Genomic DNA, 57,671 nt, shown 5'->3' on the forward strand with positions numbered 1-57,671 from the left:
CCGTAAGCATAAAGCCTGAAGCCGACAATGAACGTACCGCTTCAATATCTACAGGAATAACACGCTCGATGAACGTGGCTTTCCAACGCAGACCCGGCTCAGCAATACGGTCAAATTTACCAAATTGCAGCACGATACCGCGCTCAGCTTCTTTTACAGTGTAAATACCACTTAGTGCCCATACGATGGCTGCGATAATAAGTATAAAGACGAAACCAGCACCGCCTAATCCGCCATTACCACCTTTCCCCGGCTTACCGCCGAAAATACCGCCGAATTTATTACCAAATTTACGGAATACTTCATCTAGATCAGGTGGGCCTTGATCCCGCCCCCCGCGGTTTTTCCACGGATCGTTATCATTGCCATTATTACCCGGTTCGTTCCAGGCCATAGCTATACTCCATTGTTATTTAAATGAATTAGGTTAAATCTAACAAAATTCGAGCGACTCTCATATAAAAATACGCTCGAAATTGACGATTTTTAACTACCAACAACCAAATCATTGAGATTTCGCCCGAATTCCTTATTGAGCTTTTCCCATTCGATTTTTGGCATTCTTACCGAAACAAGCCAGTTGCCTTGCTCGTCGTAGCCTTTTTCATCCACGGCATTAAGCTCAAATAGCGCACCTCGTAAACGCCCAAGCGCAGGAGGGACAGCAAGCTCAGCTGTGAAAACAGTTTTTGCCAACAACTCTTTAACGGCGTCGAATAACAACGAAATCCCTTCTCCAGAGTGTGCGCTTAACCACACTCTGATCGGTTTTCCTTCATCGTCTCTATCTATTCTAGGCGCAACTTCGTCCATTAGATCAATTTTGTTGTAGACTAAAAGTTGAGGAATGTCATTGGCTTCAATTTCCTCTAGAACCAATTGTACCTGTTCTATGTTTTCTTTTCTTCTCGGATCTGCAACATCGATGACATGAAGCTGTAAATCTGCCTCACGAGTCTCTGTTAAAGTCGCCTTAAATGCTGCTACCAAGTCATGAGGTAAATGACGAATAAAACCTACTGTATCTGCTAAGATAACGGGGCCAACATCATCGATTTCTATCTTTCTTAGCGTAGGATCAAGCGTTGCGAACAATTGGTCCGCAGCATATACATCCGCATCCGTAATTTTGTTAAACAGCGTCGATTTACCCGCATTGGTGTAACCTACTAGAGAAACGGTTGGGATCTCGTTACGACTGCGCGCTCGACGCCCTTGCTCACGCACAACGGCTACCTTGTCTAATCGTTTACGAATACTCTTAATTCGCTCTCTTAGTAACCGTCTATCGGTTTCTAATTGGGTTTCACCAGGACCACGTAAGCCGATCCCCCCTTTTTGCCTTTCTAAGTGCGTCCATCCTCGAATTAAGCGCGTAGAGATATGCCTTAGCTGAGCAAGCTCAACCTGCAATTTACCTTCGTGGGTACGGGCTCTTTGCGCGAAAATATCTAAGATCAGCGTTGTCCTATCTAACACTCGGCACTTACAAACGCGTTCTAAATTGCGCTCTTGTGAGGGACTGAGTTGGTGGTTAAATATGATGACATCTGCGTTGTGGATGTTGACAATCTCGGCAATTTCTTCAGCTTTACCCGTTCCGACAAACAACTTTGCATGTGGTGCTTGACGGCTGCCTTGCACAACCGCCACACTACTAACACCAGCAGAAGAAACTAGCATTTCCAATTCACGTAGATCTTCGCGATCTCCTTCGTGAGGAAATTCTATATGAACCAAGACTGCCTGTTCGCCGGCTTCATAACGGTCAAACAAGCATTAAGCTCCTACTAATAAGAATTAATAATTACCTTCTTCACCTTGGTCGCCCGCTTCACTTCCAGTTGCATTTTGGAAGTTAACCGCACGAGCTGGAACCACAGTGGAGATGGCGTGTTTGTAAACCATTTGGTTTACTGTGTTTTCAAGCAAAATCACAAATTGGTCAAATGACTGGATCTTGCCCTGTAATTTAATGCCATTCACTAAAAAAATTGAGACAGGAATGCGCTCACGACGCAAGACATTCAAAAATGGGTCTTGTAAAGATTGGCCTTTTGCCATTTTCTTATCCTTCGTTTTAGGTGTTATTATGTCAGGTCGTTGATTTAATCAGAACACGCTGATTTAACAACTACTATTAGCTTAGCGAAGTTAGAACACGTTGCAAGTTTTCTTGACTATCGGTGTCAAGCCAAGTCACATCTTGCCACCCCCTCAGCCAAGTTAATTGCCGCTTCGCCAGTTGTCTGGTCGCTGCGACGCCTTTGAAAACCATTTCGTTATAATCGCACTCGCCAGCTAAATACTCCCACATTTGCCGATATCCGACACAGCGAATAGAAGGCAAATCAGGGTGTAAATCTTTACGTTGATATAAGGCCAAAACTTCATTTTTAAAGCCTTCATCCAACATTATTTTAAATCTTTTCTCTATACGTTCATGTAAGACTTTTCGGTCATTTGGCGCAATCGCAAATTGATGAAACTGATACGGCAATGCATCCTGTTTGCTTTGCTGCAATTGAGTCATCGTTTTACCACTAATGCGATAAACTTCCAAAGCGCGGTTGATGCGTTGCGAATCGTTTTCACTGATTTTAGCCGCGGCTTCTGGGTCAATCTCTTTTAACTGTTGATGCAGCGCAGGCCAACCCTTTTGTTCGGCTTCGCGCTCCAATACCGCTCTGATTTCAGCATCAGCCTCTGGTAATGGCGACAGGCCTTCAATCAAGCCTTTAAAGTACATCATCGTGCCACCAACTAAAATTGGCACCTTGCCACGCTGATGAAAATCATCAATTAGTTTAATAGCATCGGCACGAAACTCAGCAACCGAATAGCTTTGTGCAGGATCAATAATATCAATTAGGTGATGTGGTGCCTGTGCTTGCTCTTGTGCGCTCGGCTTTGCCGTACCGATATCCATCCCTTTGTACACTAACGCCGAGTCTACACTGATGATTTCGGTATTTAACGCTTGGCATAACTCTATGGCCAATGCGGTTTTGCCCGCTGCTGTCGGTCCCATTAGGGTAATGACAGGTAACTTGTTCACATCTAACCTACTAATAAACTGCACTAATCTCGTATTATAGCTGATAGTACATGGTAATTAATACCTACTTAGGCACGAATTACTGCGAACTTAAAAAACTGACCAACTTCTGGGCATCAATTGTAACCGCACTTTTATGAATACGAGCCAAACATGAGGCTTTTGAAAGTAATTTTTCTTTAACTAAATCAAAATGCTGGCTATCGAAATAGCTACTGGGTGTTGAGACTTCTAGCCACTGTAACCAATCTTGGAGCTCAGCATCTGAGCTTGGTTCCATCATTTGCTTAGAAATTTCACCAACATCTATGCTATAGAGCGACACAGGCAACTTTTTAACTAAAATATGGCCATCAAAAATTTCAATCGCAAACCCTAAAATTGCCAACCAAGTTTCACGCTGCTGCAATGCTTCCAGCGCGGCTTTATCTAACTTGATGCGCACAGGTAACAACAGCGCTTTGCCTTGCAATGTGCCATCTTGCTCAATTTGCATTTGCCAATATGGCAACAGCCCTTGCCTACAATCACCAAACAACAACTGATTATCTTGCTCAAGCATGACTTTGCCTTGCGGCAACAGCATCCAGCTAGATTTACTGGCGGATATCGGGATGCTACTTACTTCATTTGACGGTAATGCAGCTTCTTCAATTTGATCGAAGTGCTGCATCTGTTGATGTGATAGTCCTTGATAGAGCTGGTTTACATTCACCTGCTTTTTGCCACCACCTGTTGCACCGCCATAGTTACTTCGACCGCCACCTGAGGCAGCTCTTGAAGCCTCAGTGCGTTCGCCGAAGGTACTTGGAGCCGAATAGGCCTGTGCTTGCGTTTCGGGCTGTAAGGTTGAACGGTAACTTTGATGATAGGTTTCATCTACCTGTTCTTGGGGCGTAAATAATGGCGATGCGATATCAGGTGCTTGAGTCTCGGTCTCGCTTGCACAAGGTAAATCAATTTGCTCCGTCGCGACCTGCTTTATTGCTTGTACGATAAAGTCGTGAACCAAGCGCGCTTGATGGAAGCGAACTTCGTGTTTCGCGGGATGGACATTAACGTCAACTTGTCTCGGATCTAATTCAAGATATATGACAAAACCGGGAAGCTCTTCATGCCCGATTGATTCATCAAATGCTTGGCGAATCGCATGCAAGATGAGCTTATCTCGCATCATACGACCATTTACGTAGGTATATTGTGTGCCGTTGTTCACCCCCGCAGGTAACACCCAACCGAATAATCTTAGTCCCTCATGACCTGAGTCGATAAAGCTTGCTTGCTGTAAGAATGCTTTACCACCAACTTGCGCAACTCGCTCAACACCTTTTTCAATAGTGCGAGGGCGATATTGGCGAACCACCTTTTGGTTATGAGTGAGCGTGATGGCAACATCAAAACGACTCAATGCAATGCGCTTAACCAGTTCATCGATATGGCTAAACTCGGTTTTTTCGGTACGTAAAAATTTCCTGCGCGCTGGCGTGTTGAAAAACAGATCTTTGACTTCAATGGTGGTACCGTCTGGGTGCGCGGTAGGTTGAACCTGCACAGCCATATCTCGCCCTTCGGCGAAAGCCTGCCAAGCAGTTTCTTGCGCTTGAGGTTTAGAGCTCAGAGTCAGTCGCGATACTGAACTGATGGATGCCAGCGCCTCACCTCGAAAGCCAAGCGAAGCAATACACTCCAGATCATCCAAGCTTTTCAGTTTACTCGTCGCGTGGCGAGACAGTGCCAACATCAGCTCGTCTTTAACAATACCGATACCGTTATCACGGATCCGAATAAGCTTGTGTCCTCCACGCTCAATATCTATTTGAATGCGCGTCGCACCAGCATCAATACTGTTTTCCACCAGCTCTTTCACAACGGACGCTGGTCGCTCCACCACCTCACCGGCAGCGATTTGGTTGGCCAACCGAGCTGGAAGTATTTCTATCGTCATCATTTACGCTTTTGGAATAGTTAAGACTTGCCCAATAAACAAGGTATTGTTTTTCAGGTTATTTGCTTTTTTCAATTCACTGACCGTAATGCCATAACGGCTAGCCAGCACACTCAATGACTCTCCACTTTTTACTTTATGCGTCACCGGCTTGTTGGATTGCATACGCGCAAATAGCGAGTTATCCGGTGGATTTTTTTCATAATAGCCCTTTATCGAACTAAAAATAGCCCGAGCTAAACGCTCTTGGTAATGCGGAGACATTAATAGTTTTTCTTCTTGAGGGTTTGAAATAAAGCCTGTTTCCACTAGGATCGAAGGTATATCTGGTGATTTTAGTACCCCAAAGTTTGCAGCTTGCGGTCTGCTTTTGTGCATTTTTGCTACTTTTTTCAGCTCTTTGACGACTTCTTCTGCGACCTGAAACCCGGTTTTCATCGAATGTTCCATTGACATATCAAGTAGCGCCTTGGCTAAATATTTTTCGTTGGCCGTATCTTTAATTAAATCGGCTGCACCACCTAATAACTGTGAGTGTTTTTCTTTGTCTTCTAGCCACTTACCTATTTCAGAATTTGCTCTGCGCAGTGATAACACCCAGACCGACGCACCGCGTGGTTGAGGGCTGGTGAAGGCATCTGCGTGAATAGACACAAAGAAATCCGCTTTTCTTTCACGCGCTCTTGCGGTTCTCGTATTCAACTTGAGGTAATAATCGCCAGTACGAATAAGCTTTGCGCTCATCCCCGGTTGGCTATCGACTAAGCGTGCTAAACGCTTCGCAATTTGAATGGTTACAAGCTTTTCATAAGTACCTGAAGGTCCAATAGAGCCTGGATCTTCACCGCCATGACCGGCATCAATAGCGATGACAATATCTCTGTCTTGCGCCAGTGTTTTTCGTGGTGTGGCCGTTTTTGTATCGTCATAAGCACTCATCTGCTTACCATACAAATCAACAACTAGTCGGTTTTTATATGGACCGGTTGGTGCTAACGCAAAGATTTTTGGCGTAGCGCTACGACTTAGCTCCACAACAATCCGTGCAGAATTGCTGTTTTTTGGTTTGCTGTGGCGCACCTTGTTTACAACTCGATGTTCGTCAGGAACACTCGGAAAGTCTTTTTGTTGCTTGGTGTTTTCAAGGTCGATCACCAAGCGCAGTGGATTTTTCAGCACAAAATAGCTGTAATCCGGCTTATCGCTCATATCAAAAACAATACGAGTGCTTTCTGGGGAGGGCCAAACACGCACACTTTCGATGGCGTTTTGGGCAAAGCTCTGCATGCTCGCTAAGAGCATGCAGATAAAAATGAAAATATAACTAATAGTCGGCTGATTACGCATAATCTTGTAATTGTTTTAATAGTGCCTCGCCGCGGCTAGACTTGGCCTCAAGTGTAATTTGACGGCCATCACCAGCATACTGCATTGTGACGTCTATATCTGGGTTTGGAATAAAGCCTTCACCTTTTTCAGGCCACTCAACAACACAGATAGCATTACTTGCAAAGTAATCCCGGATCCCCATGTATTCGAGCTCTTCAGGCGAACCTAATCGATATAAATCAAAATGATATATTGAGACATCATCCAGTTCATAAGGTTCAACTAAGGTATAAGTTGGACTTTTTACCTTACCTGAATGGCCAAGGCTTTGCACGATCCCGCGAGTGAGCGTGGTTTTACCTGCGCCTAAATCACCGTGTAAAAATAGTACCGCACCTTGACGAATAACATTGGCAATTTTATTACCCATGGCAACTGTTGCTGGCTCATCAGCCAAATCGAATTTCATATGACCTGTCGTCACCCTAAAATACCTCGAATATGTTCGAATAAATCCCCGGCCAACATACCTTTTTCGCCATCATGGGCGGCCTGCTCGGCAGCTAAACCATGAATATACACGGCTAGGTTTGTTGCAGCAAATGCTTCCATCCCTTGGGCAATTAAACCGCCTATGATACCAGATAAAACATCGCCCATCCCAGCACTCGCCATTCCTGCGCAGCCTGAACGATTAATATTTATCCGCTCACCTTCAGATATCAAACTGCCCGGCCCTTTTAGTACCGTAACAGCGCCATATTCATGGCTAATTTTTTTAGCCACCGCGAAACGGTCATGTTCATTTAGCGGTGTCTCTAAGTGACTCAATAACCGCCTTGCTTCACCTAGGTGAGGCGTTAACACCCAGTTTGATTTTTGCCTCGGTGCATGCGCTAAACAATTGAGTCCATCAGCATCCATAACCAACGGCAATTCAGTTGCCATCGCACAATTAAAAAGTGATTTTGCCCAAGCGTCTTGACCAAGCCCGGGGCCAAACACTATCACACTGGCTTTTTTCATCAGTGACAATAACTCATTCGCACTCTCGACACCGTGCACCATTAATTCAAAGCGCCCCTGCAAGACGCTCGCAATATTATCAGGATGAGTAGCGACCGATACAAGGCCAGCCCCAGCTCGCAGAGCGGCTTCTGCTGCCAATCGAATTGCCCCAGCCATGCCACGATTACCGCCAATAAGTAACACATGACCATGGGCATTTTTATAGCTATCTAGTGCTCGCTGCGGCCTTGCTGCCATGAAGGTTTCATGATTTAAATAATTAGATGTTGGCGTTACTAGGGTTTTGAATGCTTCACCAACATCCAAATCGGCTAACAATAACTTTCCCACAAAACGCTTTGCTGAGCCGCTAAGTAAGCCCTGTTTTAACGCGATAAAGGTGATGGTTTTGGTAGCTAAAAATGCACTGGCCGCAACTTCTCCTGTTGTGGCATTTATACCGCTCGGTACATCAAGTGCCAACCTAGTAACCGGCAGTTTATTTATTTTGTCAAAACAAAGGCAAACATGGTCAGGCAGCTCACCTCTAAAACCGGTGCCGAACACACCATCAACCACCACCGTAAACTGACTTAACTCTACCTCGTTCAACGAAAAAACCAATGCGCCTTGATATTGAGAAAATGCCTGCTGCGCATCGCCTGTTAAGCTTTCGGGTGCAAATAACGCAAATACGGTGACGGAAAATCCGGCCTGCTGACATAATTGAGCAACGACAAAACCGTCTCCCGCGTTATTACCTTTACCTGTGATAACTAAGATATGGCTGGATTTTGGCTGGCTGTTTTCAATAAAGCGAAATGCAGCAGTCCCTGCTCGCTTCATTAAAGTACTTAGATCTGTGCCTGATAACTTTGCAGCTTTTGCTTCATATTGCTGCACTTGTTGGGCTGAATAAGCAAATTGTGGTAAATTGTCCGTGTATTCATTAGCCATTATTTCTTCCCGTGACGACCGATAATATCAATTATAGTGAACTTGCAGCACAAATTAAGCAATGGGGCCAAGAACTTGGCTTTGCAGAAGTCGGTATAACCGACATTGATTTACGCGAGCATGAAGCGCAACTTCAGCGCTGGTTAGACGCAGGCTATCATGGTGAAATGGCTTACATGGCGGCGCATGGAATGAAGCGTGCCCGCCCCGCAGAACTGGTTCCTGGCACTCAGCGTATTATTTCGGTGAAAATGAACTATCTGCCACCCGATGCCAGCTTTGCCAGAGCGCTTGGTAACAAAACCACAGCTTACATCTCTCGTTATGCATTAGGTCGAGACTATCATAAGGTAATGCGCAATAAGCTAAAGCAGCTCGGACAAAAGATTGAGCAAGAAGTCGGCACATTAGGGTTTCGTCCTTTTGTCGACTCAGCCCCGGTACTAGAGCGACAAATTGCAGAAAAAGCAGGACTTGGCTGGCGTGGAAAAAACAGTCTAGTGATTAATAAGCAGGCGGGATCTTGGTTTTTCTTGGGTGAGCTGTTTGTTGATATTCCTCTTCCCATTGATAAACCAAACCAAGAAGAAGGTTGCGGTCGTTGTACCGCCTGCCTAACTTTATGCCCCACTGGCGCTATCGTTGAACCTTATGTCGTTGATGCGAGACGCTGTATTTCTTATCTCACCATAGAGCTTCAAGGCGCAATTCCAGAGGAATTTAGAGCAAAAATGGGCAATCGGATATACGGTTGTGATGATTGCCAGTTAGTCTGCCCATGGAATCGCTATGGTCAAATAACGGAAGAAGCCGACTTTTTGCCGCGAACTCAACTTAAAGATCAGCAATTGTTGAGCTTATTTGCTTGGGATGAAGCAACATTTTTGAAAAACACCGAAGGTAGCCCCATTCGTCGGATTGGACATGAACGTTGGCTACGAAACTTAGCCGTAGGCCTTGGCAATGCACAATACAATAAAGCTATCGTTATAGCACTGGAAGATAAGCGTCAAAGTGCCACTCCCCTTGTTATTGAGCATATCGACTGGGCGCTGGAGCAACAAAGACAAAAGTCAGACCAACATGAACGCAAAAAAGCAAGGTTGATCCGCATTATTGAAAAGGGCTTGCCACGAGACGCTTAGCTGATTTGTCGCGATAAAGAAGTCGCGCTAAAGCACGACCTACGGTCAAATGAGTTGAGAGAATCACGATAAAAAAGCTGCGCTATAAAAGCTAAAGAAGTCGCGCTAAAGCGCGACCTACGGCGGTATTGGAAGTAGGGTTTATTCTGAGCGTCGCGAGAGTAGTTTTAAGTCTTCTTCAATATCATGGAAAGCGGTTTTCACCTCTCGCACACTTTCTTCCCTTGCGACTGAGCTTTGAATCGCTTTATCGACGTTTTGATAGATAAACATCTCCTGATCTTCGTCTAGGCCCATTGTCGGAATGCGCTCTTCAAATAACTCTTGTAATGAGCGGAACACTTTTTCATTTTCTTGACGATTTTTATCCAGCAGCGACACCATGCTGTTAAACTTACCTTGCACCATTTTTATCGCTTCTTCCAGGTCCTCGTGTTGCTGTACCAGCTTGCGTTTAGTGGAAATGGCAATTAACTGTTGCTCCGTTACACTGGCAATAAAGCAAATATGATCCCGCAATCTACCGTGTTTATCTGGATCGTCTCCCGGCATATTGAGGATCAAAATACTCAAAAATGGATAGTTAACCAATATACGGTTAGTAAATTCATGTAATCGCCCTTTGGTGTGTAAGATCTCAAATAACTCAATGACGATAGGTGAGCAAATCCCCGTAGTGGCAAAGTGATGCTTTTGTCCCTCAAGCCGAACCTCAACGTTACAATTAAGTCCCAGCCCCTTTAAACACTGACATAAAGCTTCCGCCAGTCGCGGGATTGTTTCTATCTCACCGATTTGCTCGATGTAGGTAACGATTTGCCCCATTTCACTGCTATTAGCCATGGCGCTAAATGCTGTGGAGGTTGCATCTTCAATTTGCTGAGCCAGAATATCTTTTTCTAGTAGCATTTGATTCAAGTGCGTGAGCTTGGCTTTTAACTCACCTTGGCCAAACGGCTTAACAATATAATCTTCAGCACCCACTGAGTAGCCTTCCATGCGCTCTTCAACAGAGCCCCTTGCCGACACAAACATAACGATAATATGCTGTGTGTTTGGATTGGCTTTAATTGCCTTACATACCTCATAGCCGCTCATTTTTGGCATGCTCACATCAAGTAAAATAACTTGAGGGTCAAAGTCTTCAACTACAGCTAGACATTCATGACCGCTTTCAACGGTTTTTAACTCAAAGTCTAAGTCTTCTAAAATCTCTTCAATGATTTCTAGATTAAATGGTTCGTCGTCAACTGCTAAGATTCTGCGTAAAGCCATAAATGAATATCCTTCGTCGGTTCACAATGGGAAAGGCACTGTGGGGAAAATACGGTAACTTAAGACCAGTGCTTCAACAGCTCCCAATCAGATTGTATTAGTACAAGCTCTATTATTATTTATAGACGCTTACTCAACGCCTTTCCAATTACAACCATTACACCGCATTACTCTCAAGATGCTCTGTTAAGGGCAGACTCACATTGATACATGCACCACCCTCGGGATTATTCTCGGCGTAAATCTGCCCTTTATGCAGTAAAATAAATTCCTTACAAATAGCAAGACCTAAACCCGTGCCGCCAGCACCACTGTCTGTTTTACTGCTTTGCACAAACTTGGCAAAAATCTGTTCCAATTCGTCATCCGGAATACCAACCCCTTGATCGGCAATCTTGATATGAATATCTTGATCTTTACAGCTTAACAGTACACTCACCTCACTCCCTTCAGGGCTAAACTTGAGCGCATTGCCCAATAAGTTTCTGATCACTTGATTCATTTGCTCCGGATCGCAAAAGGTCATCACGCCTTGAGCGGGCTTTTCAAAGCGGATTTTTATCTTTTTCTCAAGCGCAGTGCCTGATACATCTTCAATACCGCTTTGGATCACATTAACGAGGTTGTGAAAGCTTGGATTAAATGGAAAGCGACCTGCGTCTAACTTTGATAAATCAAGCAGATTGTTAAGTAGTACCAGTAGACGCTCACCACTGGTTTCGATACGAGATAAATACTTTTTGAGCTTGTCCGCCGGCACTTCAGGAGCCGTTAGCTTATCTAAACCGAAACGAGCAAAACTTAATATAGAATGCATTGGTGTGCGAAGCTCATGGGACATATTGGCTAGAAATTCAGATTTAGATAGGTTGGCCGCTTCCGCCGTTTCTTTGGCTTTTTGTAACTGTGCCGTTCGAGCTTGCACTTCAAACTCTAGTAACTCTTTGGTTTCTTCTAGCACTTCTTGTTGCTCTTTAAGCTTTGAGACATTTTTAAAAATGACCGCAAATGCCATATCGCCGTGATGATCGATTTCGTTAAACGTTCCCATCAAAGGAATGCTGCGCTCACCCGCTTTTGGCAGACTCAGCTCACAGTTAAAGTGCTTTAACATACCAACATGCTTCATCAAATCGCGTAATTGCGACACGGATATTTCATCAAATAGCTCAAAAATAGAGAGTGGCTGTAGCTCTTCTTCCGTTAGCTCAAACAATTCGCAACACGCGTCATTTGCTTCAATAATATGGCCTTGACGGTTGAACAGCATAATCGGATCCGGAGTATGTTTATAAATCACGCGCAGCAGACTGTCGCGTTCAATCAAGGCATCGACCGTATCCTGGAGGCGCTCAACCAACTCTTGGTTATGACGTCTTAAGAGCTCTGTTTGCCATAATTTATGTAGGCTTTGTAATAAATCGCTCTCATCAAACGGTTTAATCAGAATGTCCTCAACCCCTTGACGCACGGCTTCTAACATATCCACTTGATTAACCCGAGAAGTCATCAATAAGCAGCGGCAATTGTGGTGCACTTGACGAACTTTATTAAACACATCTAAGCCTGTGTCTTTTTCTAGATTAAAGTCACAAATAAGGAGATCAACAGGGTGTCGCTCGGCAACTTGCATCGCTTCATCAAGCGTCGTGGCGGTCGTCACCGCAAGCTGTGCTCCGCGTAGGCCGTTAGCTAAGGTCTCTAGGCGAGGCGTATGATGGTCAACCAGCAACACTTTGGGCAGCACTAAGGTATTAGTAGAACCAACTTCCAGTAGGCGTTCAAGTAAGCCAGTAATATCTTTATTGGCAAAGAAGGGGTAGATCACAATGCCATTTGGCAAGGCACGATTGATTTCACTGAAAGATTTTAAGTGCTCGGCATTATCGGGTTTAGGTGCCAGCAACACTAACTTATCATGATTCCTCAGTTGATATAACGCTTGGAGCTTACTGGCGGGCACCCCATGAGCAATAACAACAACATCAAATTTATCAAAATCGAGATTTGCTTCCAGACTCCGGTAATGCACATGCTCTACCTCACCACCGAGTAACTCAAATAATACCTTTACTCGCATCGCTTGCACACTGCTGCTGTCAATAATCAGCACTCGATTCGTCATAACCAGATCCTTTACCGATAATTCTGAGATCCAGTTTAGTAGAAGAATCACAAGACGCTAAAAAATAGCACTATTTTGATATGTTTGACGCCGTGGTCTAATTCACGCTGCGAAACAAAAATTCAAACAGCAAAGGCCAACGGCGTATAAAATTATGCGAGAGACTTGCCCAAAATCGTCAAGCTATAGTGATTACCATCCATGACCGCGACGTTGGGTAATTCTCCCCACTTTTTATAACCGTGTTTTTCAAACAAGCGGATACTGGGGAGATTATGAGAAAAAATAAAGCCAAGTAACGTTGTAATAAACAGGGTCGGCGCTTGCTGCTCTGCAAAATCCATGAGTTTACTACCTAACCCTTGGCCTTGTGCCGCTTTTGCAAGATAGATACTCACCTCAGCCGTACCATCGTAGGCAGGACGTCCATAAAAGCTGCTAAAGCTTATCCATGCAATCACCTCATCCGCCTGCTCTACTACATAAATTGGGCGATTTTGCGTATGTGCGGCGAACCAACTTTGCTTTTGTGCTACGCTTACGGGCTCCGTATCCGCAGTGACTTGGCGGCTTGGTATCGTTTCGTTGTAAATGGCAACTATGGCGCAAAGGTCATGCGGTTTAGCGAGTCTAATATTCATGAAAGCTGATCAAGGTAACGAATATTTTCGTATCATAAGAGATAACATAAATAAAAGGAAAGTACTGATGATAAAAAGTCTTTCGATTCTGAGCTTAGCGCTCGGTTTCCTAATCTCGAGTAACACGTATGCAAAGACATCCAGCTGTGATGATTTTACCAATGTTGAACTGCGAAAACTGCGTTCTGATGACTCACTTAATCTATGTGAATTTAAAGACAAACCACTTCTCATCGTGAATACAGCAAGTAACTGTGGGTTTACAGGCCAGTTTGAAGGGCTCGAGCAACTACATCAAAAATATCAAGATAAAGGCCTTGTTGTACTTGGTTTTCCCTCAGATGACTTTTTCCAAGAAGAAGACGACGAAAAGGAAACTGAAAAAGTATGCTTTATCAACTACGGTGTAACCTTCAATATGTTTGCGACATCGGAAGTTCGAGGCTCGGATGCCAACCCCATTTTCCAACATTTAAACGAAGTAACAAGCTCTCCAAATTGGAATTTTTACAAATACTTAGTGTCAGCTGATCGGAAAACAATTAAGCGCTTTAACAGCCGCACTAAACCTATGTCTGACGAGCTCACTAGCGAAATTGAAAAACTCTTGCCTAGATAAGCTGATTTTTTAACGTACCTAGATTAGAATAAAGTATGAATAATAAACAATCATCGGAGAAATTATGGCAATCGCTAGTGCAAGACACATCCTAGTAGATAGTGAAGCGCAATGCATGGAGCTCAAAGAACGCATTGCAGCAGGGGAAGATTTCGCAGAAATCGCAAAGCAGTACTCTAATTGCCCGTCGGGCCAAGATGGTGGTGCGCTAGGTGAGTTCGGACCAGGCATGATGGTGCCTGAATTCGATAAAGTGGTTTTTTCAGCCCCAATCAATCAAGTACAAGGGCCAGTGCAAACGCAGTTTGGTTTTCACTTGCTTGAGGTAACCAGTCGTAGCGATTAATTCGCTTGCGAAAAGTTAATCACTTCGCCATCATTCCTTAATACCAACTCGCTACATTTACTGAATGAGCGAAAAGATACTTAGTTGAAGGAATGATGGCATGAAACTTATCGGTTCGAACACCAGTCCATACGCCCGTCGAATTAGAATGTGGGCCGCGGCTAAACAGCTCCCAATGAGCTACCAGCATATAGATATATTTTCTGAAGCAGGCCATGACGAACTTATTCGCCATAATCCTGCCCGTAAAATCCCATTTTTAATAGACGATGCACAACTTATTTGTGATTCAAATCTGATTGTTCGCTATCTCCGTGAAAAACATCAACTTCCATTTCCCAGTTGGGATCAAGAAAATTGGCTGATCCTTATTAATGCCTGTAATGATTCTTTGGTGGAACTGTTACTTAGTAAGCGCTCTGGTTTTGATATTGAACAAGATAAACTATTTTTTAATCTACAGCGGGAACGAATTGGCCATACCCTGCACTATCTCAATGAAGAGTGTGTGACAGAAGAGTTTTTACACTGTGATTATCTCCAAATCAGTTTATACTGCCTTATTGATTGGGTTCTATTTAGAGAGCTCGTCGACCTGAGCGATTACACCAACCTAATGGCATTTCATGGCCGTTGGCAAAGCCAAGCAATCGCCCAGCAAACTGATCCACGAAATTGAGAACACCTATGATGAATGAAGAAGAAATTGGCTCAGAAGTCAGTGAGTTTATTGAGCAAGTAAAAAATACTGAAAGCGTTTGGGCACTTAGCTCTGATGACGGCGGTATGGTTGTGGTTGACTCAAACCAGTTTGACGAGACTGATGTGTTATTGCTGTGGGATAGTGAAGAAAAAGCGCAAGCTCAATGTCGCGACGAGTGGAGTGAATTCTCGCCGATGAGTATTGATGTTGAAAGTTTTCTTGACGAATGGGTACTCGACCTAAAAGAAGATGATGCACTCGTTGGTCTAAACTGGAATGACGACAACGTTTGTGTTGAAATCGAGCCCGTTGGTCTTGCGAGGCTACTTGTCGATATCGAATAAAAGCTCACCTCATCCAAGTGGCGCTCACCCCGTGTGAGTGCCGCTATTCACCCGGCTTTGACACCAAAGCAACTAAAGTCCCTTCAATGGCTCTTACATAAGCTTGTGTCACTCTACCCTTTTGGTTTGGTGGGCTTAATGGCTCAGCCCCAGCGGCGACCGCTTTATCATAGCGTTCAGGGACATTTTCACAGCTGATGGTAATTTCAAATCCAAGTGCAGGCTGTTTAGGATGGCAACGAATATAGTCTTGCCTAAATTGTGATTGAGCTAACGGGTGGCTGGCAAAGGCGAGTTTCACTTCACCTGTGTCTAATTCACCATAATCCCCTTCATCTGTCATATCAAAAGTGCTCAAGCCAAATGCTTGATAGTAAAAATCCAGCACTTCCTCAACACTTTCTACATAAATCACCGTTTTGGCAAACACCTAAGCCTCACTATCAATAAAACCTAATGTAACCATTTATAACTTAAGCACAAATGTTGGGCAAGGTAAAACAAAGCGAGAGAGCACTGGATTAATATATAGTCGGATGTGGAAAAGGAGTTGGTTGGATAGATATGGAACTTATATTCAGCTCGACACACTCACCAGATAGTATCGAGCTACAATTCCCGCAAAAAGCCTTACGACTTATTGCGGTTTTCTTTTGCGAATGCGCGAAGCTTACGCTTTTGCGATAGCGTCATTTTGTTTGAACGACCAGCATAAGGGTTGTCCCCTTCGCGGAATTCAATCTTAATCGGTGTACCCATTACGTTAAGCGCTTTACGATAGTAGTTCATCAAATAGCGCTTATAGCTATCAGGCAGTTCATGTACCATATTGCCGTGGATAACAATACGCGGCGGGTTGTAACCACCTGCGTGTGCGTACTTAAGCTTCACACGGCGTCCACGAACTAGTGGTGGCTGGTGATCCGCCTGAGCCATATCCATAATACGACGTAACATTGCAGTGCTTACTCGCTTAGTCGCTGATTCATAAGCTTCGTCAATCGACTCAAACAAGTGACCAACACCTGTACCATGTAATGCGCTAATAAAGTGCAGACGAGCAAAATCAACAAAGCCCAGTCGTCTGTCTAGCTCAGTTTTAATACGCTCTTTGACATAGTCATCAAGACCATCCCACTTGTTTACCGCAATAACCAACGAGCGACCCGCATTTAGTGCAAAACCAAGTAGACTCAAGTCTTGATCTGAGATCCCCTCGCGCGCGTCTACAACGAGCAATACCACGTTGGCATCTTCAATCGCTTGCAGGGTTTTGATAACTGAGAATTTCTCTACGACATCGCTGACTTTCTTACGTTTACGCACGCCGGCGGTGTCGATTAACACGTACTCTTTATCATTGCGCGTCATCGGAATGTATATTGAATCGCGTGTTGTGCCCGGCATATCGTAAACGATAACGCGGTCTTCACCTAAAATACGGTTAGTTAGTGTTGACTTACCCACATTTGGACGACCGATAATCGCGAGTTTAACAGGCTTGTCTTCAAAACCTGTTTTGCCGTCTTCGGCTTCTTCACCTTCAAGGTAAAGCTCGGCAATATCTTCATCGTCATGCTCAAGCTCTTCATCTTGAGCCGTAAGCTCAGCGATAACCGGTTGTAGCGTCAACTCTAATAATTGAGTAACACCACGACCATGCGCGGCGGCGATCTGTTGAACATCACCAAGCGCTAGCTGGTAAAATTCAGCACAGTTGGAGTCAGCATCAATGCCATCCGTTTTATTAGCGACAACAAAGCAATTCTTCTGTTGTTTACGAAGGTGCTGCGCGATGGCTTGATCAGCAACCGTCATACCTGCGCGCGCATCCACCAAAAATAGCACAATATCCGCTTCTTCAATTGCAAGCAGCGACTGCTCGGCCATTTCAGTTTCAATGCCTTCTTCAGAGCCATCGATACCACCCGTGTCTACCACAATAAACTCGTAGCCTTCATAGTTTGCTTGGCCGTATTTACGGTCGCGAGTCAGACCCGGAAAGTCAGCAACTAACGCGTCACGAGTACGTGTTAAACGATTAAACAGTGTGGATTTACCCACATTAGGTCGCCCAACCAGAGCGATCACAGGAAGCATAGACTACCTCTTTTAAAAACAACAAAAGGCTTCGCAAAAGCGAAGCCCCATAAAATATCTAAAAATTCAGAAAGTTACTGCGGAATTTGAACTGCGCTAAGTTCACCATCACGCGTGTAAACAAATACTTTGCCATCGACCACAATCGGTTCGACAAAAAAACCTGAACTATCAAACTCGGTACGCGATACCAACTCACCAGAACTCTTATCCAGCCAGTGTAAGTTACCTTCCTGATCGCCAACCACTACGTAGTTGCCAGCAACCGTAGGAGCGGTTAGATACCAACCGCGCAGAGCTGGTTGTGTCCAACGTTCAATACCTGAGTTTTTGTCTAGTGCGTACAGTACGCCATCGCTATCAACCAAATAAATTACGTCAAGATCGAGTGTGAGGTCTCGGTAACTACTGTACTCACGATCCCACACTACATTACCGCTGCGCACATCAATGGCGACTAGTTTACCATTATAGGCGATAGAATACACATATGCGCCGCTTACAACGGGTTTAGTATCAACATCCACCAAACGTTCAAACTCAGAAGCCCCTTTTGCAATTGCAACATCTGAGCTCCATGCGGTAAAACCGTTTTCAGCGATAAGTGCTGTTAACTTACCACTTTCTTCGCCAACCAATACGCCACCATTCGCGCTGGTCGGTGAGCTTAAACCACGTAATGTCAGCGCTGGGACTTCTTGCTCATAGTGCCAACGCTCTTCACCTGTATCTGGGTGTAGCGCAACCAGCTTGCCTGAACCTAAGTTAACGTAAAGAAGACCGTCACCTGCAGCTGGCGCTGACAGCGCTTCACCTGGTACCGACTTACGCCAAACTATTTCGCCAGTTTCACGGTCAAGCGCAAAAACCTGTCCGTGCTCAGAGCCAACATATAGTTTGCCATAAGCTTGTGTGATCCCACCTGACAGCTTCGCACTATCATTGTCTTCCCATGGCCAAAAGTTCTTATTCTCACGAACATCAACTCGCCATTTTTCTTTACCTGTTTCAGTATCAAACGCTGTCACTATACCTTCACGGGCAGCTGCAAAAACAGTGTTCTGATAGCTTACAGGAGATAAACGCGAAAAGTAGTGCTCAACCCCGTCACCAATCCCTTCTTGCCACACAACAGTGGCGTCGAATTGATTGTTGATCTCAGGGAGCTTTAACTCTTCTTCATCATCACTAGAAGAACAACCTGCGGTGAGTGCTGCAACACATAAAGCCAATGAGGCCATCGTTAACTTCTTCATGGCAACTCCTTAAACCGTTGTCTTTTGTGCAAGATCATCCAGTTTAATTTGCAGCATAGGGTTGCTATTGCCTTCCGCCGCTTCTAATGCCGATTGATAAGCACTACGTGCTTTATCTTTATCGCCTTGAGCAAGGTAAATATCACCTTGGATCTCAGCAAGCTGCGCCTTAAACGCTTCAGGCATAGGCTTAGCTAGTGTTGCAAGTGCTTGTTCGTATTGAGACTGAGACGCTTGTACACGTGCAAGTCTTAATAAAGCCGTTGCTTTTAGCTCAGCGTTGGCTACATTATCAGCCGCCCAAGTTAGCTTCTGTGCAGCTAGCTTAAGATCGTCTTTGTCGATTGCCTCTTTAGCAGCAACGAAAGCCGCTAACACGGCGTAGTTAGAATCTGCATTTGCAGCAACAAAGGCGTCGCTTTTTGCTAGTACATCGTCACTTTCAACAACCTGAGTGAATGCTTCTGATGCTGCTTCTGCGCTATCGATCTGGCTTTGGTTATACGCTTTCCAGCCATACAGACCACCTAAACCAAGCACGGCACCGACTACAATCGTTGTACCATTTTCACGGAAAAATCGTTTTATTGCTTCTGCTTGTTGTTCTTCTGTTGAATAAATTTCCATTCTAACCTCTTAGCTTACCAGCTCTGCTAACAGCGTTTTTACTTCTGCAAGTGGTAAGGTGATTTGTTCTTTCTCTTCACGCAGATACTTCACTGTCACTTTGCCTTCAGCGAGTTCATCTTCGCCTAGCACGAGCGCAATAACAGCATCGCTTTTATCTGCACGTTTAAATTGTTTCTTAAAGTTGCCACCGCCACAATGAACCATCACGCGAAGGCCAGCAATATCATCTCGTAATTGCTGTGCAACTACTGGAGCTTGAATCGCCGCTTTGTCACCCATAGCAACGACATATACATCAGCATTACGACGAATATCACCCACACATTCCAGCGTTTGTAGCATCAACACTAAACGTTCGATACCCATAGCAAAACCAACGGCTGGCGTTGCTTTGCCGCCAAGCTGCTCAACCAAGCCATCGTAGCGGCCGCCAGCACATACAGTGCCCTGAGAACCTAAGCTTGTTGTCACCCACTCAAATACGGTGCGGTTGTAGTAATCTAGGCCACGTACCAGTTTTTCATTAACTTGGTATTCGACGCCAGCTGCGTCTAAACGTTCACACAAATTAGCAAAATGTTCGCGTGATTCTTCATCTAAGTGTTCAGAAAGCTTAGGTGCATCAACCAGTACAGCTTGCACCTCTGGGTTTTTGCTATCTAACACGCGCAGTGGATTGCTGTACATACGGCGCAGACTGTCTTCGTCAAGCGCTTCTTTGTGTTGCTCCAGATATGCAATCAGAGCATCGCGATATTCAGCACGCGCTTCATTTGACCCCAAAGAATTGAGCTCAAGCTTTACATGATCTTGAATACCAAACTGCTGCCATAAGCGCGCCGTCATTAGGATCACTTCAGCATCAATATCTGGTGTTGCCATACCAAAGGTTTCAACACCAAATTGATGGAATTGACGGTAACGGCCTTTTTGCGGTCTTTCGTGACGGAACATCGGCCCCATGTACCAAAGGCGCTGTTCTTGGTTATATAGCAAACCATTTTGATTACCCGCTCGTACGCACACAGCAGTACCTTCCGGGCGTAGCGTTAAGCTATCGCCATTACGGTCATCAAAGGTATACATTTCTTTTTCGACGATATCGGTCACTTCACCGATAGAGCGCTTAAATAGATCGGTCGACTCAACGACTGGAAAGCGGATCTCTTGATAACCAAAAGCCGCTACTGTCTCTCTTAATACCGATTCTACTTTCTGCCAGACTTGCGTGTCACCTGGCAGACAATCATTCATTCCACGGATTGCCTGAAGTTGTTTAGTCACTGAAAACCCTAACTTAAATTTGTCACCAATCGATTTACTGCTGCTTGAACTTTTAACTAAATACGCTCAAACAGCCTCATCGCATTGGTTTTATTTCTTTAATGCCATTTATCGTCGTGCAGTTTAGCACGCCGTGAGAAAGCGCGAAATTCGCTTATCTTAACGATTACACCGGTGTCAGTCGATGATTTTTACATCGATTTTTTCTTCGCTTTCTTTTTTCTCTACATATTCTCGGATCTGAGACTCTAATTGAGCGACGATATCATCATTATCAATCCGTGTTTTTTGGCGCTCGCCATTGATATAAAGGCCTGAACGGCGATTTGCGCCAGCAAGACCTAAGTCACTGACAAGTGCTTCACCAGGGCCATTGACCACGCAGCCAATCACAGACACCGAAATTGGCGTGACGATATCTTCTAATCGCTCTTCCAGCTGATTCATTGTATTCACTACATCAAACTCTTGGCGAGAGCAACTTGGACAAGCAATAAAATTAATGCCGCGCGAACGAATTCGCAGTGACTTTAGAATATCAAAACCCACTTTGATTTCTTGCACTGGATCAGCCGCAAGTGAAACACGTAATGTATCACCAATTCCTTCAGCAAGTAACATCCCTAGACCAACTGCCGATTTAACTGAACCGGCTCTAAAACCACCTGCTTCGGTGATCCCAAGGTGCAGAGGTTGGTCGATTTCTTTTGCCAATAAACGATAAGCGCCAACGGCTAAGAATACGTCGGAAGCTTTTACCGAGACTTTAAACTGATCAAAGTTATGGCGCTGGAGAATTTCGACATGTCGCATCGCAGACTCAAGTAAGGCTTCAGGTGTTGGTTCACCATACTTTTCTTGCAAATCGCGCTCTAATGAGCCGCCATTTACGCCAATACGAATTGGGATATTGTGCTCACCCGCCGCGTCAATCACTGCACGAATACGGTCTTCACTACCAATATTCCCAGGATTTATCCGCAAACAATCGGCACCGTACTTAGCCACTTGTAATGCAATACGATAATCGAAGTGAATATCCGTGACGAGTGGAATATCCACTTGCTCTTTAATGCTTTTGAATGCTTCAGCTGCATCCATTGTCGGCACAGAAACACGGACAATATCCGCTCCGGCGTCTTGGATAGCTTTAATTTGTGCCACCGTCGCATCAACATCTAGAGTATTGGTGTTCGTCATAGACTGTACTGCTATCGGTGCGCCATCACCAATAGGCACATTACCGACATAGATCCTTGTTGATTTTCTACGCTTTATAGGTGGTTCTGAAAACATGCTGACTACTCTGTTAACGGTAAATTGAATTTAGCTAGACGGTTTTTAGTAAACGCAGGCAATGACACTGGTTTACCGTCAAGCGTGACCTCTACGGCCTGATGCTTGCCGAGTATAACAGAAAAAGGGGCCTTACCTTCAACTGTCATAGTATATCCCGCTTTTTTAACACCAAACGCGACACGCTCTTGTGTTGCGTCAAACATTTCAACCCAACTTTCTTCGTTGAAATGCATGACTACCGTGCTCAATGCAGAGTCTCGTTTTGTCGCTTGCGGTTTCGTTTCAACTGGCACTGAAACCTCCGCTTCACTCGCCTGTGGCTCGCTTTGCGGGGTTGTGTCATTGTTTTGCTCAGTAGGTAATGCTAACTCATCAACCTTTGGCGTTGTGGCATTTTCAACTGGCGTCTCAAGCTGAGTGACCGGCGTTTCAGGCACCACTTCTTGTTCTGAGCTACTAGTCTGCCAAAACCAAAATGCCGACGAACCCAGCACGATAGCCAGCACAATGTAGCTCACCATCATTAGGCGGTTATCGTGGGCTTCTTTATGAGTCCGGCGAGAAAAGCTTTGCATTCGCTTTTTCTGTGGCGGCAACTCCGGAGATTGATATCGAGCCAGTACTTCCGTCGGATTCAATCCCAGTAACGCGGCGTAATTTTTAATATAGCCACGCACAAAGGTTTCAGGCCCTAGGTCTTGATAGTCATCCTGCTCGAGCTTGGTAAGTTGGGCATGAGTCATCTTTAAGCGCGATTCAATTTCAGCAAAGCTGATCCCGGCATTTTGTCTTGCCGTTGCTAAAGTTTGCCCGAGTGAAGGCTGCTCTTGTTCAGGTGCTTCCTGCTCTTTCATTGTTTGGTTCATAAAACGTAATTTGTTGGGTCTACAATTAGTAATCCGTGGCCTGCTTGCAGCGCCACATCAGGAGTGAGTTTATTCCATCGCATAATTTCATCGATCAACACACCATATCGATCGGCAATACTGAGCAAAGTATCTCCCGCCGCAATTTCATGCACGACATTGGGATTGTTAAGATACACCTTTTGACCTGCGTACAATCTTGCAGACTCCCGCACTTGATTATATTCCATCAATTCAACCATTTTAATGTCGTATTTGACTGAAATACTAAATAGGTTTTCACCTGCAATAACAGTATGAAAAGGTACCTGAGGAGGCGCAACGTCACGATTTAATAACGGCACACTTGAACTACTTGATGACGTAGACGCTAACACTTGAGGCTCACGTGAGCGAGGACTAAATGTGACTTCCGATGGATCCGGTTGATAAAACTCAACCCGAGCTTCAGAGTCCGAGCTAACGTTCACTAAAGACGTGCTTTTTGCCACTTCAGGTTTTGCCGAAGGCGCAAAATTATTGGCCTCAGCGGGTGAATCAACGGTGAATGACTGGGTTGAATTCGATTGCGTTTTCTTACGTTTAATTTTAATTTTTGGATTCGCAACAATATGGCTAGGCGACGCCTCGGCAAGCTTATTTAACTGCGCTTCTCGGTAGCGATTGCGCAACCGTTCAAATTCACTTGCAGCGATATTATTCGTTAAGATCAGCCCTGCTTGAGCAGATTTTGGGTAACTTTGCACCAAAGTCGTGGCGATGTCTTGCGCCTTCTGTAAGTGCCCCATTTGCATATGTACTAAGTGCCCAAGCATTAAGCTTCTTGGTGAAATAAATCCACGCTTGGCAACATTATCAAGCACTTCTTCTGCTCTTAAGAAATCACTGCGAGCATAGTATAGGCCCGCGAGCGCTAGTTGCGACGACATCTGCTGAGCGTTATGCTTAATCGCGCTTTGCAGATATTCCTCGGCAAGGGAATACTCATTTTGTTTCAGCGCACACAGCGCCAAGTTTTCGTAGCTTGCCGATACCCGCAAATAACTTGGTACCTCAATCGCTTTGAAAAAATATTGGCTCGCCTTGTCATACTGACCAACTCGGCAAAGAAAAGTGCCATAGTTGTTTAGCGTGTCGGGGTTATCTGGCTCAATATCCAAAGCCGCCTGATAGGCATTATCAGCGCGTTGTTGCTCACCCACCTGCTCGTAATAATACGCCAACGTATAATGAGCTTCGGCCAGTTTTGGCGCTAGCTGTAATGCCCGCTCTAAATTAAATTTGGCTGAGGTAGTGTTACCTGAATTGAGATATTGAAGTGCCAGTGCAATGCGAGTTCTTGCGGCATTGGTGTTATTGACTTGTTGTTCGGCCACAGGACGCCCGTCGGAGCGATAACTACTCTCCGTCACACAACCTGACAGAACTAAACTCGCGCCTGCGAGAATGGATGCAGCCAATCCTGTTTTGCGATAATTTCGCGATTGCATCACTCACCTTTGAATGCCACTGGGTTCTATGTGTGCCCTATATTACCCAAAAGGCTAAGAGATTCATCTATTTTTTACCAGATAGTCGGAACTTATCTGTGGTCAAGATGAAATGAGCTGGGTAAACCCAGCTCATGAATATTATTGTGCGCTCACATTGACAGCAATGGCGTTATCGTCACGCTGTTTTTTCTTAGCTAAACGCTTGGTTCTGTCTACAACATCACCTACTAGCTGTCCACATGCAGCGTCAATGTCATCGCCACGGGTACGACGAACGATACAGGTAAGTCCTGCAGCTTGTAACACCTTAGAAAATCTATCGATGCGGCTGTTGCTAGAGCGACCATATTCATTACCCGGGAACGGGTTAAATGGGATCAGGTTAATTTTTGACGGCGTGCCTTTGAGAACTTGCACCAACTCATGGGCATGATCTGTACTGTCATTAACATCTTGTAGCATCACATACTCAATGGTGACGTCTTTATTTGCTTTAGAACCATCGATATAGCGACGACATGCTGCTAGAAACTCTTCAATCGGATACTTTTTGTTGATTGGTACAAGCACATCACGTAGTGGATTGTTTGGCGCATGTAGCGAAATCGCCAGTGCCACATCAATCTTTTCTTTCAAAATATCAAGCGCAGGTACCACACCCGATGTACTTAGCGTAACGCGGCGCTTGGATAAACCAAATGCCCAATCGTCCATCATCAGTTCCATCGCTGGTACAACGTTATTTAGGTTTAACAGAGGCTCACCCATCCCCATCATAACGATGTTAGTAATTGGGCGTTTAGTGCTATCGCCTTTATGCAGACCAATGTCGGTTGCCACGCGCCAAACCTGGCCAATGATCTCAGACACTTTTAAGTTACGATTAAAGCCTTGCTGTGCCGTTGAGCAGAAAGTACATTCCAAAGCACAACCAACCTGAGAAGATACACACAGTGTTGCTCGGTCTTTTTCTGGGATCCACACGGTTTCAACTTCTTGGCCGCCTTCAAGTACTAGCGCGTACTTAATGGTACCGTCAGAAGCCACCTGCTTTACTGAAATTTCAGGCGCCTTAATCTCACACTCAGCTTGCAACCGCGCACGCAACTTTTTGTTCAAATTGCTCATGTCATCAAAGTTGTCGATACCAAAATGATAAATCCATTTCATCACCTGATCCGCACGAAACGGCTTTTCGCCATATGATGCAAACAACTCGCGCATCCCCTCGCGATTTAAATCAAGTAAGTTAATTTTTTTCTCAATAGTGGTCATGAACAACCTCGGTTAAAGACGGTAAGAACAGCTAAATTGCCAACAACGCATTGTACAAAAAAGCAGCAAACATCACAAATAATGTAACGTGTTTTGTGAAGTAGTGTGATTACTTTACAAAGCACGCTTATTCCGCAACTTAGCTGCGGGACAAAAAAAGGGCTCGAAAGCCCTTCTTTGGCACCAAGTCTCGAATTAACGAGTACGTGGGCAGATTTCTTCTTCAGCGAAGAAGTAAGCGATTTCGCGAGCAGCAGACTCAGGCGCGTCAGAACCGTGTACTGCGTTCTCGTCGATGCTGTCTGCGTAGTCAGCACGTAGTGTACCAGCTAGCGCTTCAGCAGGGTTAGTAGCACCCATGATTTCGCGGTTTTTACGAACTGCGTCTTCACCTTCAAGCACCTGAACCATTACTGGACCAGAAGTCATGAAAGAAACTAGTGCACCAAAGAAAGGACGCTCTTTGTGCTCTGCGTAGAAACCTTCAGCTTTCTCTTGAGAAAGGTGAACCATTTTTGATGCAACGATTTTAAGACCAGCAGACTCAAAACGGTTGTAGATAGCACCGATGTGGTTTTTAGCTACAGCATCAGGCTTGATGATTGAAAAAGTGCGCTCTAAAGCCATCTTTTTTGCTCCAAAATATTATTGTGAATATTAACGGGCGCGAATTATACGTGTTTTGGTAGAAAAAACCTACTATCTCACGCCGCTTTCTTTGCGAAGAAACGAAAGTTTGGTGAATTATTTGTCGATTAAATACGCAGAATTGCCAGCAGGAGCCTTAACAGTAAGGTTACTTGCCCTTCCTTGCACAATGTCAAAAAACCTGATCTACATCAAAATTACTTACTTAGCTTTCTTCTATACTGCGCCGCTTTTTAGAATCAGCACGCGAAATCACTCAACAGCTGACCCGTAATTAGGGCCTGTTTATCTTTCAAGTTTGTTTTTGCAGCAGTTTGATTGGTATTTATACAAGGCAGAGCCTGCGTAGCATAGTTGTTCTATGTGAGTCAGGCGATAACACAGTAGAAATGCCAATCAAGCGCCGCCCTTTGGGTTCACCTGAGTGCGCTTTGTTCATTGTTGCTCAACTTTTGCCTAGATTACTAGGCGGCAAGTCGAGCGTCGCGACCAAAACACACTCAGGAGAACAAAAATAAAACAGCAAAGGTCAACAGGCCCTAGTTCAATGTATGAGGTAAACCATGTTTGTACCAGAACTTCTCTCTCCTGCCGGCAGTTTAAAGAATATGCGTTACGCTTTTGCGTACGGTGCCGACGCTGTTTACGCCGGACAACCAAGATACAGTCTGCGCGTACGTAATAACGAATTTGACCTAAACAACCTCGAAATCGGTATTAATGAAGCCCACCAGCAAAACAAAAAGCTCTATGTCGTATCAAATATTGCGCCGCACAACGGCAAAGTGAAAACTTACTTACGTGATATTGAGCCTGTTATCGCGATGAAGCCAGACGCGCTTATCATGTCCGATCCCGGGCTAATTATGCTGGTGCGCGATAAGTGGCCAGATATGCCAATTCACCTATCCGTACAAGCAAATGCTGTTAACTATGCGACGGTGCAATTTTGGGCCAAACAAGGGGTTGAGCGCATTATTCTTTCTCGCGAGTTGTCGCTACAAGAAATAGAAGAAATTCGTACATTGTGTCCAGACACTGAACTTGAAGTGTTCGTTCACGGCGCCCTATGCATGGCTTATTCTGGTCGCTGTTTATTGTCGGGTTATATCAACAAGCGCGATCCAAACCAAGGTACTTGTACCAATGCCTGCCGCTGGAGCTACGATGTCAAACCTGGTCAAGAAAACGAAACCGGGGATGTTGTCCATAAGGTCGATCCAAAAGCGATTATTCCAACCTTAGGGGAAGGCCAACCAAGCGACGAAGTGTTTATGCTCGAAGAGCAAGGTCGCCCAGGTGAATACATGCCAGCATTTGAGGATGAGCATGGTACTTACATCATGAATTCCAAAGATTTACGTGCTGTCCAGTATGTTGATCAACTGACTCGCATGGGCGTGCACAGCCTTAAGATCGAAGGCCGAACCAAGTCATTCTATTATGTTGCTCGCACCGCACAAGTCTATCGTAAAGCCATTGATGATGCTGTTGCAGGTAAACCATTTGACCCAAGCTTAATGAAAACCCTAGAAAACCTAGCCCACCGAGGATATACCGAGGGCTTCTTGAAACGTCATGTACATCAAGACTATCAAAATTACGACTACGGTCACTCGGTGTCTGACCAACAGCAGTTTGTTGGTGAAGTGCTAGGTCGCACTAATAATGGTCTCGTTGAAATTGAGGTTAAAAACAAGTTCTGTACTGGTCACAGCTTGGAATTAATGACGCCTAAGGGCAATATTCACTTTAATCTTGAACACATGGAAAATAAAAAAGGCGAAGCGATAGATGACGCCAAGGGCTCGGGTCATATCGTCAAAATTCCATTACCGCAGGACATAGACTTAAGTCACGCCATTTTAATGCGCAATTTAGGCCAAAGTGAGGACACTCGTAATCCTTTTAAAAAGGCATAACGATGGCACTGCTTATTAATGATAAATGTATCAACTGTGATATGTGCGACCCTGAGTGTCCTAATCAAGCCATTTACATGGGCGATAAAATTTATCAAATTGACCCTGACAAGTGCACTGAATGCGTCGGCCATTACGACACACCAACCTGTGTAAGTGTCTGCCCCATTGATTGCATTAAACCAGATCCAAACCACAAAGAAAGTCTTGATCAGTTAGCCGAAAAGTACCTTCGACTCACCGAATAACAAGGTGAAGCCACGCGCTTCACCTTGTGAATCTCTCAACTCCCCTCTTCCCTACCTCACGATAAAGATTTCCAAACCAGAGATTAGGATAAGGAATGATCTAACCCTTTGTTTTTAAAATCACATTAAATTATTTTCTTATCTAGCCAGAGAGTTTTGGGGATAACTCCGCTCTCGCGTCCTGCTACCGCCCTGGTACCTACATCCTGTAGGCAAGGCGAATTTACGCACCAATAGCTGGCTATTGGAAGTGAATTCAACACAGTTAGCGCTAAAACTGGCTGCTAGAAAGGCATTAATTATCCGAAGTTCAGGTTTCTTACACCTCTTGTCGAAATTTCAAATAGATATACTACAGTTAAAGCAGAGCAATAGGACTTTTAAAGCGTATTTTACTATCGTAGCTTGAGTGTGCTTTTAGCGTCTTAACGGCGGATGTTTTTATATGAATTGGCTACACGTTGAGGTAAGGAAATAACATGGATTTGAACTCATTTGAGTCATTTTTTAATAGCGCGTACATGCCACATGGTCATTGCTATTTGTGGCAACCTCACCTGCTATGGACCAATGTTATCTCCGATATCTTGATAGCCGCAGCCTACTTTTCGATTCCCATGGCGATTATGATTTATGCCAAACAGCGCCCTGATGTTGGCAGAAATTGGGTCTTTGTGTTGTTTTGTAGCTTCATCACTTTATGTGGACTCACGCACTTAATTGGCGTTTATACCGTTTGGCATGGCGCTTATGGTATTCATGGCATTTCAAAAGCAGTCACAGCGTTTATCTCAATGGTAACGGCGGTTTATCTTTTTAGACTTATCCCAAGCGCCGTCGCAATCCCAACTCCCAATCAATTCCATGGCGTGACCGCAAGGCTCAAACGTATTACCGATGAAAAGCAGGCGCTTCATTCGCAACTAGACCAACACAGAGTTACCGAGTTTATGCTCGATGCCTTACCCACTAGTACCTTGCTACTTGACCAGCTACTCACCGTGAGTAAGTGCAATCCTTATTTTTATCGCGAGCTTGGGTACGACACGCCAGATGCATTAATTGGGCTGAGATTACACGATATCGTCAGTTTGGATGATCCGTTCGACAGCTTAGAATCCATTAGCCAATCTCTACTTAACCAAAACGATTACAGTAAAGAAGCACTGTGCCATGTGAAAGACAAATTTGGCAATCAAATACCGATGGAGATGCGCTTAGTACAAGAGCCCCATGACGGTGCCAATCTCATTTTAGCGGTGTTTAATAACCTTTCGTCACTTAAACGCACAGAGCAAGCACTAGCGGAATCCACCGAACAAATGAAGCGTGCAATCGGGGCAACCGAAGATGGCATTTGGGAGTGGAACGTTGTCGACAACAGCGTCAGCTATTCATCTCGTTTAAAAACCATGATAGGTAAACGCGACGACGAAAAAGTCACCTATGACGACTGGTTTGCACATATCCACCCAGACCATCAGGGCAAAGTGCAAGATGCCATAGACCATCACTTTGCCACCAAAGACCAATATTTTGTCGAGTACTTAGGGCGAGACAACAAAGGAGAATACGCTTGGTTTTCCGCCGTAGGCAACAGCCAATTTGACGACCACGGTAAAGCATTGGTGATGTCTGGAGCACTTAGAAATATCCATCAGAAAAAATCCCTTGAGCTGCAAGTGGCGGAAAAAAACAAAATTCTCAATGCCATCTACGAAGGTGCAAGTCAGGCTATTTGGCTATTAAAGGTAGAAGAAAAGCAAACATTTCGAGTGCTCGAGTACAATAAGTTTGCCTGCCAGCGCACTGGCGTCAAACTTGATGAAATATTGGGTAAAACCCTCAGCCAACTAAGAGGGACAGTGTTAGAAGAGGAGCTAGTAGATAGAATCGAAAAAAACTACCAACTTTGCGTTGAGGTCGCAAAACCCGTAGATTACACCGAAATGATACCATTCAAAAATAAAGAACATTGGTATCAGACGACTCTTTATCCACTTAAAGACAGTAAGAACCAAGTTGAGCGGATCGTTGGTATCGCCGTCGATATTACTGCGCGAAAATTCGCAGAAAAAGAACTGGAAGACAACCAACGCTTTTTACAGCGAATGATAGATTCAGCGGTGTGTGGCCTTTATCTCTACGACTTAAAACTCCACAAGAACACTCGTATAAACAAGCGTTATACTCAACTCCTTGGTTATACAATTCAAGAGTTAGAAAGTTCAAATTTAGAACTATGTTTTCATGAAAGTGAACGCGCACTCGTTCACGAGCATATTGATGAAGTGAGAGCCAGCCAAGACGGTGAACTTATCCCGATAAAGTATCGTTTTAGACACAAAGAAGGGCATTGGGTTTGGTGCTACTCTGTCGATACCGTGATCACTCGAGATCACAATGGCGAGCCAGAGTTGATGCTGGGTACTTTTGTCGATATGACCGAGCACACTGAATTGCTATTACAGCTGCAAGAATCCAACGCTCACCTTGAGCACTTTGCCTATATTGCTTCTCATGATTTGCAAGAGCCGCTCAGAAAGATCACCGCTTTTTCGGACAGTTTAGCGCAAAGAATTACACCAGATTTAAAAGACTACGACGATGCAAAGTTTGAAATAGAGCGCTTGGTTGATGCCAGTCAACGAATGCGGATCATGATCCAAGACCTACTCAAGTTATCACGCTTGCATTCCCATGAGTTGAAGCTACAAACAACCAATCTAACTTTGTTGTTAGAAGATGTTTGTGAAGTGATGAGCTTTAGTATCGAGGAAAGCGGCGCAGAAATTAAACTAGAGAATGGTGATTTACCTATCGAACTTGATCCCTCGCTTTTTCTTCAAGTGCTGCAAAACTTAATCAGTAACAGCATTAAGTTTAAGTCACCAGAGCTTGCGCCCGTGATCCAAATTTACGCCAGCCAAACCGGCCATGAAACGGTGATCCATTACAAAGACAATGGGCTTGGGATCCCAAAATCTCGACGTCAGCAAATCTTTGAACCGTTCAGGCGTTTTGGCACCACACAAGAGTATGGCAGTGGTATTGGACTAGCGCTGTGCCGACAAATCGTAAAACTGCATGGCGGCACAATAAAATGCCTGCAAAGTGATGATGGCGCTTTATTTGAAATCATACTGCCAAAAGAAGTTAAGGAGTAATAATGGAACTGTTATTAGTTGAAGATGATCCAGATGATGTCTACTTTTTTAAAAGAGCATACAGCAGTATTACCAATGCGCCAGAGCTTAAAATTTTTTCTGACGGTCATGAGCTGCTGCATTACCTCGATTCTATCGCAACCTACGACCAAGTTATTTTGCTGGATTTAAACATGCCAAAAATGAGTGGCTTTGAAGTTATGGAAGCTTTAAAAAATGAACAAGTTGCCGATAAATTAATAACGGTGTGCTATACCACCTCTACTCACCACAGTGACATTCGTAAAGCATATCAATTGGGTGCTAAGTCATATATTACCAAGCCCGGACGCTTAAGTGATTTAGAGTCGTTGATCAAATTAATCAAGCAGTATTGGTTTGACAATAACTGTGTCGTGCAAGGGTAACTATGAATACATGGCTGATTTATCTTCTTGAAGACAACGATGAAGATGCTTACTTAGTAAAGCGCACACTTGCAAGTACTGATGGTAGACAAAAGTTTAACGTTAAACACTTCAAAAATTTAGAACAACTTGAAACCGCCTTAAACACAGTCAAGCCAGAAGCTATCCTTATCGATTTAAATATCGATGAGAGCCAAGGTCTTACCACGCTGATTAAAGTAAAACAGTTGCCAATCAGCGCCCCTATAATCGTGCTAACTGGGGTATCTGAAACACTGTTTGGCGAAAAGGCAATTCAACTTGGTGCGCAAGATTATATCCCAAAACACGAAGTAAGCGGCCCACTACTGGCACGTACAATCACCTTCTCAAAAGAACGCTACGAGATGCAGCGGAATCTAGAGAACCTAGTGGTGATGGATAGACTCACTATGCTACATAACCGCGGCGCATTTGATAACGAATTAGAAAGAGCGATTTCTGAGTCAGAGCGGTATGGTCATGGATTTGGTGTGCTGTTTATTGATCTCGACAACTTTAAACCAGTCAATGATCAGCTTGGTCATCAAGCGGGCGATCAATTGCTAAAAATACTGGCAGCAAAACTTAAAATGTATAAACGTGCGTCAGACTTTGTTGCACGCTACGGTGGTGATGAATTCGTGGTTATCGCCCCTCATCTAACCGAAAAAAATCAGTTACGAAAACTGGCTCAGCATAAGTATGACTTGCTCAGTGATAATTACTGTCTCCAAGATGAAAGCGCAAATATCCGCGAAGTAAAACTGGACTTAAGCATTGGCGCAGTGATTTATCCAACTGACGCCACATCTGCAGAAGAGTTAGTTGCTAAAGCAGATAAAGCTATGTATCACGCGAAGACGAATCAATTGCCTTACGCGTTTTACTCGGATGCAGGACTCACAGCAAAATAGTAGAGTGAGGAGTGTACTAATCCATTCTATTTTTTAGGTATTGTTTGTCGGCTTTTCTCCTTACGTGGTTGCGCCTTTCCACGAAAGGCAAAACATTACTTCGTTGTTTTCGACGCTCTCCCCCCTGCCTTTCCTCTAGCAACTCTTCTAGTTGAGACAGAGTAATTAGCCTTTTCATAGCAACCTCCACATCACACCACTTTCTTTTTTATAGTCGCTTTTACAAAAAACCCCAATCTAGCAGGCAAAAATCTAAGCCCACCACTCAACAAAATCACATTTTAAACTTTTATTTTACAAAATACTCACATTTAGGTATAACTTGATTGAACAAAAAACAAACAGAAAGGATACAACATGAAACGCCACTACCTATCAGCGTGTTTAATCGCGCTCCTCTCACATCAGGCAACAGCTGCAGGTCAGCATGACTCTGTAGCTATGCCTGAATTTACTGCTGAACACATCAGTGCCTTACCTATTTCTAGTGTAATAGCAGTAAACCCTGAACTGTTTCTTTTCAGCAATGCTTTACAACAAGTAGATTGGCAGCAGGTGCTTGACAGCACGGCACCGCATTTAAGCGACAAGCTCGAAGTGATCTTGCACTATGCTGGATATGCCAGTATTAACCCTAAATTGTTGCTGGCACTAATGGAACTTGAGTCTGGTGTGATAAGTAACCCAGATAAACAATCCATCTTTGCACCGTTTGGTACACTCTCTCATGAACAGGGATTTGATGCGCAAGTAAAAGATGTAGCGCTTAATCTCAGTGCAAGATACTACGCATTCCAAAAACTTCGTGATGAAGGCAAAGCTAAAAAATTACCAGCAGTCAACGAAGCAACTGTTGCACTTGCAGATCTGACACACACATCGGCAGATGCCCTATTCAATACTTACCAAACGTTATTTAACGGTGAGTCATTAGCATTAAAAGCGGACAACAGCATCGCTTTTAATGAACAAGCTTCAACACAAGCGGTATCAGCTGCTAGCTTTAGCATGAGCTTCCCGTGGCCATCCGGTTACGCTTGGTATAGCGGTGGTGCACACTCAAATACAGGCTCTGGTTACCCTTACTCGTCGCTTGATTTTAATAACGGCTCAGGTGGCTGGGGAAGTAATACACCTTGGGTTCAAGCAGCGCATGGCGGCACAGTCACTCGTTACTCAGCTTGTAATATTCGCGTGACTCACTCAAGCGGTTATTCAACTCAGTATTACCATATGGAAAGTTTGCAATATAACACTGGTGATGTCATTTCTGCAGGCGCTTGGCTTGGCCGTTATGCGGACGATAAAGCAACTGCATTGTGCCAAGGTGGCCAATCAACCGGCCCTCACGTTCACTTTTCGCTACTGTACAACGGTGGGCATATTTCGCTGCATAACTGGTACATCAGTGGCTATCGTATAGATGTGGGTAACTCCAACTATGACGATAACTGTAATCGCTTCTTCTTTGAGAAGAACGGCTATCGTACTTGTGCATGGCGTGCATTGTACAAATAAACAGCCTTAGCTTACACAAGCATGGTATTAGGCTCAGCTTTTTAGTTTGAGCCTAATAAATAACTTAAATTTTTTGTAAAACAAATGTATATTAAATTTAATCTGGAATAAAAAAGGATTTAATACTTCTATGTTTGCAAAGGAATATTCCAACAACTCGCTAGCATGGCAAGATCGAGCATTTTTTATTCTGACTCATGCTCGAGCCAATACCAGTTCCACCAATTATACTGTGCTAATCAAAGTGCTGGAGACGCTAGGACATACAGTCAAAGTTGATACTCGACTACCAGAGCCAGCGCTGCGTGAACAAATCGCATTATTTTTGGTGGATACAGAACACCGAGATTGTAATGAACTTATCAGTGCTGAAGTAAAGCTATTGGCGGCTAAACACAAAGTACTGCTCTTTAATGCCTATGAAGACAGCGTGAATGAAAAAACGGCGCTACTTGGCAATGTGAAAGGTATACTCTATCACAATGCTCCACCAGAGACGTTATTTCAAGGATTAAGCAGTGTGCTCAAAGGCGAACTTTGGTTTTGTCGCAGCGCTATCTCTGAGGCATTTAGCGAACTGATCGCCGCGATGCCACAAGCATTGCCTAACAGCGACATTATCTTAAGTAATGAAGAGTTAAATATGCTTACCGGCAGAGAAAAGTCTGTGATAAAGCTTATTGCTGCTGGTGCAAAAAACGAAGATATCGCTGATAGACTAAACATCAGTAGTCACACAGTTAAAACGCATATCTACAGCGCATTTAAAAAAACCAATTCGCGCAACCGAGTTGAACTTGCTAATTGGGCGCTACGCCATATACCAATAGTGAGTTTGAATTAAGAGCTGTGTAAAGACACACAATAAAACTGAGATAAAAGAGAAGTAAATTGATGGCTAGTATGGTACTAGCCATCTGCAGAAAATCGTAGGGCTTACGCTACACCGTAGCTATCACGGTATGCTTTAACTGCATCCAAGTGCGCATCCATACCGCCTTGTTGCTCAAGGTAAGTGATCAGATCAGCCAATTTCACGATAGACACCACTTGAGTATTAAAGTCGCGCTCAACTTCCTGAATAGCAGAAAGCTCCGCTTTACCTTTTTCTTGGCGATCTAATGCGATTAATACGCCAGCAAGATCAGCACCATTAGCAGCAATAATTTCCATCGACTCACGAATAGCTGTACCCGCCGTGATCACATCATCAACTAGCATAATACGACCTTCAAGCGCCGAACCTACTAAGTTACCGCCTTCACCGTGCTCTTTCTTTTCTTTACGATTAAAGCAGTAAGGCACATCTTTATTGTGATGATCGGCAAGTGCAACGGCTGTCGTTGTCGCAATAGGAATACCTTTGTACGCTGGGCCAAACAATACATCAAACTCAATGCCAGCATCTTCCAATGCCGAAGCATAGAAACGACCTAAACGGGCCAGATCACGACCTGTGTTAAACAAGCCTGCATTGAAAAAATAAGGGCTAGTACGGCCAGACTTTAACGTAAACTCGCCAAACTTAAGCACCTGCTTTTCTAAGGCAAATTCAATAAACTCTTTTTGATACGGTTTCATGTCTTTCCTACTGAATGTTGATTACGCTAACGCTTGCTTTTGTAGATCAATGATTTCACGAATTGAATGTTTCGCAAGACCAAGTAACTCATCTAGCTCGTCGAACGAGAACGGTTCGCCTTCAGCTGTCCCTTGTACTTCAATCAGTTTGCCAGTTTCAGTCATGATCACGTTCATGTCTGTCTCAGCTTCTGAATCCTCAAGATACTCAAGATCGGTAATTGGCTGACCTTTATAAACCCCAACCGAGATTGCCGCTATCATAAATTTTAACGGGTTTACATTGATCATGCCTTTGGCACGCATGTGCGTTAGTGCATCTACCAATGCCACACAAGCACCGCTAATTGATGCCGTACGGGTACCACCGTCCGCTTGAATAACATCACAGTCGATAGTAATGGTGTTCTCACCTAACGCTTTTAAATCAACTGCGGCACGTAATGCGCGCGCGATTAAGCGCTGAATTTCCATGGTACGGCCGCCTTGTTTGCCACGTGCCGCTTCACGGTTGTTACGCGTATGTGTAGAGCGCGGAAGCATACCGTATTCTGCGGTGATCCAACCCTTGCCTTGACCTTTCATAAAGCGTGGTACACCCGCTTCTACAGAAGCCGTACATAACACTTTGGTGTTACCAAACTCTACCATTACTGAGCCTTCAGCGTGCATTGTATAGTTACGAGTAAATGTAACTGGCCTGATCTGATTTGCAGTTCTTTCGCTTGGACGCATCCACGTTCCCCCATCATCAAAATTTGCCGTACATTATAAAGGGATCATAGAGACTATGCCACGCGATCCGACTAAAAATAAAATTCACTTTAGGGCTGTGTGGAAATTCGGCTATAATGCTCCGGTTAAACCAAGCTAATTTAGGGACTTTATATGATCCATAGTATGACTGCCTACGCCCGCAAAGAAGTGAAAGGTGACTGGGGCACTGGGGTTTGGGAAATTCGTTCAGTTAATCAACGCTACCTCGAAACCTTTATCCGCGCACCAGAACAATTTAGAGGCTTAGAGCCAGTAATACGTGAACGCCTGCGTAAACACTTACAACGCGGCAAAGTTGAAGTATTCCTAAAGTTCACCGCAAATCCTGCGCACGTTGGCCAACTAACCGTCAACGAATCGCTTGCAAAGCAACTTGTTGAAAGCGCAAAGTGGCTACAATCACAAAGCGGCGGTGATATCAATCCAGTAGACATTCTGCGCTGGCCAGGTGTAATGGAAGCCGAAGAAGTCGATTTAGACACCGTAAACAGCGAACTGTTAGGTGGCTTTGATGAGCTAGTTGAAGACTTTAAAGCTGCACGAGCAAGTGAAGGTGAAAACCTAGAAACCATGCTCACCACTCGTCTTGACGGCATTCTAGAGCAAGTTGCCATCGTTGAAGGCTACATGCCTGAAGTCACTAAGTGGCAACGTGAAAAACTTTCACAAAAGTTAGAAGAACTAAAAACCGACATTGACGAAGGCCGCCTAGAGCAAGAGCTAATTTACCTTGCGCAAAAGCAAGATGTTGCAGAAGAGCTCGACCGCCTCAAGTCACACGTCAAAGAAACCCACAAAATCCTCAAAAAAGGAGGCGCTTGCGGCCGTCGTTTAGACTTTATGATGCAAGAATTCAACCGCGAATCTAACACCCTAGCCTCAAAGTCAATCAACAGCGAGATCACCAACGCCGCCGTTGAACTTAAAGTGTTAATTGAGCAAATGCGCGAGCAGATCCAAAACATCGAGTAATGTTTCAGGCTGTTTCTGAGTGTTAAAATAGCCTTTAAAATCTTAGAGTTATAAGTTTTACGTGTTTCAACCTGTTGCCCCGAATTGCTCTTTGTAATGAAAAAATGATGGCAGAAATGGTGGCAGATTTTGAAAAAATTCAAAATTTGCCCCAAACTTTAAAAATCTGCCACCACTTTTATTGTAAAGGTATGATATGGCAAACAAAATCAACGCTCAGCAAATTAAGTCTTTAATCAAAACGGGTAAAGTAGGCTATCACTCAATTGGGAATGGCCTCTATATTCGAATCAGTAAAGAGCGAAGCGCTTTTTGGGTGGTTAGATATACAATTCATAAAAAGCGCAGAGAAATAACCTTCGGCAAATACCCCGATGTTTCATTGGCTGAGGCACGCTTAAAGTCAGCGCAAATTGTGCTTGATGTGAAAAATGAAAACATCGACCCTCAAGCCGAGAAAATGCGCCTCGATAACGAAACCTTAAAAACTGTCAATGATCTTGCCGAAGACTGGCTGCAAGAATGCGAAAAACGCTTAAAGCACCCAAATATCCCTAGACGTATTTATACCAAAGATCTTGCCCCTTATTTTGGTGGGTTAGCAATCGAAAAAGTAAACCCTAGAGATATTCGCGGCGCGATACAACGCATTGCGCAAAGTGACCGCCCAAGCATTGCAAATGACGCGCTCATGTACTGCAAGCAGCTATTCAGACACGCAATTAAGCTAGATTTACGCACCTCAAACCCAGCTGAAGCATTTAACGTGTCAGATGCGGGCGGTGTAGAGCAAAGCCGTAGCCGCGCCCTATCACTTGAAGAACTAGAGAAAGTGTATCAATGCCTGCGGGAAAATTCTGACCAATTTACCCGCGACAACTATTTAGCCTTTTCGCTGCTACTTTGTTTAGGTGTGAGAAAGGGTGAGCTAATCGCTGCTAAATGGGCTGAATTTGATCTTAAAGAAGCGCTTTGGCATATTCCACAGGAGCGCAGCAAAACAGGCCGAGGCATAACCGTGCCATTAAGCCCCATCGTCATTGAATGGCTCAAAGAGCTGCAAATACGAGCCTTTGGCTCTGACTATGTCTTTCCAAACCGTAGAGCCAGCAAGCGCTTTGGACATATCAGCCCCGACACACTCAACGCCGCCATTCAAAAGCTATTCCGTGAAGACAAAATGCCCGTGCCCCACTTTACCATTCACGACCTGCGCCGCACCTGCCGAAGCCTGCTTGCAAGCAGTGGTGTAGCTGGTCATATCGCCGAACGATGCTTAAATCATAAGCTGAAAGGGGTTGAGGGAATATACGATAGATATGATTATTTAGATGAGCGAAGAGAGGCCTTGATTGTCATTGTAAAAACTATGAAATCTATCTTATAAATTTGAAAGAGCTATTATACTAATAGTATTTATAGCTCTAGTTATTTAATGCTACATAACATGAGTGTCTGGTGATTCAAGATAAAGCTTGCCAACAATATATTTAACGACCTGCTCAAAATCATGGTGATCTGGGTAATTATCAACAATGAATTTTTTCAACTTCAAAACTTTATCATTTTTATAATTCAAACTTCCAAAGTCTAAACTAAGAAAAAAGTTTTCATATTTTTCATTCCCAATATCAATATTTTCTACAGGGAAGAACTCTTTTATTTTTGGCTCTAAAGCTTTCGGTATTTTACTAAAGTGAACCCATGTGGAATATGGCTTTTTAGTGTCATCTTCGTTGCCAATATAGGATCCATTTATATACTTTTTTACTCCTGAAGTCGAAGAGTGCAGAGAGAGAGATATCTTTTGGATACTCTGCGCCTTACCGTTAAGGTAGCTAAAACCGATCAAAGACAGGGTTATTTCATTACTCCGTAAAGCAATCCCCCTAACGATGGAAGTTACTGAATCGCTATTTCTCAGCATAAATATGAATTTTAAAGTACCTTCTGCACTACAATAAAGCCTCAATTTTGAGATCTTTAGCACCCGAGCCTCGTTAATTTTATAATTAGAGCGATGGATGAAGAAATAATCTCCACACAAATTGTTTTTCTCTGCTATGGACAGGCTCTTAACATCCAATCTATTTTCAAGATAAGATATCATCTCTTCATTTTTTATATTAATTGCAGATTCATCATGTTCGATTAAAAAGTTTTTAATAATCTTCGCTGTATTTATTGAACGTTTTTTATAACCACCTATAGCATTCTTTTTAAATTTACTTAATTCTGATGCGCTAATACCCAATTCGCTACAAATTTCTTGATTTCTAATTTGGTTCTTGTTCATAAACCGTTCCAGAGCCAAGTAAACTTGATATATATCGCTTTTATTTCCCTCATTTATAACAGAAGCTAATGTTGGTGCTAACTTTTTTGCAATTAACTGTGCTTTTGCATTTTTCCTTGATGTATTTTCAACCGTGCTCTCATTGGAATCTGAATTTTCAGTTAGATACTCTCGACTCTGCGCGGTTGGAACGCCAAACTTTTCCATTTCAATATATAAATAAGAAAAAAAATCAATCAAATTCAAATTCCATCATCCTTATCAGTAGCTCTTTTGTTCAATATGCAATCAGGTTCAATCTAAATTCATTGCGTAAAAATTGCAACTACGTTGCTAAAAAATTTCCAAATTCATATCGAGTGGAAAATTTTGAGTTTTGCTGGAAATTTTTAGTGATGGTTTTCAATTTTGAAGTGAACTAATCTTGATCACGCAGGCTGGGATAAAACAAAACCGAGGCGATGCAGGCCTCGGTTTGAACTTCTCTACCAGCTACAGATCGGCTACATTAACGTTGTGTAAGTAGCAGGTTTGATAGAGCGCGTATATATTATAGTCGCTTTTGAAAAATTGCAAGCTTCATGACTTTTTTGTGGTCTTTACTTGACATTCACTTTGGAGGTAGACCATGAATAAGCTTTCATTTTTGTCGGAACTGATGAAGAAAGTCAATGTGTTGCTAAAAGAATGTTTAAGAGGAGTGAAGTATATCTCCGTAATTATTATTATAGTTGTTAGTACCGTCGGTTTTGTTATTAACTATAATGGTATTTCCAGTATAGTATCGGGAGTAAAAAGTGTATCAAGGGTCATACCATAAAACAGTATTTGTTGAAAAGCCGAGCCATGCTCGGCTTTTTTATTCTTGCATTTCTTCACCTTTGAATAAAATATATACAAACAATATTTTTAAACCTTATGCTATGTGACCAAAACCTAGAAGTGTGCAGTTTTGACAAGAAAACATCGCGATTCAGCTTGAGCTTTTCCAGTCAACCAAGAGGCTCAACCTCTCCGAAACCTACGAAGCGATTCCAAAAGATGTGTCGCCGAATGACCCGCTGATCACATGGATCAACGACGGTGTGGCAGAGTCAGTAGAAAGGCCATTTACGATTGACGGGAAATCGTTTGTTGCAGAGATCTCACCTGCCAACTTTAAGAATAAGAAAAGTAAGAAGTTTCAGAGCCATTTTCCGCACCTCAGAGAAGCGCGTATTGAATATGCGATTATCTCAATGGCCTCCAAGCAAGCAATGCAAGTTCAATCCGACAGCGAAAACAATAAGGTGTTTTACCTAAAAACAACCTACTACCAAATCCAGAAAGAGATAGTAAACGCTATTAACAAAGTAGAAGACAAAGCGATTAAGCCCAACGATTGCCCTTACAACACTTCAAGCATTCGTGAAGCATTAGAGATACTAAAACGTACTGATATCGCCGTGCGTAATGAGAGCGGCGAAAATCTGTATATTTTTAACCGCATCAAAGATATTTACATGGAAGATAAAAAAGTAGTGATAGAACTTTGAAACATGATCACCAATTATATTCAAAGTGGTGATTGGAAAGCGTCAGACTCTGCAAGCATTGTTGCTTCAAAGTCTTACTACCTGATAAAGCTAAGGGCACTGCTTAACCTTAAGTTTCGCTATGCCAGTGAAAAGGCAACTTATAACCCATCACTTAACTACCTTATTGAAAAGATTAACTTCAACGAGCACAAGGATAAGCGTATTACACTGCAAAAGATCACAAAGCTACTCGAAGCAATGCCAGAGATCAGCAAAGTAGAAATAAAGAAAAAGTACGAAGGCAGAAAAATCATTGATGCGATCCTCAATATTTATCCCTCAAAACAATTTATCAGCACTATGATTGAAAACAACCAACTGACAAAGCGTACTGAAAAAGCCTTTATTGCCAATGAGTCTGTAAAAGTAGAGCCTATGGCGTTTGAGTATGATTCCAGCGCAACATTTCATCGTGAAAAAACAGCCTACAATATAGAGAGGTGAAAAATGCTATTTGGCAACAAGAAAAAATTATTTCAATAACCCAAACCATGAGAACACAAGACGCAAGACAAATTCCAATCACTGATTACCTAGAACGTATAGGCGCAAAATTTGCCCGTACTCAGCAAGGAACTAATGGCCTTGAGTACGTTTACCACAGTCCAACAAGATCAGATAGCAAACCCTCTTTGTGTGTAAACATTGAGAAAAATATTTGGTCAGATGTGCCTATAGGCGCTGGCGGTCGCTTAATTGAGTTAGTGTGCCATGTTCATAACTTGCCTGATAATGACGTTAAGAGCGCACTAGGGGTGCTTGATAGTCTCTATCCGACTGTACACTCATTTTCGAATAAAGCTGCCCGTATAGTGGCGAATAATGTGCCTCAAACATTGTTTGACGCCTCAACACCAAGCATTGCCCCTACTACAAACGACGTGACTGGCTTAAATAAAAAATCAGCGGCAATAGAGGTGCTAAAAGTACAGGCATTGTTTAGTTACTCACTCAAGCAATACTTACAAAATGATAGGAAAATAAACCTCAACATAGCCAAAGAATACGTACAAGAAGTTACTTGTCGCCTGATAGCATCAGGTAAACAGTTTTATTCTATTGGCTTTGCCAGTGGCAGCACCTTTGCAATTAGAAACAAAAATTTTAAAGGCTTTGCGGGGCTTGGCGTTGATATTAGTGTGTTTGATAAGGGCACTAGCAAAACCTTATTATTTGAGGGCTTTATCGACTTTCTTTCGTACCTAACCGCTAAGAGCCTGCACACCCCACCGTTTACAACTGTAGTGCTCAATAGTAGTGCCATGCTTGATAGGTTTGTTCAATTTGTTGCGCAACACCCAGCTATTACAGAGATAGACTATTTTAGAGATCGTGACGAACTCAACAACAAAACCACAGGGCTTGAAACCTTGGAACAGCTCAACAATTCGCTCAGCCACTTAAAAATAAATGACCTATCGAGTGCCTACCCAAACCACAAAGACCTGAATGAGTGGCTGATTGAGCATGTTAGCCATCAATAATTTTTCTTTTTTAAGCAAGTAGCCCCGCAGGGCATTTTTTGAATTTCATTTAACCACTGAATAAAACTCATTATTTACTGGTTAAAAATAAGATTAAAAGGGTTAAAGAAAGGGTTAGAGGCAATAGATTACAATCGTGTATCCAGCACCAAGCCACAATAAATTTTGAAACGTACCTTCAACTCCTGCATTTACGTACTTCATACTCCTGTATTTACCGTTTTCAGTCTTAAATTTATGCTTAAGAATGCACAAACGTACCCCTGCTCCCTGTAACTTTTTTCAAAACGTAGCTAAACGTACCTTACCTCCCTGTATTTTTCTCGTGTGATCCGCTGAAACGTACCTTCAGCTCCTGTAATCAGTATAAAAAACCGCGCCAAAATGGGTGTGCGTACCCTATGCCCCTGCATTTACGTACCCTGCACTCCTGTAAATTTTTGCGCTAGATTCGCCCTTGAAATTTGCACAAATTTTAAACTCTCAGCTATGGTTGAAGTATGAGAGCAAGATTGCAAACTTCCGGAAATACGCTTCGCTACCGTTGTTTGCATCTTGTGGGGGGCTTCCCCCTCAACCCCCTTAAAAGCTCAGTATCGAGCCAATAATTTATTTTGCTAATAGACCCGTATGGACAGCCCAGAGCACAAAAAAGACTATCAAAAGCAGTACATGGCAGAGTTTAGAAAACATCATAAACGTGTAGAGTTAAACTTTACGCTGGCAGAGTATCGCGACTTTAAAAAGGCTGCTCAACAAGAGAAGCTCACCGTTAGTCAGACGGTAAAAAACATGGCAATGGCTTATCAGCAACAACACTACTTTATCCCAGCTGAGTTAAAAGAAAAGCTCGATACGCTGCATTTTTTAATTCGTAATGTTGCCAACAATATTAATCAAATCGCGCACCGCTCAAACACCTTACAAGTTATGGTGCATGAAAACGAGTTATTGATGGAGCTGAAAAAGCTAGAAGATCTAGTCACTGAATACACATTAAAAGGATTAAAAAAGTAACATGATAATTAAGTCAAAAAGCCGCAAAGTCGCTAACTTTGATCAGCTTTATGACTATATGAAAAAAGGAGCGGAAAAACATGACGGTGTGCATGTTTTTTCGAGAAATGTTTATACACACCAACGAGAGAAAATACTTCAGGAGTTTATCGATAACTCCTTGCTCTTTAAAAAACGAAAAAACAGCGTGTACCTGTATCACGAAATTATTTCAATTACACGTACCCAAGGCGTCAGTGTTGAAAAGCAACAAGACGCGCTTTTTCATATAGTGCAAGAGTATGTGGATCAAAGAGCAAACAAGAACCTTGTTTATGGGTATATGCACAACGATGCGCAAAATAATATCCACTTTCACCTTATGATTAGCTCTAATGAACGAGGGAGCAATAAAAACCTACGCTTGAGCAAACATGAATTTGATCGCGCAAAAAAACATTTAGAAACTTGGACGAATAAACACTACCCCGAATTACAACAGGGGCTTGTGATCAACAAACAAGCTGGTAAGAAAACATCTCACAATGGGGCTGAATTAAAAAAACGCACGGGAAAAATGCCCGAACGAGAACGAGTAACCAAAGCGCTTGAACGCATCTTTACTCAATCGGTTAATAAGCAGCAATTTTTTGAACGTTTAGCCGCTGAACATTTAGAAATTTATACCCGAGGTAAGGCCATCGGTTTTAAAGACACTGTAACAGACAGAAAATACCGTCTTAAAACACTCGGCCTTGAGAGTCAATTTACCGCGATGAGTAAGCAAATAGAGCTGACCCAGCGACCGCAAATACAGGAGCAGAAACAGGAGTTTGCCAAAAAAGAAGCTACACTCAATAAAAGCTCAGAAAAACAAAAGCGTGATGTTTTGCCAGAGAAAAAACAAGACAAAGCAAAAGAGCAGTTAAAGCAACATCGCAACTCTCATAAAAATACTGATAGCGATGAGAAAAAGCACCGTTGAATTAGCGCCACCATCGACCTTGTTAAAGCAAAGGTAAAGCGTATATGTGACCAAGCACTGGCGTTGGTGAAAGGCTCAAAATTAAGCAAACCGTGGAAACACAAGTCAGATAAAGCCAAACAAACATTGCAACAGCATAGGCAATCGTTGTTATGAGCTAGAAAGTCAAAACAATATTCTATAACCAAGGAGGATGGATAAGATTATTATGGTGTTTAAAGCGATTGGCGCTTTTGCCTATAAAGCCACTGAGTACCTGATTAAAGGTAAAGTGCTCAACACCAAGCAAGGCTCTAAACTGCTAAATAGTAGCGAGGCTAGCAGCTTTTTATCGCGCAGAAATAAAGGACTACTTATTGATGGCAATAACCGTTATCTGTCGGTAACTGAAAGCTTTCAAAATGTATGCTTCACAGCCCGCGTGGGCGCAGGAAAAACCACAAAGTACATTATCAGTAACGTATTAGCCAAGGCGAACGACAACGTTTCGTTAGTTGTTCACGACCCCAAAGGCGAAGTGCATCAAGCAACATCAGGGTATTTAAAAGCGAACGGCTACAACATTGTGGTATTTAACCCGCATGATGTCAGTAAGTCTAATTTGTTCAATCCATTCACCGAAGCCAAAAATTTTGTTGAATTGGAATTAATAGCCGAAACCTTGATCTGGTCAGGAAACCCAAAAGAAGGAGACGCCTACTGGAACAACGGTGCAACACGTATTTTAGGTGCGCTGATAAAGTGCTTAAGCTTTGGTGACAAAAAGTATTTCAATTTACCTAATCTCTACCACCTGTTACAAAACTTTGGTGCGCTTGGTGAGGGGCTGGATGATTGGATAGCTAATAATTGCTGGGATCCAAATTTTCCTGAAGACGAATCTGTACTGAACGAGTGGAAAGGCGCGTTAACAGGTAACAAAGAAGCAATTCAATCATTTGTTGGGATCTGCTTAACCGCTCTAAGGGCGTTGACTAATCGAGATATGCGCACCTTTTTTAGCAAGTCCGACTATGACCTCTCACGCTTAAGAAAAGAAAAAACCATCATTTATTTTTGTACGCCGCCAGAGCACCAAAAATATTACTCATTCGCGACCTCGTTGTTCTTTCGTAGCGTGTTCAATGAGTGTATGCGTAATCATCATTTGGGTGGCAATTCATTACCTGTTTATATTCTATATGATGAGTTTGGAAATAGTTACGTGAGTGATTTTGTTTCAGTTGCTAACACTATCAGGGGGTATGGTGTATCGCTTTCAATAATTTTGCAGTCTATCTCTCAATTGTCGATGCGCTACGGACAAAAAACCGCTGAATCAATCCAAGGCGCGTTTAACACAAATATTTGTTTAAGCAGTTCAGATCCCGTAACCGCAGATTATTTTTCAAAGCTATCAGGGCGTGTAAGAGAAAGACAAGTCGCCGAATTTACCGATACTCACGACAACTACAGAGAATACAACTTGCTTAACTCTGACGAAGTCAGAACCATGCTAGATAATGAAGCACTATTGATATGTAAAAATCGATACCCCGTAAAATTGACCGTGACACCTTATTATCAAAACAGACGATTTAAAAAAGCAGCGAGCTTTCCACCAATTATTAACAATCATGGCAACCGCTGCATTAACCCCAAACTGGTGAGGTTGTAATGGAGTTTTACTTGTTTGGCGTACACTTCACGGGCGACCTACTATTTTACCTTGGGCTGATCTTCGCTTGTGGATTTGTCTTTGGCTGGTTTTGCCGTAAAGGGAATATCTTTTGGTGTTTGGTAGGCTTACTTATCTTTTACCCCATGATGCAATTTGCAATGGCGGTTGATACTTGGTTTATCACTATTCCCTTTGTAGCTGGCTTTTTAGTACATACAGGCAAGCCCTTATATCGGAGACTGTTTCAACAATGACCACGGTTTTATTTTTTACGGTGTTTGTAGCTATTATGGGCTTCATTTTTGGCAAATGCTGCAAAGGTGGTAATCCGTTTCTTATCTTTATTGGGTTAGCCGTCTCATTAGTGCCTGTAGGTTCAACGTTAGTTACTGAAGATCAAAACTGGTATTTTATCCCTTATGCTCTCGGTTTTTTATATGTTTACACCAACCCTTTTTATTGGCTCAGCGATGCGCTCTCTGAAGTAAAACTCAGCTATCAACTCGCAAAAGCTAAAAGTGAACAAAGCCAAGCTCAATACCAAGATGACATAAAGCAAGCAGAGCAAGATATAAAAGCCCAAGCTGAAGAACTCCGCAGACAAAAAGCTCAAGCCGAGGAAGAAATAAAACGCGCCAGTGAAGAACTCAGACGCAAACAAGAAGCCTTTCAGCGGCAACAAAGCCAACAACAATCGAACAACAACTCAAGCCAATCACACTTTGATTCCGCAGGGTTAGACCCGCGAAAATTTGAGGATGCTTGCTCAATTCTTGGCGTTCATGCTGGCAGCAGCCTAGCAGAGTTTAAAAAAGCTTATCGGCATTTATCAAACTTATTTCATCCTGACAAACTAGATAAGTTTGACGGGATTTTAAAACAACAGGCGAAAGAAAACGCCAAGCTAATCAACATTGCATGGGAGACAATTCAGAGAAAGTTGAAGTAGTACTGAACTGGTTTCTAAAGGAGATAAACGAATGCTAGTAAAACGCACACTTACACTGCTTTGCTTACTGACTGTAGTTTTGACAATGACAGGGTGCTCAACACCAACCCCGTACAAGGTAAGCTCTCAGTATGATTCCATCACCTTGTATTACCAAAAGCAGCAAGCCTCAGAAGATTTGCCCACCTTGGTATCTGAAGACAATAGCCGCTGGTATGGTCGAGATATTGGCTCAAATCGCTACAAATACACCTTAAATAAATCAGTCTCAGGGCAGTGCTTTAAGCTCATGCCAAAAGATGACCCTTATGGCAAACCTATTCACAGGTGCATTAAAAACCCACTACCAAATCAACATGCGAAATTGATTGCTGAAAAGTCTGAAATAGAGCAAAAAATTGCACACTACCAAAAGCAATACCCCAGTGATATACAGAGTTTATTAAGGTCACTTAATAGAAACCCTGCGTATCAAAATAATCGTTGCACACTGATAGCAGCCCAAAGCACACCCCAACGGCCGCGTACTATTTGTGACGATCCTGACGCCTTACAAAAAGCTCAGATCTCATGCCTTGCGCCACTAGGTTCAAAGGCTTGTAAATATGCACTGCAAGAAGAACGTAAACGTAACGGTAAAAGAGCTAGCAATGCAGAGCTATTTCTAGCTGGTAATGCGTGTAGCTCCATGCTTAGTCAACGCCTTTCAGGTGGTGAGATTGGTTTAGGGCTAGCTGAAAGTGCCGCTGATGCTATTGGTGATGGCGAAGGTGGTTTTTGGGACGGATTAAGTTCACTTATTTCAAGTGTAGCGATGGCTACTCGCGTTGCCTCCGCATATAGTTGTTTTGATGGCTTAGTACCTAACTGTGAAGGTAAAATCGAACGCTGGAAAGAACAAGTCAGAACCATCCAACAAAAGCCCTATAAACTGCGTGATCAATGCAAATATGTAGCCAAAAGGCTCAGCGAATCACAGCAAAAGTTTGCGCATGTGAAAGCAAGTATACGGAAGTTAGAAAAGCAGCTCGATAACAACAGAAAGCAAAGGGCTGAGCTTGAACAAGATTCAATATTACTGGTACTAAAAAGCACCGATTCTCTTTAGTAATTTAGTCCCAGTCATTAAAAATGAGCTATCGATAATGTAAGTTATCGATAGCTCCAATCCGCCAGTTATAGTCATCATATATGGACTACAAAATACCAATAGGTTGCAAAATCAGTAAACAAAGGGCGTATGATTTGAGCCTGTTTACTAACTGACCATTTGACTTTGACCAATTTCTGATACAATAGAAGTAGACTTATTTTTTAAGAGTAGACAGTATGACTATTACTCTCCACGGTAACGTTGCCGAGCTTGTACAAACTGAAGCTAACAACTCAGGATTTCAGTCGCCTGAAGATCTTATCTTCGAGGCGGTTTCAGAGTACGTAAAAAAGCGCATTGATTCGGGTATTGAACAAGGTCTTCAAGATGTGGCTAGTGGTGATATGGTTGAACTTGACGCTGGCAACATCTCACAGATACTTTCTAAACCTGCATCTCAATGGTAAAAGTACTATTAACCCGCAAAGCCAAAACCGACCTTGAAGCGATCGAATGTTTTATAGCTGAAGATAATCCAGCCAGAGCCAGAAGTTTTTGTGAAGAGTTCTTGCGCAGAGCAGTTGAAAACTTGGCTACATTCCCTTGCTCTCACCCGCTCTATAACAAAGAAAAGAATATCAGGCGCTTTGTTTACCGAGACTACAACTTGTACTATCAATACGATACATCAAAAGACAGTGTGTACATCCTGCATATACTCCACGCCTCGGTATTTCAAAATATGATAATAGGTGCAACAAAACAGCCTAAATAATCTTCGATTCAATAAAAACAACACCGATTAATTAAGTGTTATTTTTAATAAAATCGGCAACCTCAATTTCCATTGATTTAGGAAAAATCCACCCCTTTAATGCACGGTTCCATTTACCACCAAGGTCTTTAATTCCGTCTTTAATCTCTTTTGTATCTCCTTTGACAAGAAAAGATTTTACATGGCCATCCTTTTCATAGTCCTCCATATACACTCTTCCCTCTTTAATGGCTTTTTTGAGCACCTTCGCTTTTTCTTTCACTTCAGCCTCAGTAGGAACGTTTATGGGTTCACCGTTGTTCAATCTTTGAATATTTATAGATAACTGACTTAAGAGCTGCTCCTTAAAATCAGGCAGATTCCGATAAGAACCAGTCAAGCCTATTTTCTGCATTTTCTTTTGAAAAGCGCGTAATGATTGAAGTTGCTCTAAATCAAGGTTATTAATATCAACTTGTTGAGATGAGAAATAGAGCATGACGGGTTTACCATTATCAATGAAGTGCTCAATTTCCTCAACAGTACCACTCTCACTAACACCTGTAGGTGAGCCAAGCCTAGTCCAAAACACTCCGACTAACATATCACAACCATTTACGACTTGTTCATTTATAAAGCCTTGTGCCCTGCCTCCAAGAAGAGGGGCGGAGTGAGTTTCCCATCCAACAGGGAGCAATACAACTTGCTGGGTTTCAGAGTTCATACTATTCCATCGAGAAATGACTTCTGCTATCGCTTCTCTTTCATTAGCAACATCACCCGGACTCGCAATCAAAACTTTAATAACCTTTGCATTAAAAGACATATAATTTCCTTACTTTCAAAACTTCTTATATGAGGGTTTGTGCTAGCTTAATGCCTTTTACTAGCTGAGGCTTTTTGATTTCCATCAATAAACCATATATCTGATGCTTGTCCATATTCAGCAAGAAACTCCCTACGAACTTTTTGAACATCAGCATACTTTTTCCCGATACCACCAACATCCATAATCAAAAAGATACCTAAATCAGTATCGTCAGCTCTTTTATATATTTCGAGCTGCTTTTCATAACCATGCACTAAAGTTGTGTTCGTGGATAGCTTTACTTCAACTACGACTTTCGAGTCGTAACCTTGTGACATTTTGAAATCAACAGGACCATTACCTGAGTCGGCTTCAGGAGTGAGATCTAGGTTGTTCGCTTTACAATAACTATATGCAACTGCAAACAATAGTCTTTGAGATGCTTTTTCTTTTCTTGGTTTACCATTTTCATCCCATAATTCCTTCCAAAGCCCTTTATGTTCAACAAGCTCCTGAAACTGCTCCAATATCTTATGTACAACTTCAATCACTTCTTTTGAAGTTAATTTCCGACCTGAATAGTTAGAAAGATCAAAAGGGTGCGATTGCGATACAGACTTCAGTAATTCGGTCCAAAAAGCCTCACCATTTCTATCATTACTAAAATCATATGGTGTTGGAGATACCTCTCGAATCATATCCATAACTTGCTGAAATGCTTCTTTGCTTCTCAATGCCGATTTTTTTAATTGTTCTTTTTGCTTTTTTGACATGTTAGCCCAAATTTCACCAACATGGTTATTTACTCTCTCTCTAAGCTCTTCATTTTCTCTCACAACTCTAGAAATATCACTCCAGTTAGATGCAATTGGTAAATCCCTAACAATATCATTTGGAACAAATAACAAAGGCTGACTTGAGTAAGGGTTTTCAACTAAGTCATATACCGTGTTTTCAACTTTAAATTGTTTTGTAGGCAACTGTAATGATTTATTGATGGTCTGTGAAAACTTAACCAGATCATGAATTATTATATTTGTAGTCATGTCACTGATTCTGTCTGGGCCTATTCCTTCTTCAAACAATGCCAGAGCCATAAATAAATCAACATCTTCCACACCTAAAGAAACTACCTGACGAGCAGTTTCCAAAGTAGTTGAAATCAGGTCTTTCCCAAAACCAGAACCTCTAACACTGGTTCCATACCCTAGACAAGTCCAGCTTACCTCAGAGAATTTAAAGAGCCTCTTTGCATTTCGCCAAGCTATATCATTCTCTTCTTTCGATACTGACAAAAGCTTTATTATTTGACTAAATCTCTGCCTGTATGACTGAGCTGCACCAACGCTCATCTCGATATGACTACTTTCCTCTAAAAGCAATGGGTCAATAAAAACCAGCGTGTCGGTATTCAACAATACGTTTACAACTCCCAGCTTATCCAGCGTAGCTAAATCAATGTTAAACTGTGTAGATATTGTGGCTGGATTTTTAATTTTACCCATATTATTCCCTTCAAATTAATATCAGCTCATGGGCTGTGAGCTAAGAGTCCACAAAACCAAGAATTTGCTGCAAAGTATCTTTTCACTTTTAAGCCGCTAGTTTGGACACCGCGAGTTGGAAAATAGAAATGTTACTTTTTGTACAAAAAGTAACATGGGGATTAATTTGTTCATTTAAAGACCAGTTAGTTGAATAAATTTAACGTATTTACCAACTCATTTTTAATGTAGGTAGCTACAGGCACTAGCCCTGCCTTTTTCTTGATGATTGCAACCTCTGACGGCGTAAACCTTAAACCAACCAGCTCTGATTGTTTTTCCGCAGCTGGTTTTGCTGTTCTGCCACTGGTTTTTACTGATGATTGCTGATGCATCAAATTAGATAGTGTGTTTTTGTTACTAAGCTTGATGTTCGTCAGGCTATTTTTTTGACTCATTTTTAGGGAGGATTAAAGAATAAATGGCATCGAATTGCTTACTCACTTCCCTATATTGAAACTTGGCAAGTGGTGATGCAGCTTGAAGCTGTGAGATTGATTTTTTGGACTTAAAGATCTCATCAAATACCTTGGAAAACTTCAGTGGTAGCACTGGAATATCTCAACCAAACTTTTCATGCACAAGCGTTTGAATATGTGTAAAACTTTCGCACTCATGCCAGCTTTTACCTTTGTCGCGGTAAGTTTTTTGCAGTTTGGTTGCCACCACAAGAACATTTTTATTGAGGTGTAAAACTTCAGCAAGTGTATTTAATCACGCTAGTATGGACTTGTACTCATCATAGATGGGTATGATCACCCAATCAGATTGCGCAATCGCTGTGCTAATACTTAATGCGCTATTTGAAAGTGCCCCAGCAAGATCGAAGACCATATCTATATGCTCAGGTATCACAGGAAAAGGCTCATTGAGATCAACGGCCATAAACTGATCTTCAGGTAATATTTCGTCATAAATATGGTATGGCTCGTTTGTTCCTAACGCAAAACCGTGGTCGTGAACGATGTTGGTTGAGATTGGAGACTTCCCCGCCCCTCATTTTGTGGTATAGACAGTTACTTTCATAAACTTGTGTTATCAATTAAATCTATCAAACTGATTTTACTGATATTTTAAATTAATCAAATTTACTTTGTTATTTCGCGTTACTCGAAATAATAGATTTAACTCAGTCACTCTATTAAATTGATTTACCGTGTTTTTTCTCGTAACTATCTTGAGATTGACGAAGTGTACCGAGCTTTGCTTTAGCTTGGTTAATTCGCATTTCATGGAGTTGTGTATCATCTAAGAGTTTTTGTTCACTGGCTTTTTTCAAATCGCTATCACTAAAACTCATGATGGCCTTTTCTAGGCTAGTTGAAATGACTTTGTGCGCCTGTTCAAGTTCTTGTGTCGAACCCAACCGCTCAGCCCATTCTTTATCTTTGAATAGGTCAAGACTCAGTTCAATATTGCGCTTTTCCTTCATTACCGTGTGATAGGCATTAATTCGTGAAACCAGCTCATCGTCTTTTGGCCGATAAATTGAATCTTGCTCTTTGGCTTCCATACATTACTATCTATATTGACTGATATATGAACAGTTTGAACCCTGAACCTTAAAATTTCAACTTTGTCAGGTATAGCAAGAAGGGAATAGAGCTTAAATATGGCGCATCCGTTTACTCCACAAATATGTGATATGGCCGATAGTATGGGTATATGCCTTTATCAGCGCTTTTCTCAGGCTGAAGCCGCTTTTTTCTTGCATTGCACTATTGAAGCGCTCACAAAGTTACAGAAGCAGCATAAAATTGAGTATATCCAAGTCGATGAAGAGATTACGGAATTTTTCGGATTTCAACTTTTGGAGTACTTAGCGCAACAAATCCAGCCCAGTAATGAACCGCCACAACTAAACACACCCGATAAGATCATTTGCGCAAAAGAAGTACAGCGCCTAACTGATCTCTCCCGTACAACCATTTGGCGACTAGAACGTGCAGGGAAATTTCCCGCTAGAGTGCCACTAACAGGAAGCCGTATCGGTTGGCGCTATAACGATATTCAAGAGTGGATAAAACATTGTTAGCCGTTATTGAAACACAAAATTAACAATGATATTTTAGGCTACTGCATTAGTTTGAATAACTACAAAAAGTTTAGAGATAAACATGGAAGAAATAATTACTTTTTTGGCAAATGGCCTAGCCAATGGTGCAATTGGACATTACGTGAGTAAAGGACTGAGAGAAATAGATAGCGAACTGCCCCTCTTGCTCCAGAATGAGACAGATGTAAAGAAACTGCATGATATTATCCGAAGTAAGTCCGTTGAAAATGAAGTCAAACAACTTGCTTTAGATCTAAATTACTCCCCTACTACCTCAAATCACACAGAGAATGTCATTAACTTCTCTGGTGGTACAAACAATGGCGTGATAGCAACCAATGTTGAGTTTAAAACTTCAAAGAAAAGTATCAAAGTTGAAGCCCCTCTTGGTTCAATAGCTTCAAGCTTGCAACATAAGAACTACATCAAATACTTGATTGATAGGTATCATGAATTTAAGAAAGCAGAGATGGGTTCTGGAAATATGAATTACGCTATTTTCTATACCTCAATTAAGAGAAAGTTTGGGGCTAAATGGGATATGGTGCCATTAGCTAAATTCGATGAACTCACCAAATTTGTTCAAACAAGAATTGATGGCACTGTACTTGGCCGGAAAAGAAGGTCTAAAGGCTCAAAGTCCTATTCTTCTTATGATGAGTATCTTCAAAAACACTCATACTAACACGCTAAGAACATACTAACTTGCATAGTGGGCGAACGCCTCAAGCACGCAAAATGTAGTTTTTTAGTTTCTGTAAACAGACTCATTAAATAAATAAGCATGAGAAGGACGCTATGGTGTCGAGTACCGAAGAAATAAGCAAACAAATTGAGCAACAAAGTAAATTAGAAAGCCAAATGACAGAAGAAGAACGGCTTTCGCCTCTGAATATTGTAAACCGACAAAATGCCAACTTTGAAACAGTTCTGACTGCCGTAGGCTTGGCTATAGATAAATTCGGGGAACACTCTGAACGAAAACACGAAAGTGAATCTCAAAAGGCAAACCTAAAGCACAAAGAAAATATAACTGAATTAGACCAGAATCATGAGAAGTTTAATAAAGGCTATTATCTGTTAGTAGGCGTGATTATCTTTCTAATTGGGTTAGTTGTGGCATTAGTATTTGTAAAAGACGACACCGACACTGCGATGAAAATCTTAACACATGTCCTCGCAGCGGGGATGGGAGTCGTAACTGGCATAGGTTGGAAAAATAAACCTCGTTAGCTTTGTACAAATATCAAAAATTGGGTTAACCAAATATGCTTATATTCAATAGAGATCCAAAAGCTGCTAAACTAGCCTCGGAATATAGAGTAATTCGACACAGGGTTAGCCGAAAAACAATGGTGGCAGGAGTGGTGGCAGACGCCCTTTCTTGCTAGTAAAAACAAAAGATAACCAACTGTAATTTAAAGATTTATATTTTACACTCAAGAAGCAGATCCAGAATATAGAGTAAAACTCACTAACCTCAACAAAATTGCCACCCGAGGGTGGCATTTGTCTTTTACTCTTCTTTATTTTCGAGTGCTTCTTCTCGGCGTAGATAAGCACCAGCTTCATCACTACTTGCACGCAGTTGATGGTTTTGATCCACCGCTCTCGTTTGCTGATTGAGTTGGTACACTTGTGAGGCGTTACCTAAATCACGCTCGCTGGTAATCGCGGCGATGGATTCTCGGTCTTTTAAGAAGCTAATCACATCTTTACGGATATCGCTTAGCTGTGCATCGTCTTTATGCATTTCTAAAATATGTCTTGGGTGCTCTAGGTTTTTCATGCCCGTGGCAGCGAAGGTCGTTGATACAATTCTCGACACCACTACCCAAGGGGTAATACTGCTGCGTACTAGCGTATTTTCAGAGCGTGTGGAATCGTGAATACCAGTACCTGTTGATATTTTAGACTCAGTAAATGTCCCTTCACACTTAAAATAAACCAGCAGAGATTCAAACTGCATCTCGGCATAGAATACGTGTGCAGCATTGATTAGCATTGACGCAAACGATTTAATCAATAAGCCACTTAGCAGTAAATGTACGGCTATCATCACAACAGCGCTGAATGACGCGATGTTCTCTTCGCCGAAAGCACTAGAAAAATTACTGATATTGGCGCTCGTTACATAGTGGTAAATATCTACTACGGCATAAGCAAAAAAGACGCTTAATCCAAGGGTCACTAGCAGCAGTAAGTTACCACCTAGCAAAGATAAAAACCTAAAGCGTTCGAATGATTTACCTAAATCTAGGGGTAGGACTTTAGGTTGTACTTCTTGGATCATTTCACCTTTAAAGCCACCTTTACCATCAACTTGTTCTTGCAAGCTGGGATCTAGCTCACGATAAACCCGGTTTGGTACTTCTTTATAGCGGCGATTAGCCATCACCAAGTTGTCGAGGTTAATAAATATCTCGTTTGGATGTACTGATTCTTGCCAGTTTTCTCTTAACTCAGACACTTCAACCACTGGGTTTACTTTGTCTAACCGCGCTTTAAGCATAACAGCAATAATGGCGCTACAGCCAAGTGCAAGCACGATAACGCCCGTGAGATAAGCCCAAGTATGAAGACTAGGCAAAGGCGCAAAAAAGAGCTCAATATCGGCTTTACTTAACTTTCCTTCATCCATGATGTAAGACAAAGTTAAGCCAATCAGGATTGGTAGCACAAAAGAGAGCGAAATCACTTTAGCGAGGGTCGCACTCCCCAAAGATTCAATAGCATGTTCCGCTTTGCGTGAAATCGGTTTAGCCGCGCTGTACCAGCATGACAAAATATATATCATCAGTAAGGTGCTATAGATTGGAAAAGTCAGCTCCCCAGCATCACCGGCAAAGCCCGAAAGCGATACAAACGCCACCACACCATAAAGCACAATTGCGGTTAATGTACTCACCCATGCACCAAATAAGCGTTGGCTCATATTTCTGATAGGATAAGGGAGAAAGAGTAATTTAGGTGCAATGCTGTGAAGCAAACGCGATAAGAACCCTTTCGGTTCTACAAACGTGCTGTTCTTTCGGCCAATCAACATTTCTTCTAGCGTTTTCGCCGCATAAGCCACATCAGTCTTTTCTTGCTGGGCGGTTGAAGTTTCTGACTTACTGAAGTTATACGCTAAAGAGGTGGGATGGTTACGACCCACAAAAAAACGCAGCGTTGCATATATTCCTTTTGCAAGAGAAGTGATCCCAAGACCTAAAATCAACATGCCAAATAGCATGATGATCCAACCCATACCCGCATCGCTCTTAACTGAGCTGGCGGCAATCACCAGTAATGCAATTCCAGCAATAGTTTGTATTGCACCACGAATAGCTGTGATTTTACCTTCCGTTTTAAATGGGTTTTTAAGCCCTAAATCAATAGAGCCATAATCAAAAGCCACTAGCAGCCTCCTTGTATAAACAGTCCAATGTCGGTGGCTAGGAGGTCGTCTAGTTTACGCAGCGTCCAGCCACACCTTTCAATTTCTGCAATACTCTGCACAATAACTTGTTAAGTTGCAACGAGTTTCGTTTGAATTCAAAGAAGTTCCCACTTACTGTTATCAAATCGTCTAACTTCGTTACAATTAGGCGAAA

The 57,671-nt window shown here is 42.7% G+C and carries 59 protein-coding genes (2 of these 59 cut by a window edge); 28 read left to right on the top strand and 31 right to left on the bottom strand.

Annotation, left to right across the window (positions count from 1 at the left end):
• From hflK to EXT47_RS13740, 8 genes are all read right to left on the bottom strand, one after another.
• On the bottom strand, positions 1 to 394 hold the 5' end (the start) of the coding sequence (gene hflK / locus EXT47_RS13705) for an FtsH protease activity modulator HflK (RefSeq protein ID WP_039494418.1). It extends 782 nt beyond the left edge of the window; the window shows 394 of its 1,176 coding nt (coding positions 1–394); the start codon lies at positions 392 to 394; its stop codon lies off the left edge, out of view.
• 92 nt (positions 395 to 486) lie between these two features.
• Positions 487 to 1,776, bottom strand: a complete 1,290-nt coding sequence (hflX, locus tag EXT47_RS13710; RefSeq protein WP_010605651.1) for a ribosome rescue GTPase HflX — start codon at positions 1,774 to 1,776, stop codon at positions 487 to 489.
• A 24-nt stretch (positions 1,777 to 1,800) separates the two neighbouring features.
• Positions 1,801 to 2,064 (bottom strand): RNA chaperone Hfq, encoded by a 264-nt coding sequence (hfq, locus tag EXT47_RS13715; protein WP_010377383.1) that lies wholly within the window; start codon positions 2,062 to 2,064, stop codon positions 1,801 to 1,803.
• A 76-nt stretch (positions 2,065 to 2,140) separates the two neighbouring features.
• Positions 2,141 to 3,031 (bottom strand): tRNA (adenosine(37)-N6)-dimethylallyltransferase MiaA, encoded by an 891-nt coding sequence (gene miaA, locus EXT47_RS13720; protein ID WP_226899384.1) that lies wholly within the window; start codon positions 3,029 to 3,031, stop codon positions 2,141 to 2,143.
• Between the two features lie 106 nt (positions 3,032 to 3,137).
• Positions 3,138 to 5,003, bottom strand: a complete 1,866-nt coding sequence (gene mutL / locus EXT47_RS13725) for a DNA mismatch repair endonuclease MutL (RefSeq protein ID WP_226899381.1) — start codon at positions 5,001 to 5,003, stop codon at positions 3,138 to 3,140.
• A gap of 3 nt (positions 5,004 to 5,006) precedes the next feature.
• Positions 5,007 to 6,350, bottom strand: coding sequence for an N-acetylmuramoyl-L-alanine amidase (locus tag EXT47_RS13730; RefSeq protein WP_130126828.1), 1,344 nt, complete (start codon positions 6,348 to 6,350; stop codon positions 5,007 to 5,009).
• Complete coding sequence (tsaE, locus tag EXT47_RS13735; RefSeq protein WP_010605655.1) at positions 6,343 to 6,816, bottom strand: tRNA (adenosine(37)-N6)-threonylcarbamoyltransferase complex ATPase subunit type 1 TsaE; 474 nt, start codon at positions 6,814 to 6,816, stop codon at positions 6,343 to 6,345. Before tsaE ends, EXT47_RS13730 begins: the two co-directional genes overlap by 8 nt.
• Positions 6,813 to 8,297, bottom strand: coding sequence for an NAD(P)H-hydrate dehydratase (locus EXT47_RS13740; protein WP_130126829.1), 1,485 nt, complete (start codon positions 8,295 to 8,297; stop codon positions 6,813 to 6,815). The genes tsaE and EXT47_RS13740 overlap by 4 nt, the downstream gene beginning before the upstream one ends.
• 11 nt (positions 8,298 to 8,308) lie before the next feature.
• On the opposite strand from EXT47_RS13740, the gene queG reads away from it, so the two are divergent.
• Complete coding sequence (gene queG / locus EXT47_RS13745; RefSeq protein WP_130126830.1) at positions 8,309 to 9,442, top strand: tRNA epoxyqueuosine(34) reductase QueG; 1,134 nt, start codon at positions 8,309 to 8,311, stop codon at positions 9,440 to 9,442.
• A 141-nt stretch (positions 9,443 to 9,583) separates the two neighbouring features.
• Here the strand turns inward: queG and EXT47_RS13750 are convergent, their stop codons facing one another.
• From EXT47_RS13750 to EXT47_RS13760, 3 genes are all read right to left on the bottom strand, one after another.
• The gene (locus EXT47_RS13750) at positions 9,584 to 10,717 is read right to left on the bottom strand and encodes a PleD family two-component system response regulator (protein ID WP_045988582.1); all 1,134 of its coding nucleotides are present in this window, start codon (positions 10,715 to 10,717) and stop codon (positions 9,584 to 9,586) included.
• Positions 10,718 to 10,874: 157 nt separating this feature from the next.
• Entirely contained in the window at positions 10,875 to 12,842 is a 1,968-nt protein-coding gene (locus EXT47_RS13755) for a hybrid sensor histidine kinase/response regulator (RefSeq protein WP_130126831.1), read from the bottom strand.
• A 152-nt stretch (positions 12,843 to 12,994) separates the two neighbouring features.
• Positions 12,995 to 13,483, bottom strand: coding sequence for a GNAT family N-acetyltransferase (locus EXT47_RS13760; RefSeq protein ID WP_039494401.1), 489 nt, complete (start codon positions 13,481 to 13,483; stop codon positions 12,995 to 12,997).
• A 67-nt stretch (positions 13,484 to 13,550) separates the two neighbouring features.
• Between EXT47_RS13760 and EXT47_RS13765 the strand changes: the two genes are divergently transcribed.
• The 4 genes from EXT47_RS13765 to EXT47_RS13780 all read left to right on the top strand — a co-directional run bounded on the left by EXT47_RS13765 (position 13,551) and on the right by EXT47_RS13780 (position 15,495).
• A complete protein-coding gene (locus tag EXT47_RS13765) occupies positions 13,551 to 14,102 on the top strand; it encodes a glutathione peroxidase (RefSeq protein WP_205991263.1) in 552 nt (183 codons plus the stop codon).
• A 64-nt stretch (positions 14,103 to 14,166) separates the two neighbouring features.
• A complete protein-coding gene (locus EXT47_RS13770; protein WP_010377362.1) occupies positions 14,167 to 14,448 on the top strand; it encodes a peptidylprolyl isomerase in 282 nt (93 codons plus the stop codon).
• Between the two features lie 100 nt (positions 14,449 to 14,548).
• Entirely contained in the window at positions 14,549 to 15,127 is a 579-nt protein-coding gene (locus tag EXT47_RS13775; protein WP_019647242.1) for a glutathione S-transferase family protein, read from the top strand.
• An 11-nt stretch (positions 15,128 to 15,138) separates the two neighbouring features.
• The gene (locus EXT47_RS13780) at positions 15,139 to 15,495 is read left to right on the top strand and encodes a DUF2750 domain-containing protein (protein WP_010605663.1); all 357 of its coding nucleotides are present in this window, start codon (positions 15,139 to 15,141) and stop codon (positions 15,493 to 15,495) included.
• A 43-nt stretch (positions 15,496 to 15,538) separates the two neighbouring features.
• On the opposite strand, the gene EXT47_RS13785 is transcribed toward EXT47_RS13780, so the two are convergent.
• The 10 genes from EXT47_RS13785 to ndk all read right to left on the bottom strand — a co-directional run bounded on the left by EXT47_RS13785 (position 15,539) and on the right by ndk (position 26,325).
• A complete protein-coding gene (locus EXT47_RS13785) occupies positions 15,539 to 15,925 on the bottom strand; it encodes a VOC family protein (RefSeq protein WP_130126833.1) in 387 nt (128 codons plus the stop codon).
• 200 nt (positions 15,926 to 16,125) lie between these two features.
• Entirely contained in the window at positions 16,126 to 17,595 is a 1,470-nt protein-coding gene (gene der / locus EXT47_RS13790) for a ribosome biogenesis GTPase Der (protein WP_039494393.1), read from the bottom strand.
• 74 nt (positions 17,596 to 17,669) lie between these two features.
• On the bottom strand, positions 17,670 to 18,851 hold the full coding sequence (gene bamB, locus EXT47_RS13795; RefSeq protein WP_010377353.1) for an outer membrane protein assembly factor BamB: 1,182 nt from the start codon (positions 18,849 to 18,851) through the stop codon (positions 17,670 to 17,672).
• Between the two features lie 9 nt (positions 18,852 to 18,860).
• Complete coding sequence (locus EXT47_RS13800; protein WP_130126834.1) at positions 18,861 to 19,478, bottom strand: tetratricopeptide repeat protein; 618 nt, start codon at positions 19,476 to 19,478, stop codon at positions 18,861 to 18,863.
• A 9-nt stretch (positions 19,479 to 19,487) separates the two neighbouring features.
• The gene (hisS, locus tag EXT47_RS13805; protein ID WP_130126835.1) at positions 19,488 to 20,765 is read right to left on the bottom strand and encodes a histidine--tRNA ligase; all 1,278 of its coding nucleotides are present in this window, start codon (positions 20,763 to 20,765) and stop codon (positions 19,488 to 19,490) included.
• A gap of 177 nt (positions 20,766 to 20,942) precedes the next feature.
• Complete coding sequence (gene ispG, locus EXT47_RS13810) at positions 20,943 to 22,061, bottom strand: flavodoxin-dependent (E)-4-hydroxy-3-methylbut-2-enyl-diphosphate synthase (RefSeq protein ID WP_017217050.1); 1,119 nt, start codon at positions 22,059 to 22,061, stop codon at positions 20,943 to 20,945.
• A 5-nt stretch (positions 22,062 to 22,066) separates the two neighbouring features.
• On the bottom strand, positions 22,067 to 22,918 hold the full coding sequence (locus EXT47_RS13815; protein WP_239358677.1) for a RodZ domain-containing protein: 852 nt from the start codon (positions 22,916 to 22,918) through the stop codon (positions 22,067 to 22,069).
• A gap of 8 nt (positions 22,919 to 22,926) precedes the next feature.
• Complete coding sequence (gene pilW, locus EXT47_RS13820) at positions 22,927 to 24,420, bottom strand: type IV pilus biogenesis/stability protein PilW (protein ID WP_130126837.1); 1,494 nt, start codon at positions 24,418 to 24,420, stop codon at positions 22,927 to 22,929.
• A gap of 141 nt (positions 24,421 to 24,561) precedes the next feature.
• Positions 24,562 to 25,698: a bifunctional tRNA (adenosine(37)-C2)-methyltransferase TrmG/ribosomal RNA large subunit methyltransferase RlmN gene (locus EXT47_RS13825; RefSeq protein ID WP_069020890.1), complete on the bottom strand. Its 1,137-nt coding sequence runs from the start codon at positions 25,696 to 25,698 to the stop codon at positions 24,562 to 24,564.
• A gap of 195 nt (positions 25,699 to 25,893) precedes the next feature.
• Complete coding sequence (gene ndk, locus EXT47_RS13830) at positions 25,894 to 26,325, bottom strand: nucleoside-diphosphate kinase (RefSeq protein WP_010377338.1); 432 nt, start codon at positions 26,323 to 26,325, stop codon at positions 25,894 to 25,896.
• Between the two features lie 584 nt (positions 26,326 to 26,909).
• Between ndk and yegQ the strand changes: the two genes are divergently transcribed.
• From yegQ to EXT47_RS13875, 7 genes are all read left to right on the top strand, one after another.
• Positions 26,910 to 28,268, top strand: a complete 1,359-nt coding sequence (gene yegQ, locus EXT47_RS13845; protein ID WP_130126839.1) for a tRNA 5-hydroxyuridine modification protein YegQ — start codon at positions 26,910 to 26,912, stop codon at positions 28,266 to 28,268.
• Positions 28,269 to 28,270: 2 nt separating this feature from the next.
• Positions 28,271 to 28,516 carry a YfhL family 4Fe-4S dicluster ferredoxin gene (locus EXT47_RS13850; RefSeq protein ID WP_010377334.1) on the top strand — a complete coding sequence of 82 codons (246 nt, stop codon included), beginning with the start codon at positions 28,271 to 28,273 and terminating at the stop codon, positions 28,514 to 28,516.
• A gap of 479 nt (positions 28,517 to 28,995) precedes the next feature.
• Positions 28,996 to 31,683 (top strand): PAS domain-containing sensor histidine kinase, encoded by a 2,688-nt coding sequence (locus tag EXT47_RS13855; protein WP_130126840.1) that lies wholly within the window; start codon positions 28,996 to 28,998, stop codon positions 31,681 to 31,683.
• Positions 31,684 to 31,685: 2 nt separating this feature from the next.
• Positions 31,686 to 32,090: a response regulator gene (locus EXT47_RS13860; RefSeq protein ID WP_010605674.1), complete on the top strand. Its 405-nt coding sequence runs from the start codon at positions 31,686 to 31,688 to the stop codon at positions 32,088 to 32,090.
• A gap of 2 nt (positions 32,091 to 32,092) precedes the next feature.
• Positions 32,093 to 33,025, top strand: coding sequence for a GGDEF domain-containing response regulator (locus EXT47_RS13865; protein WP_010377329.1), 933 nt, complete (start codon positions 32,093 to 32,095; stop codon positions 33,023 to 33,025).
• Between the two features lie 357 nt (positions 33,026 to 33,382).
• Complete coding sequence (locus EXT47_RS13870; protein WP_130126841.1) at positions 33,383 to 34,543, top strand: M23 family metallopeptidase; 1,161 nt, start codon at positions 33,383 to 33,385, stop codon at positions 34,541 to 34,543.
• A 130-nt stretch (positions 34,544 to 34,673) separates the two neighbouring features.
• On the top strand, positions 34,674 to 35,387 hold the full coding sequence (locus EXT47_RS13875) for a response regulator transcription factor (protein WP_045989477.1): 714 nt from the start codon (positions 34,674 to 34,676) through the stop codon (positions 35,385 to 35,387).
• A 92-nt stretch (positions 35,388 to 35,479) separates the two neighbouring features.
• Here the strand turns inward: EXT47_RS13875 and pyrE are convergent, their stop codons facing one another.
• Positions 35,480 to 36,124, bottom strand: a complete 645-nt coding sequence (pyrE, locus tag EXT47_RS13880) for an orotate phosphoribosyltransferase (RefSeq protein WP_017217061.1) — start codon at positions 36,122 to 36,124, stop codon at positions 35,480 to 35,482.
• Between the two features lie 21 nt (positions 36,125 to 36,145).
• Positions 36,146 to 36,859, bottom strand: coding sequence for a ribonuclease PH (gene rph / locus EXT47_RS13885; RefSeq protein ID WP_010377321.1), 714 nt, complete (start codon positions 36,857 to 36,859; stop codon positions 36,146 to 36,148).
• A 153-nt stretch (positions 36,860 to 37,012) separates the two neighbouring features.
• Between rph and EXT47_RS13890 the strand changes: the two genes are divergently transcribed.
• Both EXT47_RS13890 and EXT47_RS13895 read left to right on the top strand, forming a co-directional pair.
• On the top strand, positions 37,013 to 37,873 hold the full coding sequence (locus EXT47_RS13890) for a YicC/YloC family endoribonuclease (RefSeq protein ID WP_039494373.1): 861 nt from the start codon (positions 37,013 to 37,015) through the stop codon (positions 37,871 to 37,873).
• Positions 37,874 to 38,069: 196 nt separating this feature from the next.
• Positions 38,070 to 39,260, top strand: coding sequence for a site-specific integrase (locus EXT47_RS13895; RefSeq protein WP_130126842.1), 1,191 nt, complete (start codon positions 38,070 to 38,072; stop codon positions 39,258 to 39,260).
• Positions 39,261 to 39,311: 51 nt separating this feature from the next.
• Here EXT47_RS13895 and EXT47_RS13900 read toward each other — a convergent pair whose 3' ends face one another.
• Positions 39,312 to 40,415 (bottom strand): hypothetical protein, encoded by a 1,104-nt coding sequence (locus EXT47_RS13900; RefSeq protein WP_130126843.1) that lies wholly within the window; start codon positions 40,413 to 40,415, stop codon positions 39,312 to 39,314.
• Between the two features lie 797 nt (positions 40,416 to 41,212).
• On the opposite strand from EXT47_RS13900, the gene EXT47_RS13905 reads away from it, so the two are divergent.
• From EXT47_RS13905 to EXT47_RS24290, 11 genes are all read left to right on the top strand, one after another.
• The gene (locus tag EXT47_RS13905) at positions 41,213 to 41,704 is read left to right on the top strand and encodes a hypothetical protein (protein ID WP_130126844.1); all 492 of its coding nucleotides are present in this window, start codon (positions 41,213 to 41,215) and stop codon (positions 41,702 to 41,704) included.
• A gap of 3 nt (positions 41,705 to 41,707) precedes the next feature.
• Positions 41,708 to 42,190 (top strand): hypothetical protein, encoded by a 483-nt coding sequence (locus tag EXT47_RS13910; protein ID WP_130126845.1) that lies wholly within the window; start codon positions 41,708 to 41,710, stop codon positions 42,188 to 42,190.
• A complete protein-coding gene (locus EXT47_RS13915) occupies positions 42,187 to 43,230 on the top strand; it encodes a toprim domain-containing protein (protein WP_130126846.1) in 1,044 nt (347 codons plus the stop codon). Before EXT47_RS13910 ends, EXT47_RS13915 begins: the two co-directional genes overlap by 4 nt.
• Before the next feature lie 630 nt (positions 43,231 to 43,860).
• Complete coding sequence (gene mobC / locus EXT47_RS13920) at positions 43,861 to 44,247, top strand: plasmid mobilization relaxosome protein MobC (RefSeq protein ID WP_130126847.1); 387 nt, start codon at positions 43,861 to 43,863, stop codon at positions 44,245 to 44,247.
• A 1-nt stretch (position 44,248) separates the two neighbouring features.
• Positions 44,249 to 45,211, top strand: coding sequence for a hypothetical protein (locus EXT47_RS13925; RefSeq protein ID WP_130126848.1), 963 nt, complete (start codon positions 44,249 to 44,251; stop codon positions 45,209 to 45,211).
• Positions 45,212 to 45,404: 193 nt separating this feature from the next.
• Entirely contained in the window at positions 45,405 to 46,868 is a 1,464-nt protein-coding gene (locus tag EXT47_RS13930; RefSeq protein ID WP_130126849.1) for a type IV secretory system conjugative DNA transfer family protein, read from the top strand.
• Positions 46,868 to 47,125, top strand: a complete 258-nt coding sequence (locus EXT47_RS13935; RefSeq protein WP_130126850.1) for a hypothetical protein — start codon at positions 46,868 to 46,870, stop codon at positions 47,123 to 47,125. The genes EXT47_RS13930 and EXT47_RS13935 overlap by 1 nt, the downstream gene beginning before the upstream one ends.
• Entirely contained in the window at positions 47,122 to 47,820 is a 699-nt protein-coding gene (locus EXT47_RS13940) for a DnaJ domain-containing protein (RefSeq protein WP_130126851.1), read from the top strand. The genes EXT47_RS13935 and EXT47_RS13940 overlap by 4 nt, the downstream gene beginning before the upstream one ends.
• A 31-nt stretch (positions 47,821 to 47,851) precedes the next feature.
• Positions 47,852 to 48,928 carry a hypothetical protein gene (locus EXT47_RS13945; protein WP_130126852.1) on the top strand — a complete coding sequence of 359 codons (1,077 nt, stop codon included), beginning with the start codon at positions 47,852 to 47,854 and terminating at the stop codon, positions 48,926 to 48,928.
• A gap of 221 nt (positions 48,929 to 49,149) precedes the next feature.
• Positions 49,150 to 49,380, top strand: a complete 231-nt coding sequence (locus EXT47_RS13950; RefSeq protein ID WP_130126853.1) for a hypothetical protein — start codon at positions 49,150 to 49,152, stop codon at positions 49,378 to 49,380.
• Positions 49,374 to 49,688: a type II toxin-antitoxin system RelE/ParE family toxin gene (locus tag EXT47_RS24290; RefSeq protein ID WP_130126854.1), complete on the top strand. Its 315-nt coding sequence runs from the start codon at positions 49,374 to 49,376 to the stop codon at positions 49,686 to 49,688. The genes EXT47_RS13950 and EXT47_RS24290 overlap by 7 nt, the downstream gene beginning before the upstream one ends.
• Positions 49,689 to 49,719: 31 nt before the next feature.
• Here EXT47_RS24290 and EXT47_RS13960 read toward each other — a convergent pair whose 3' ends face one another.
• From EXT47_RS13960 to EXT47_RS13975, 5 genes are all read right to left on the bottom strand, one after another.
• The gene (locus EXT47_RS13960) at positions 49,720 to 50,493 is read right to left on the bottom strand and encodes a hypothetical protein (protein WP_130126855.1); all 774 of its coding nucleotides are present in this window, start codon (positions 50,491 to 50,493) and stop codon (positions 49,720 to 49,722) included.
• 47 nt (positions 50,494 to 50,540) lie between these two features.
• Entirely contained in the window at positions 50,541 to 51,980 is a 1,440-nt protein-coding gene (locus EXT47_RS13965) for a hypothetical protein (RefSeq protein WP_130126856.1), read from the bottom strand.
• A gap of 185 nt (positions 51,981 to 52,165) precedes the next feature.
• On the bottom strand, positions 52,166 to 52,417 hold the full coding sequence (locus EXT47_RS13970; RefSeq protein ID WP_130126857.1) for a hypothetical protein: 252 nt from the start codon (positions 52,415 to 52,417) through the stop codon (positions 52,166 to 52,168).
• Between the two features lie 316 nt (positions 52,418 to 52,733).
• Positions 52,734 to 52,904 carry a hypothetical protein gene (locus EXT47_RS23860; RefSeq protein WP_157782791.1) on the bottom strand — a complete coding sequence of 57 codons (171 nt, stop codon included), beginning with the start codon at positions 52,902 to 52,904 and terminating at the stop codon, positions 52,734 to 52,736.
• A 256-nt stretch (positions 52,905 to 53,160) separates the two neighbouring features.
• Complete coding sequence (locus tag EXT47_RS13975) at positions 53,161 to 53,532, bottom strand: hypothetical protein (RefSeq protein WP_039494329.1); 372 nt, start codon at positions 53,530 to 53,532, stop codon at positions 53,161 to 53,163.
• 99 nt (positions 53,533 to 53,631) lie between these two features.
• On the opposite strand from EXT47_RS13975, the gene EXT47_RS13980 reads away from it, so the two are divergent.
• The 3 genes from EXT47_RS13980 (at position 53,632) to EXT47_RS13990 (ending at position 55,308) form a co-directional block, all read left to right on the top strand.
• Entirely contained in the window at positions 53,632 to 54,054 is a 423-nt protein-coding gene (locus tag EXT47_RS13980) for an AlpA family transcriptional regulator (RefSeq protein ID WP_130126858.1), read from the top strand.
• Between the two features lie 82 nt (positions 54,055 to 54,136).
• Positions 54,137 to 54,760 carry an HNH endonuclease gene (locus EXT47_RS13985; RefSeq protein ID WP_130126859.1) on the top strand — a complete coding sequence of 208 codons (624 nt, stop codon included), beginning with the start codon at positions 54,137 to 54,139 and terminating at the stop codon, positions 54,758 to 54,760.
• A 113-nt stretch (positions 54,761 to 54,873) separates the two neighbouring features.
• Positions 54,874 to 55,308: a TIGR04086 family membrane protein gene (locus tag EXT47_RS13990; protein ID WP_130126860.1), complete on the top strand. Its 435-nt coding sequence runs from the start codon at positions 54,874 to 54,876 to the stop codon at positions 55,306 to 55,308.
• Between the two features lie 283 nt (positions 55,309 to 55,591).
• Here the strand turns inward: EXT47_RS13990 and EXT47_RS13995 are convergent, their stop codons facing one another.
• Positions 55,592 to 57,475, bottom strand: a complete 1,884-nt coding sequence (locus EXT47_RS13995) for a hypothetical protein (protein WP_130126861.1) — start codon at positions 57,473 to 57,475, stop codon at positions 55,592 to 55,594.
• 137 nt (positions 57,476 to 57,612) lie between these two features.
• Positions 57,613 to 57,671, bottom strand: the 3' end of a protein-coding gene (locus EXT47_RS14000) for a YbcC family protein (RefSeq protein ID WP_130126862.1). Its footprint extends 2,374 nt past the window's final position; 59 of the gene's 2,433 nt are visible here — the last part of the coding sequence; the start codon falls outside the window, past its right edge — the gene reads right to left on this strand; its stop codon occupies positions 57,613 to 57,615.

Source organism: Pseudoalteromonas sp. CO342X, from assembly GCF_004208915.1.
GTDB lineage: Bacteria > Pseudomonadota > Gammaproteobacteria > Enterobacterales > Alteromonadaceae > Pseudoalteromonas > Pseudoalteromonas maricaloris.

Coding starts and splice junctions, on each gene's coding strand:
- pyrE (WP_017217061.1), bottom strand. CDS start 36,124: ATGAAACCGTATCAAAAAGAGTTTATTGAATTTGCCTTAGAAAAGCAG.
- EXT47_RS13780 (WP_010605663.1), top strand. CDS start 15,139: ATGAATGAAGAAGAAATTGGCTCAGAAGTCAGTGAGTTTATTGAGCAA.
- EXT47_RS13930 (WP_130126849.1), top strand. CDS start 45,405: ATGGATAAGATTATTATGGTGTTTAAAGCGATTGGCGCTTTTGCCTAT.
- EXT47_RS13985 (WP_130126859.1), top strand. CDS start 54,137: ATGGAAGAAATAATTACTTTTTTGGCAAATGGCCTAGCCAATGGTGCA.
- EXT47_RS13860 (WP_010605674.1), top strand. CDS start 31,686: ATGGAACTGTTATTAGTTGAAGATGATCCAGATGATGTCTACTTTTTT.
- EXT47_RS24290 (WP_130126854.1), top strand. CDS start 49,374: ATGGTAAAAGTACTATTAACCCGCAAAGCCAAAACCGACCTTGAAGCG.
- EXT47_RS13775 (WP_019647242.1), top strand. CDS start 14,549: ATGAAACTTATCGGTTCGAACACCAGTCCATACGCCCGTCGAATTAGA.
- miaA (WP_226899384.1), bottom strand. CDS start 3,031: ATGGGACCGACAGCAGCGGGCAAAACCGCATTGGCCATAGAGTTATGC.
- EXT47_RS13895 (WP_130126842.1), top strand. CDS start 38,070: ATGGCAAACAAAATCAACGCTCAGCAAATTAAGTCTTTAATCAAAACG.
- EXT47_RS13850 (WP_010377334.1), top strand. CDS start 28,271: ATGGCACTGCTTATTAATGATAAATGTATCAACTGTGATATGTGCGAC.
- EXT47_RS13990 (WP_130126860.1), top strand. CDS start 54,874: ATGGTGTCGAGTACCGAAGAAATAAGCAAACAAATTGAGCAACAAAGT.
- EXT47_RS13855 (WP_130126840.1), top strand. CDS start 28,996: ATGGATTTGAACTCATTTGAGTCATTTTTTAATAGCGCGTACATGCCA.
- EXT47_RS13750 (WP_045988582.1), bottom strand. CDS start 10,717: ATGGCTTTACGCAGAATCTTAGCAGTTGACGACGAACCATTTAATCTA.
- bamB (WP_010377353.1), bottom strand. CDS start 18,851: ATGAAGAAGTTAACGATGGCCTCATTGGCTTTATGTGTTGCAGCACTC.
- EXT47_RS13740 (WP_130126829.1), bottom strand. CDS start 8,297: ATGGCTAATGAATACACGGACAATTTACCACAATTTGCTTATTCAGCC.
- EXT47_RS13945 (WP_130126852.1), top strand. CDS start 47,852: ATGCTAGTAAAACGCACACTTACACTGCTTTGCTTACTGACTGTAGTT.
- pilW (WP_130126837.1), bottom strand. CDS start 24,420: ATGCAATCGCGAAATTATCGCAAAACAGGATTGGCTGCATCCATTCTC.
- EXT47_RS13760 (WP_039494401.1), bottom strand. CDS start 13,483: ATGAATATTAGACTCGCTAAACCGCATGACCTTTGCGCCATAGTTGCC.
- EXT47_RS13960 (WP_130126855.1), bottom strand. CDS start 50,493: ATGTCTTTTAATGCAAAGGTTATTAAAGTTTTGATTGCGAGTCCGGGT.
- EXT47_RS13970 (WP_130126857.1), bottom strand. CDS start 52,417: ATGAGTCAAAAAAATAGCCTGACGAACATCAAGCTTAGTAACAAAAAC.
- EXT47_RS13730 (WP_130126828.1), bottom strand. CDS start 6,350: ATGCGTAATCAGCCGACTATTAGTTATATTTTCATTTTTATCTGCATG.
- mobC (WP_130126847.1), top strand. CDS start 43,861: ATGGACAGCCCAGAGCACAAAAAAGACTATCAAAAGCAGTACATGGCA.
- mutL (WP_226899381.1), bottom strand. CDS start 5,003: ATGACGATAGAAATACTTCCAGCTCGGTTGGCCAACCAAATCGCTGCC.
- EXT47_RS13925 (WP_130126848.1), top strand. CDS start 44,249: ATGATAATTAAGTCAAAAAGCCGCAAAGTCGCTAACTTTGATCAGCTT.
- EXT47_RS13940 (WP_130126851.1), top strand. CDS start 47,122: ATGACCACGGTTTTATTTTTTACGGTGTTTGTAGCTATTATGGGCTTC.
- EXT47_RS13950 (WP_130126853.1), top strand. CDS start 49,150: ATGACTATTACTCTCCACGGTAACGTTGCCGAGCTTGTACAAACTGAA.
- EXT47_RS13870 (WP_130126841.1), top strand. CDS start 33,383: ATGAAACGCCACTACCTATCAGCGTGTTTAATCGCGCTCCTCTCACAT.
- EXT47_RS13865 (WP_010377329.1), top strand. CDS start 32,093: ATGAATACATGGCTGATTTATCTTCTTGAAGACAACGATGAAGATGCT.
- EXT47_RS13770 (WP_010377362.1), top strand. CDS start 14,167: ATGGCAATCGCTAGTGCAAGACACATCCTAGTAGATAGTGAAGCGCAA.
- EXT47_RS13965 (WP_130126856.1), bottom strand. CDS start 51,980: ATGGGTAAAATTAAAAATCCAGCCACAATATCTACACAGTTTAACATT.
- EXT47_RS13765 (WP_205991263.1), top strand. CDS start 13,551: ATGATAAAAAGTCTTTCGATTCTGAGCTTAGCGCTCGGTTTCCTAATC.
- ndk (WP_010377338.1), bottom strand. CDS start 26,325: ATGGCTTTAGAGCGCACTTTTTCAATCATCAAGCCTGATGCTGTAGCT.
- yegQ (WP_130126839.1), top strand. CDS start 26,910: ATGTTTGTACCAGAACTTCTCTCTCCTGCCGGCAGTTTAAAGAATATG.
- EXT47_RS13815 (WP_239358677.1), bottom strand. CDS start 22,918: ATGAAAGAGCAGGAAGCACCTGAACAAGAGCAGCCTTCACTCGGGCAA.
- EXT47_RS13755 (WP_130126831.1), bottom strand. CDS start 12,842: ATGACGAATCGAGTGCTGATTATTGACAGCAGCAGTGTGCAAGCGATG.
- EXT47_RS13890 (WP_039494373.1), top strand. CDS start 37,013: ATGATCCATAGTATGACTGCCTACGCCCGCAAAGAAGTGAAAGGTGAC.
- EXT47_RS13825 (WP_069020890.1), bottom strand. CDS start 25,698: ATGACCACTATTGAGAAAAAAATTAACTTACTTGATTTAAATCGCGAG.
- EXT47_RS13975 (WP_039494329.1), bottom strand. CDS start 53,532: ATGGAAGCCAAAGAGCAAGATTCAATTTATCGGCCAAAAGACGATGAG.
- EXT47_RS13875 (WP_045989477.1), top strand. CDS start 34,674: ATGTTTGCAAAGGAATATTCCAACAACTCGCTAGCATGGCAAGATCGA.
- EXT47_RS13935 (WP_130126850.1), top strand. CDS start 46,868: ATGGAGTTTTACTTGTTTGGCGTACACTTCACGGGCGACCTACTATTT.
- EXT47_RS13910 (WP_130126845.1), top strand. CDS start 41,708: ATGATCACCAATTATATTCAAAGTGGTGATTGGAAAGCGTCAGACTCT.
- hfq (WP_010377383.1), bottom strand. CDS start 2,064: ATGGCAAAAGGCCAATCTTTACAAGACCCATTTTTGAATGTCTTGCGT.
- ispG (WP_017217050.1), bottom strand. CDS start 22,061: ATGTTTTCAGAACCACCTATAAAGCGTAGAAAATCAACAAGGATCTAT.
- der (WP_039494393.1), bottom strand. CDS start 17,595: ATGCTTCCTGTGATCGCTCTGGTTGGGCGACCTAATGTGGGTAAATCC.
- EXT47_RS23860 (WP_157782791.1), bottom strand. CDS start 52,904: ATGGCCGTTGATCTCAATGAGCCTTTTCCTGTGATACCTGAGCATATA.
- rph (WP_010377321.1), bottom strand. CDS start 36,859: ATGCGTCCAAGCGAAAGAACTGCAAATCAGATCAGGCCAGTTACATTT.
- EXT47_RS13980 (WP_130126858.1), top strand. CDS start 53,632: ATGGCGCATCCGTTTACTCCACAAATATGTGATATGGCCGATAGTATG.
- EXT47_RS13800 (WP_130126834.1), bottom strand. CDS start 19,478: ATGGAAATTTATTCAACAGAAGAACAACAAGCAGAAGCAATAAAACGA.